This window comes from Achromobacter insuavis, from assembly GCF_902859645.1.
Taxonomy (GTDB): domain Bacteria; phylum Pseudomonadota; class Gammaproteobacteria; order Burkholderiales; family Burkholderiaceae_B; genus Achromobacter; species Achromobacter insuavis.
Genome location: NZ_CADIJR010000057.1, coordinates 1 through 41106, shown reverse-complemented (window position 1 = coordinate 41106; position 41106 = coordinate 1). Strand labels below are relative to the sequence as shown.

Below are 41106 nucleotides of genomic sequence, written 5' to 3'. Positions count from 1 at the left end.
GGCAGCCGGCGCCTCGGCCTTGGCGGCCGGCGCCTGCTCCTTGGCCGGCGCGGCTTCGGCCTTGGCGGCCGGCGCGGCGGCGGGCGCGCTGCCTTCCACCACGACCACGATCGAACCCTTGGCGACCTTGTCGCCAACCTTGACCTTCACTTCCTTGACCACGCCGCCCTGCGAGGCCGGGATCTCCATCGAGGCCTTGTCGGACTCGACGGTGATCAGGCTCTGCTCGGCCTTGATGGTGTCGCCGACGGCGACCATGACTTCGATGACTTCCACTTCCTTGAAGTCGCCGATGTCCGGCACTTCGATCTCGACCGGACCGCTGCTGGTGGCCGGCGCGGCGGCCTCGGCCTTGGCGGCGGGCGCGGCGGCGGCAGCCTGCCTGGGGGCTTCGGCCTTGGGTTCTTCCTTGGCGGCCGGAGCGGCGGCGGCATCGGCCGCTTCCACCTCGAGCACCACGGCGCCTTCGGCGACCTTGTCGCCGACCTTGACCGCGATCGACTTCACCACCCCGCCCTGCGAGGCGGGAATTTCCATCGAAGCCTTGTCGGACTCGACGGTAATCAGGCTCTGCTCGGCCTTGATCGTGTCGCCCACCGCCACCAGCACTTCAATGACTTCCACTTCCTTGAAGTCGCCGATGTCGGGAACCTTGATTTGCACGACGTTGCTCATGTCTCTTTACCCTCAGGCGTATTGCGGGTTGGCTTTGTTCGGGTTGATGCCGTACTTCTTGATGGCCTCGGCCACCTTGGCAACCGGCACCTTGCCTTCGTCGGCCAGCGCGCGCAGCGCGGCGACCACGACGAAGTGGCGGTCCACTTCGAAGTGCTCACGCAGCTTGGCGCGGAAATCCGAACGGCCGAAACCGTCGGTGCCCAGCACCTTGTATTCGCGGCCCTTGGGCACGAACGGACGGATCTGGTCAGCAAACAGCTTCATATAGTCGGTCGACGCGATGATCGGGCCTTCCGTCTTGGCCAGCTGTTCCGTGACGTAGGCCACCTGCGGCTTCTTCTCGTCGGGGTGCAGCATGTTGTGGCGCTCGGCGTCCAGGCCGTTGCGGCGCAGTTCGGTGAAGCTGGTGACGCTCCACAGATCCGAGGCCACGCCCCAGTCGGCTTCCAGCAGTTCCTGGGCGGCCATGACTTCGCGCAGGATCGTGCCCGAGCCCATCAGCTGCACGCGGTTCTTGCCCTTGCCATGCGACTTGAGCTTGTACATGCCCTTGATGATGCCTTCCTCGTCGCCGGCGGTCAGGCCAGGCTGCGGGTAGTTTTCGTTCATCACCGTCAGGTAGTAGTAGACGTTTTCCTGGTCTTCCACCATGCGCTTGAGGCCATGCTGGATGATCACGGCCAGTTCGTGGCCGAAGGTCGGGTCGTACGAGACGCAGTTGGGGATGGTCGAGGCCAGGATATGGCTGTGGCCGTCTTCGTGCTGCAGGCCTTCGCCGTTGAGCGTGGTGCGCCCGGCGGTGCCGCCCAGCAGGAAGCCGCGCGCCTGCATGTCGCCGGCGGCCCAGGCCAGGTCGCCGATGCGCTGGAACCCGAACATCGAGTAGTAGATGAAGAACGGGATCATGATGCGGTTGTTCGAGGAGTACGACGTGGCCGCCGCAATCCACGAGCTCATCGCGCCCGCTTCGTTGATGCCTTCCTGCAGAAGCTGGCCGTCGGCCGCTTCCTTGTAGTACATGACCTGGTCCTTGTCGACCGGCACGTACTTCTGGCCTTCCGGCGCGTAGATGCCGATCTGGCGGAACAGGCCTTCCATGCCGAACGTGCGCGATTCGTCGGCCAGGATCGGCACGACGCGCGGGCCCAGCTGCTTGTCGCGCAGCACCTGGTTCAGGATGCGCACGAAGGCCTGGGTGGTGGAGATCTCACGGCCTTCGGCGGTGGGCTCCAGCACGGCCTTGAAGGCGTCCAGCGCGGGGGCCTGCAGTTGCTCGTCGGCCTTGGCGCGGCGGCGCGGCAGGTAGCCGCCCAGCGCGGCGCGGCGCTCGTGCAGGTACTTCATTTCGGGCGAGTCTTCCGCCGGCTTGAAGTACGGCAGGTCGGCCAATTGGTCGTCCGGGATGGGGATGCCGAAGCGATCGCGGAATTCGCGGATCGAATCCAGCTCCAGCTTCTTCTGCTGGTGGGTCGGGTTCTTGGCCTGGCCCACGTGGCCCATGCCGTAGCCCTTGATGGTCTTGGCCAGGATCACGGTCGGCTGGCCTTCATGCTTGGAGGCCGAGTCGAAGGCGGCGAACACCTTGTGCGGATCGTGGCCGCCACGGTTCAGGCGCCAGATGTCCTCGTCGCTCATACGCGACACGGCTTCCAGCAGCTTGGGGTGCTTGCCGAAGAAATGCTCGCGCACGAACTTGCCGTCGTTGGCCTTGTACGCCTGGTACTCGCCGTCGACGGTGTCTTCCATGATCTTGCGCAGGATGCCTTCCTTGTCGTGCGCCAGCAGCGGATCCCAGTAGCCGCCCCAGATCAGCTTGATCACGTTCCAGCCCGAACCGCGGAAGTCGCCTTCCAGTTCCTGGATGATCTTGCCGTTGCCGCGCACCGGACCGTCCAGGCGCTGCAGGTTGCAGTTGATGACGAAGATCAGGTTGTCGAGCTTTTCACGGGCGGCCAGGGCGATGGCGCCGAGCGACTCGGGTTCGTCCATTTCGCCGTCGCCGCAGAACACCCAGACCTTGCGCTTGCTGGTGTCGGCGATGCCGCGGGCGTGCAGGTACTTGAGGAAGCGGGCCTGGTAGATGGCCATCAGCGGGCCCAGGCCCATCGACACCGTGGGGAACTGCCAGAAGTCCGGCATCAGCTTCGGATGCGGGTACGAGGACAGGCCCTTGCCGTCCACTTCCTGGCGGAAGTGGTTCAGCTGTTCTTCGGTCAGGCGGCCTTCGAGGTAGGCGCGGCCGTACATGCCGGGCGAGGTGTGGCCCTGGAAGTAGACCAGGTCGCCGCCGTGGTTTTCGTTCTCGGCGTGCCAGAAGTGGTTCTGGCCGCAGCCGATCATGGTGGCCAGCGAGGCGAAGGAGGCGATGTGGCCGCCCAGGTCGCCGCCGTCCGGCGGGTTGTGCTTGTTGGCCTTGACCACCATGGCCATGGCGTTCCAGCGCACGTACGAGCGGATGCGCGATTCCAGTTCCAGGTTGCCCGGATGCGCCGGCTCCAGGCCGGGCGGAATCGTGTTGACGTAAGCGGTGTTGGGCGAGAACGGGATGTGGGCGCCGGAACGACGGGCTTCGTCGATCAGGCGTTCCAGCAGGTAGTGCGCGCGCTGCGGTCCTTCGCGATCAAGGACTGCCGCCAGGGCTTCGAGCCACTCCTGGGTTTCTAGGGTGTCTTCGTCGTTGGCAGCCTGCACGGCGCCAGCCTGGGCGAAAGAGGACATCGTGTGTCTCCTGTTGGGGTTCGTTCGTGACCACACCCGCTTATTTATCTACTCGCGGACATGCCATGGTAGTCGGGATCATCCGGGCTACCATGCCATGCATGGGTCGGGGTGTTGTGCTAGAGACCAGCTACTCGGGAGCGGTTTCCCTATCAGCCGGCATTCTAAGAAAGAAGATTAACCGGTCGCAAGGAAAATTTCATGTTGCGGTACGGCATTTCATAATGCGAAAATATGAACGCAAGCTGAAAAGAACGGAAGGCACTTTTTTAGCCCATCCCCCTTCCGACGGGCTTGATTCCCGGCAATTCCCCGCCGACACGCACTAAAATGCCCGGTCTATCCGGCCCGAATTCCATGTCCAGCGCGCCCAAGTCCAATATACCCACGCCGTTCCACGACCACGCCCGCACGCGCCGACGCGGGGTGTACTGGGTCACGCCCGCGATGGTGCTGATCCTCTATATCTGTGTGATGGGGGTGTTCTTCTGGTTGCAGCGCATCCATGACGACAGCGTCATGTTCGTGACCATCGACCAGGAAATGCGGCAGCAGCGCCTGATCTGGGTGGTGCTGGCGCTGTCGTGCGTGATCGTCATCAGCCTGCTGATGCTGTGGCGCTATACGCGCTTCCGTTCCGCCGCCGAGGCCGCCCTGATCGCCGAGACCGGTTTCCGCCGCGCCATGGAGAACTCCATGTCCACCGGCATGCGCGTGCTGGATATGGAAGGCCGCATCGCCTACGTCAATCCGGCCTTCTGCCGCATGATCGGCTGGAACGAGGCCGACCTGATCGGCCGCAGCCCGCCCTTCCCCTACTGGGTGCCGGGCCGCCATGAACAGCACCAGCACACCCTGGACGTGCTGATGTCCGGCAAGACGCCCAGCAGCGGCCTCGAAGTCGAGGCCCAGCGCCGCGACGGCTCGCGCTTCACGGCGCGCATGTACGTGTCGCCGCTGCTCGACCCCAACGGCAACCAGATCGGCTGGATGACGTCGATGACCGACATCACCGAGCCCAAGCGCATCCGCGAGGCCCTGACCGCCGCGCACGAGCGTTTCATGACGGTGCTGGAAGGCCTGGACGACGCCATCTCGGTCACCGCCGACACCCACGACGGCCTGGAGCTGCTGTTCGCCAACCGCACCTACCGCCGCGTGTTCGGCGCCCAGACCGGCGGCCACGACGAGCTGCTGGCCGGCCGCCGCGGCCGCTTCACGGATGAATCCGTGGAAGTCTTCGCGCCCTCGGTGCAGCGCTGGTTCGAAGTGCACCACCGCATGCTGGCCTGGACCGACGGCCGCCGCGTGCGCATGCAGGTGGCGCGCGACATCACCGAGCGCCGCGGCCACGAAGAAGCCTCGCGCGTGCAGCAGGAAAAGATCCAGCTCACCAGCCGCCTGACCACCATGGGCGAGATGGCCTCGTCGCTGGCGCACGAACTGAACCAGCCGCTGACCGCCATCGCCAACTACAGCATGGGCGCGGTGGCGCTGGTCAAGGCCGGCCACACCAGCCCCAACATGCTGCTGCCGGCACTGGAAAAGGCCGCCTCGCAGGCCGAGCGCGCCGGCAAGATCATCAGCCGCATCCGCGAATTCGTGAAGCGCAGCGAGCCGCGCCGCCAGCGCGTGGCGATCGGCCGCATCGTCGACAACGCCATCGGCTTCGCCGAGATCGACGCCCGCAAGCGCCGCATCCGCATCGACAGCTTCGTGCCATCGAACGCCCCGGACGTGCTGGCCGACCCGATCCTGATCGAACAGGTGCTGCTGAACCTGCTCAAGAACGGCCTGGAAGCCATGGAAAAGAGCGAGTCCGACGAGCTCAAGGTGGCCGTGATCCTGCACGAGCAGCACATCGAGGTCGCGGTGGTCGACCGCGGCCATGGCCTGGCCGAGCCGGAGCGCCTGTTCGAACCCTTCTTCAGCACCAAGACCCAGGGCCTGGGCATGGGACTGAATATCTGCCGTACCATTATCGAATCGCACCACGGCCGCCTCTGGGCGGACCCGAACCCCGCCGGCGGTACTATTTTCCGCTTTACCCTGCCCTGCGCTGCGTCTCAGACGCAGGCTCAGAATGATCAGTCCGAGGAGTTGCACGCATGAACACGCCCCACCTGTCGAGCACGGTATTCATTGTTGATGACGACGAAGCGGTCCGCGATTCGCTGCGCTGGCTGCTTGAAGCCAACGGCTACCGCGTCCGCGCCTACGCCAGCGGCGAGTCGTTCCTGGAAGACTACGACGCCAGCCAGATCGGCGTGCTGATCGCCGACGTGCGCATGCCCGGCATGAGCGGCCTGGAACTGCAGGAACAACTGATCGCCCGCAACGCCCCGCTGCCCATCGTCTTCATCACCGGCCACGGCGACGTGCCGATGGCCGTGTCGACCATGAAGAAGGGCGCCGTCGACTTCCTCGAGAAGCCGTTCAACGAATCCGATCTGCGCGAAATCGTGGCGCGCATGCTGGAGCAGGCCACGCAGCGCGTGAGCAAGCACCAGGCCCAGAAAGACCACGAAGCCATGCTGGCGCGCCTGACCGCGCGCGAGCAGCAGGTGCTGGAGCGCATCGTCGCCGGCCGCTTGAACAAGCAGATCGCCGACGACCTCGGCATCAGCATCAAGACCGTCGAGGCGCACCGCGCCAACATCATGGAAAAACTTGAAGTGACCACTGTTGCCGACCTGATGAAAGTGGCCCTGGCCAAACCGGAGGCGCATGCATGAGCCGCCGGGCCGTTCCCAAGGCGAATACCGTAGCGCACCGCGCGGAGGTTGCCTAATGTCCGCCAGGATTATTGACGGCGCCGCCCTGTCGCAGCGCATTCGCGAAGAAGTCGCCCAACGCGTCGCCGCCCTGGCCGCCAAGGGCACCCGCCCCGGCCTGGCCGTGGTGCTGGTGGGCGAAGACCCCGCCTCCCAGGTGTACGTGCGCAACAAGGTCGCGGCGTGCGAGAAGGCCGGGCTGCATTCCATCAAGGAGCAGTACCCCGCCGACATGACCGAGGCCGAACTGCTGGCCCGCATCGACAAGCTGAACCGCGATCCGTCCATCCACGGCATCCTGGTGCAGCTGCCGCTGCCCAAGCACATGGACGCGCACAAGGTCATCGAAGCCATCGCCGCCGAGAAGGACGTGGACGGCTTCCACGTCAGCAACGCCGGCCTGCTGATGACCGGCCAGCCGCTGTTCCGCCCCTGCACGCCCTACGGCGTGATGAAGATGCTGGAATCGGAAGGCGTGGCCCTGCGCGGCGCCGAGGCCGTGATCGTCGGCGCCAGCAACATCGTCGGCAAGCCCATGGCCATGCTGCTGCTGGCCGCCGGCGCCACCATCACGATCTGCAACTCCAAGACCCGCGACCTGGCGGCCCAGACCCGCCGCGCCGACGTGCTGGTGGTGGCCACCGGCAAGCCCGGCATGATCGACGGCTCGATGATCAAGCCCGGCGCCGTCGTCATCGACGTGGGCATCAACCGCGGCGCTGACGGCAAGCTGTGCGGCGACGTCGATTTCGCCTCCGCCAGCCAGGTGGCCGGCGCCATCACCCCCGTGCCGGGCGGTGTCGGCCCCATGACCATCGCCATGCTGCTGGTCAACACCGTCGAAGCGGCGGAACGGGCCGCCGCCTGAAGACCGGTCCCGCGCCCCGCCGTGGCACCCCTGTGGGTTTGTCCCGCGCCCTCCCGGAGGGCCGGTGGGGCAAACCCACAGTCGTTTCGGGGGCCGCGCCCTTGCTTTTGGCCCGATCGCCCCAACCTGATTCCCATGCCCGCCGGCCGTATCGCCTCGATCCCGCGCCGCCCGCCCCTCTCACGCAATTGGTAACACCATGACCCAGAATCCCCTGCTCGCCCCCGTCTCAGAACTGGTCGACTACCAGGCGGTCAAGCCCGCGCACGTGGTGCCCGCCATCGAGGAACTGCTGGGCATCGCCCGCCAGGCCGTCGACCATGCCGCCGATCCGGCGCTGGCGCCCACCTGGGAAGCCGTGGTCGAGCCGCTGGATACCGCCTCCGAACGGCTGTGGCGCGCGTGGTCGGTGGCCGGCCACCTGAACGCCGTGGTCAACACCCCCGAGCTGCGCGAGGCCTACAACGCCGCCCTGCCCCTGGTGACCGAGTTCTCGACCTGGGTCGGCCTGCACGAAGGCCTGTACCAGCAGTACCAGCGCCTGGCCGCCGCGCCCGATTTCGCGTCGTGGTCGCCGGTGCGCCGCCGCATCGTCGAGATGGCCCTGCGCGACTTCCGCCTGAGCGGCGTCGAACTGCGCGGCGCCGACCGTGAACGCTACGCCGTCATCTCCGACCGCGAGGCGCAGGCCTCGCAGAAGTTCTCCGAGAACGTGCTGGACGCCATCGACGCCTGGTCACTGCGGATCGAGGACGAGGCCCGCCTGGCCGGCATCCCCGCCGACGTGCAGGCCGCCGCGCGCGCCGCCGCCGAGGAAGACGGCCAGCCGGGCTGGAAGCTGACGCTGAAGATGCCCTGCTACCTGCCCGTCATGCAGTACGCGCAGGACCGCTCGCTGCGCGAGGCGCTGTACCGCGGCTACGGCACGGTGGCGTCCGAACAGGGCGATGCCCAGTTCGACAATTCGCCCCTGATCGAGGAACTGCTGTCGCTGCGCGCCGAGGAATCCACCCTGCTGGGCCTGGGCACCTTCGCCGCGCTGCGCCTGCAGACGCGCATGGCGCGCGACGCCAAGGAGGTCACCACCTTCCTGCGCGACCTGGCCGCCCGCGCCAAGCCCTACGCCCAGCGCGACCTGGCCGAGCTGAAGGCCTACGCCGCCGCCGAGCTCGGCCTGGCCGAGCTGCAGCCTTGGGACGTGGCCTATGCCTCCGAGCGCCTGCGCGAGTCGCGCTACGCCTACTCCGAAGACGAGGTGAAGCAGTACTTCACCGAGCCGCGCGTGCTGGCCGGCCTGTTCGAGGTCATCGAGACCCTGTTCGACGTGCGCCTGGCCGAAACGCCGGTGTCGTCGTGGCATGCCGACGTGCGCGGCGTGCGCGTCGAAAGCCCCCAGGGCGACCTGATCGGCTACCTCTACCTGGACCTGTACGCCCGCGCCGGCAAGCAGAGCGGCGCCTGGGTCGACAGCGAGCGAACCCGCCGCGTGGTTGCAGGCCGCGTGCAGACGCCGATCGCCTACCTGACCTGCAATTTCTCGCGCCCCAACGGCGACCGCGCCGCGGTGCTGACGCACGATGACGTCATCACCCTGTTCCACGAAACCGGCCACGCCCTGCACGCGCTGCTGTCGGAAGTGGACGAGCCCGGCGCCGCCGCCTTCGCCAGCGTCGAATGGGACGCCATCGAACTGCCCTCGCAGTTCATGGAGAACTTCTGCTGGGAATGGGCCGTGGTGCAGAAGCTGTCGGCCCACGTCGACAGCGGCGAGCCGCTGCCGCGCGCGCTCTACGACCGCCTGGTCGCGGCCCGCAACTACCAGAGCGGCATGCAGACCGTGCGCCAGATCGAGTTCGCGCTGTTCGACATGCTGATGCACGACCGCGCCAAGGGCGCCAGCATCACTGAAGTGCTGGCCCTGCTGCAGGAAGTGCGCGCCGAGGTCGCGGTGCTGTTCCCGCCCGCCTGGCACCGCCTGCCGCACGCCTTCTCGCACCTGTTCGCAGGCGGCTACGGCGCCGGCTACTACAGCTACAAGTGGGCCGAGGTGCTGTCGGCCGACGCCTACGAGGCGTTCGAGGAAGCCGCCGCCAAGCAAGCTGGCAACGCCCTGGGCACGCTCGATCCGGCCACCGGCGCGCGTTTCCGCCGCGAAGTGCTGGCCGTCGGCGGCTCGCGCCCCGCGGCCGAATCGTTCGCGGCCTTCCGCGGCCGCGCGCCGCGCATCGACGCCCTGCTGCGCCACAGCGGCATGAGCGCCGCCTGAGCGCACCGCGCCCGCAGGACCGACGGCCCGCCTCGCGCGGGCCGTTTTTCATGCGGTGGCGGCGGCAACAGGCCGCCACCACCGCGCCGCGCCTGGCGACCGATGGCCGGCCAGTTCAAGGCGCGGTTGACCCTCGACGCGCCCTAGGCCGGCCGCCGCGCCGACACCACCAGCCAGCGCCCGTGCACCGACGGGTCCGATCCGGCCTGGCGCCAGAAGTGGCGGCTGTCCTCGTCCTGCGCGTGCTTGACGCGGGTCTGGCAATAGCGCCGCGCCGGCCAGCCCAGCATGCGCTCCAGCCAGCCGCGCCGCCCGGCTTCCGCGACGTGGTGCAGGGTGATGTCGCCAAAGCCGTGGCGCGCCAGCAGCAGGTGCAACTGCGCGAAGCCCCAGGGCAGCACCGCGGCGCGCGCGCCGGCGTCGGCGCGGCCCGCGCCGGTCCACGGATCCGCGTGAAAGCCTCGCAGCAGCGCCTGCAGCCGGCCGCGCACATGCCAGGCATTGGGCGCGGTCAACACCAGCGTGCCGCCCGGCCGCAGGACGTCGCGAAAGCCGCGCACCAGCAGGCCGGGGTTGATCGCGCGGTGGATGGCTTCGCTACAGACCACCGCGTCGTACGCCACGGTGGCGGGCAACGGCGTTTCCAGATCGTGCACGGTCAGGCGCCGGTAGCCGCTGGCCGGCGCCGGCAGCGTGGCCGGACCGATACCGTCCACCTCGACCAGGCGTCCGGTCGCCGGGCGCGCCATGTCGCCCAGCCAGCCGCGGTCACAGGGCGCGTCCAGCACGCTGTCGGCCAGCCGGCTGCGCAGGATGTCGAGCACCACCGGGTAATACGGAAAATAGGGATAGCCCAGCGCGGGATTGGCCGTGGCATTCATGGAGGGCACCTCGCCGGTCACTGACAAGGCCCTGAATGTACCGATCCGCGACGGCCGCGTGGGCCGATTTGCCAGATCCCCAACAATATTCCGACAAAGCTTCACAACTGCGCCCCGCCCTGCCTTGCGCCAGGACAAGCCCGGTGCTGGGCGACCCGGCGGCCGCCCCGTCGCCTGCGGGTAGAATCGACGGGTTTATCCCTCAACCGGCGATGGAACCCATGCGACACCTGATTACCGGCCGCGCCTGGCGCGGTCTGCTGTTGGCCTTGTGCATGCTGCTTGCCGCCTGCGGCGACCGCAATGTCGATTGGACGCTCTACAACGTCAAGGGCCACCTGCCCGACCTGAAGTTCTCGCTGCCGGGCGCCGGCGGCAAGACGGTCAGCAGCGATGACCTCAAGGGCAAGACGGTGCTGCTGTTCTTCGGCTACGCCAGTTGCCCCGACATCTGCCCGACCACCATGGCGCAGTTGACGGCGGTGCTGCAGAACCTGGGCGACAAGGCGCGCGACGTGCGCATCCTGTTCGTCAGCGTCGACCCGCACCGTGACACGCCGGATATCCTGCAGGCCTACGTCAACGCCTTCAACAGCAACGCCATCGGCGTCACCGGCAACGAAAAGCAGGTGGCCGACCTGGCGCGCCGCTACCGCGTCGCCTACCAGATCGAGAAGCCCCGTCCCGGCGACGACCCCGACCAGTACGAAGTGACCCACAGCCGCGGCGTGTATATTTTCGACAACCAGGGCCGCGCCCGCCTGCTGGCCTCGGACACCGACAGCATCGAGGCGATGACCAAGGACCTGCGCCAGCTGATCGACCTGACCTCGTGAGGCCGCCTGCAACATTGCTGCATCGACGATGCGGCGCAGCATGTTGCGCCCTTGCCCCACACACCAGTTGTTACAGCGCCGCCGCCGCGTGCATGAGTAATATCGGGGCACATCGCCCCTTTACCCTCGCAAGGAGTACGCGCATGAGCATCATCATCATGATCATCGTTGGCTTCATCGTCGGGCTGCTCGCCCGCGCGATCATGCCGGGAGACCAGAACATGGGGATCATCATGACCACCATACTGGGCATCGTGGGCGCGGTCGTGGCCGGCTTCCTCGGCCAGAAGTTGGGCTGGTACGCCCCGGGCGAACCGGCCGGCTGGATCGGATCGATCGTCGGCGCGATCATCGTGCTGTTCGTGGTCGGCCTGATCGCCAAGAAGCGCGCCTGACGCCGCGGCGCACGCATCAAGCAAAGCGGGCCGATCTTTCGATCGGCCCGCTTTTTTTCATGCCGCGATGAGGCTCAGCCCGGCTGGCCGGCGCCCGCGGGCGCCGCGTCCGGCGCCGGCTGCGCGGCCGTGACAGTGCGTTCGGTCCAGCCGCCGCCCAGCACCTTGTACAAAGTCACCAGGTTGGACAGGCGCGACAGGCGCGTGTTGACCAGCGTCTGCTGGGCGTTGTAGAGCGAACGCTGCGAATCCAGCACCGTCAGGTAGTCGTCGATGCCCTGGCGGAAGCGCTGCTCGGACAGGTCATAGGCGCGCTGGTTGGCGGCCACCAGCAGTTGCTGGGCCTGGATCTGCTCGTCCAGCGTGCCGCGCCCGGCAAGGGCGTCGGCCACTTCGCGAAAACCGGTCTGGATGGTCTTCTCGTACTGCGCGACCTGAATGTTCTTCTGCACCTTGGCCAGGTCCAGGCCCGCCAGCAGCGAGCCGCCGGCGAAGATCGGCACCGTGATCTGCGGCACGAAGCTCCAGGCGCCGGAGCCGGCGTTGAACAGTCCGCCCAGGCTGGCGCTGGCGGTGCCGGCGTTGCCCGTCAGGCTGATGGTCGGGAAGAACGCCGCGCGGGCCGCGCCGATGTTGGCGTTGGCGCCCTTGAGCTGGTGCTCGGCCGCGCGGATGTCCGGGCGGCGCGCCAGCAGTTCGGACGGCAGGCCGGCCGGCAGCGCGGTCGGCAGCATGCCGTCGTCGAGCTTGACGGCGCTGTCCAGCGACGCCGAGAGTTCCGGCGACAGCGGCTGACCCACCAGCAGCACCAGCGCATTGCGATCCTGGGCCTCCTGGCGCGTGTATTGCGACAGGTTGGCCTGCGCGGTGCGCAGCGACACTTCGGCCTGGCTCAGGTCCAGCGCGGTGGACAGGCCCTGGTCATAGCTCTGCTGGGTGAGCTTGTAGGAATCTTCCTGGCTCTTGAAGGTGCCGCGGGTCAGGTTCAGCAGTTCCTGGTCGGCGCGCAGCGTCAGGTAGGCGTTGGCCACCTCGGCGATCAGCGTCAGCTGCGTCGCCGTGCGGGTCTCGTCCAGCGCCAGGTACGATTCGAGCGCCTTGTCGCTGAGGCTGCGGATGCGGCCGAACAGATCCAGCTCCCACGAGGACAGCGCGGCGCCGACCTGGTAGTTGTGGCTGGTGGTGGCCTGGCCGCTGGGCGACAGGTCGGCCGGCGTGCGCTGGGCCGTTTCCTTGCCGGCGATGCCGACGCTGGGCATCAGATCGGCGCGCTGGATGCGGTACTGCGCCCGCGCCGCCTCGACGTTCAAGGCCGCCACGCGCAGGTCGCGGTTGTTGGCCAGCGACTGCTCGATCAGCTGCTGGAGCAGCGGATCGGCGAAGAAGTCGCGCCAGCCGATGTCGGCCGTGGCCACGGCGCCGGCGGCGTCGGCCTTGTAGGCCGGGCCGGTCGGATAGGCCGACGAGACCGGCGCGTCGGGCCGTTCGTAGGTCGGGGCCAGCGAGCAGCCCGCCAGGGCCGCCGCCAGGGAAAGGGAAACCAGGGTTCTCATCTGCAGCTTCATTGCGGTTTTCCTTCGACGGACACGTCCTGCGCGTCGTTGGCGCTGGGGTCGTGCGGGTCGCGTCGCGCGCTCATGCGTTCCACCTTGAACAGGCGCAGCATGATCACGAAGAACGCGGGGACGAAGAAGATGGCCAGGAAGGTCGCGGTCAGCATGCCGCCGATCACGCCCGTGCCGATGGCGTTCTGGCTGCCCGAACCGGCGCCCGAGGAAATCGCGAGCGGCACCACGCCCAGGATGAACGCCAGCGACGTCATCAGGATCGGGCGCAGGCGCTGGCGGGCGGCGTGGATCGCCGATTCCGTCAGGCTCGCCCCGGCCTCGTAGTGCTCCTTGGCGAACTCCACGATCAGGATGGCGTTCTTGGCCGCCAACCCGATGGTGGTGAGCAGGCCCACCTGGAAGTACACGTCGTTGGACAGGCCGCGCAGCAGCGTCGCCCCCAGCGCCCCGATGATGCCCAGGGGCACCACCAGCATGACCGCGGACGGGATCGTCCAGCTTTCATACAGCGCCGCCAGGCACAGGAACACCACGATCAGCGAGATCGCGTACAGCGCCGGCGCCTGGGCGCCCGACAGGCGTTCTTCGTACGACATGCCGGTCCATTCGAAACCCACGCCCACCGGCAGCTTGCTGGCGATGCGTTCCATTTCGTTCATGGCCGCGCCCGAGCTGTAGCCCGGCGCCGCCTGGCCCTGGATGTTGTAGGACGGCACGCCGTTGTAGCGGTTCAGCTTCTGCGGGCCGAAGCTCCAGGTGGCCTTGGCGAACGCCGAGAACGGCACCATGTCGCCATTGCTGTTGCGCACGTACCATTTGTCCAGGTCGTCGGGCAGCATGCGCGCCGAGGCCTCGCCCTGCGCGAACACCTTCTTGACGCGGCCGCGGTCGATGAAGTCGTTGACGTACGACGAACCCCAGGCGGTGGACAGCGTGCTGTTGATGTCCGAGACGGACACGCCCAGCGCCCGCGCCTTTTCGCGGTCGATGTCGAGCTGGTACTGCGGCGCGTCCTCGATGCCGTTGGGGCGCACGCCCTGCAGGATCTTGCTCTGCGCCGCCTCGCCCAGCAGCTGGTTGCGCGCGGCCAGCAGTTTTTCATGGCCCACGCCGGCGCGGTCCATCAGCTGGAAGTCGAAACCGTCGACGTTGCCCAGTTCCATCACCGAGGGCGGCGGCACCACGAACAGCTGGGCGTCGCGCTCGGTCTTCCTGAAATGGGCGTTGGCGCGCGCCGCCACGGCGGCCGCCTTGAGATCGGCGGCGCCGCGGTCTTCCCAGTCGCGCAGCTTGATGAACAGGATCGAGGCGTTCTGGCCGCGGCCGCCGAAGTTGAAGCCGTTGACCGCGAACACCGAGGTGACCGCGTCCTTCTCTTCGGTCAGCAGGTAGTTGGTGGCCTCGTCGATGACGGCCTTGGTGCGTTCGGCGGTGGCGCCGGCGGGCGTCTGGATCTGGGCGAACAGGATGCCCTGGTCTTCGCCCGGCAGGAACGCGGTCGGGATGCGGGTGAACATCCAGCCCATGGCGATGACGATGGCCAGGTACACCACCATCAGGCGCTTGGTGCGGCCCAGGCCGCGCGCCACGGTATTGGCGTAGCCGTGGCTGCTGCGGTCGAAGGCGCGGTTGAACCAGCCGAAGAAGCCGCGCTTGGTGCCATGGTGGCCCTTGGGAATCGGCTTGAGCAGCGTGGCGCACAGCGCCGGCGTGAAGACGATGGCGACGATCACCGACAGCACCATCGAGGACACGATGGTGATGGAGAACTGGCGATAGATCACGCCGGTCGAGCCGCCGAAGAAGGCCATCGGGATGAACACCGCCGCCAGCACCATGGCGATGCCGATCAGCGCGCCGGTGATCTGGGTCATGGACTTGCGCGTGGCCTGCTTGGGCGTCAGGCCCTCCTCGGCCATCACCCGCTCGACGTTTTCCACCACCACGATGGCGTCGTCCACCAGCAGGCCGATGGCCAGCACCATGCCGAACATGGTCAGGGTGTTGATGGAATAGCCGAACGCCGCCAGCACGCCGAAGGTGCCCAGCAGCACCACCGGCACCGCCAGCGTCGGGATCAGCGTGGCGCGGAAGTTCTGCAGGAACAGGTACATCACCAGGAACACCAGGATGATGGCTTCCACCAGCGTCTTGAACACTTCCTCGATCGACAGGCTGACGAACGGCGTGGTGTCGTACGGATAGACGACGTCCATGCCGGGCGGGAAATACGGCTTCAGGTTGTTGATGGTGTCACGCACCGCCTGCGCCGTGTCGAGCGCGTTGGCGCCCGGGGCCAGCTTGATCGCCAGGCCCGAGGCGGGCTTGCCGTTGTAGTAGCTGTCGATGGCGTAGGTCTGGCCGCCCAGCTCGATGCGGGCGACGTTGGCCAGGCGCACTTGCGAGCCGTCGGTGTTGACCTTGAGCAGGATGCGGCCGAAGTCTTCCGGACGCTCCAGGCGCGAGGGGCCGATGATGGTGGCGTTCAGCTGCTGGCCACGCACCGCGGGCAGGCCGCCCAACTGGCCGGACGAGACCTGGACGTTCTGTTCCTTGATGGCGTTGACCACGTCGACCGTGGTCAGGCCGTAGTTCACCAGCTTGGCCGGATCCAGCCAGATGCGCATGGCGTACTGCGAGCCGAACAGCTGGAAGTCGCCCACGCCCTGGGTGCGGCTGATGGGATCCTGGACGTACGAGGCGACGTAGTCGGCCAGGTCGTCCTTGGTCATCGTGCCATCGGTGGACACGAAGCCCGCCACGATCAGGAAGTTCTTGGTGGCCTTGGTGACGCGGATGCCCTGCTGCTGCACTTCCTGCGGCAAGAGCGGCTGCGCCAGCGACAGCTTGTTCTGCACCTGCACCTGGGCGGTGTCGGGGTTGGTGCCCTGGCGGAACGTCAGCGTGATGGACATGCTGCCGTCGGAGTTGCTTTCCGAGGAAATGTACTCCAGGCCGTCAAGGCCGTTCATCTGCTGTTCGATCACCTGCACCACGGTGTCCTGCACCGTCTGCGCCGAGGCGCCCGGGTAGGTCACCGCGATGCCGATGGCCGGCGGCGCGATATTCGGATACTGCGAAACCGGCAGCTTCAGGATGGACAACGCGCCGGCCATCATCAGCACGATCGCGATCACCCATGCGAAGACCGGTCTATCGATAAAAAACTTTGCCATGCAAGGCTCCCTGACTACTGCTTGGCCGCCGCGGCGCCCGCCTGCGGTTGCTGCGCCGGCTTGGCGCCGGCTTCCGTGGCCACCACCTCGACGCCCGGGCGCACCATCTGCACGCCTTCCACGATGACCTTTTCACCGGCCTTCAGGCCGTCGGTGACCAGCCACTGGTCGCCAATGGCGCGGTCGGTCTTGAGTTCACGCAATTCGACTTTGTTCTCGGCATTGACCACCAGCGCCGTCGGCAGGCCGCGCTGGTTGCGCGTCACGCCGCGTTGCGGCACCAGCAGGCCGTCGGCGGCGACGCCGTCGACCAGGCGGGCGCGCACGAACATGCCCGGCAGCAGGCGGCGGTCCGGGTTGGGGAACACCGCGCGCAGCGTCACCGAGCCGGTGCCCTGATCGACCGTGACTTCGGAGAACTGCAGCTTGCCCTGCTGGGTGTATTGCGAGCCGTCTTCCAGCGTCAGCGTGACCAGCGCGGCCTGCTCGCCCTCGGCCTTCTTGAGCTGGCCGCTGGCGAGCGCGTTCTGCAGGCGCAGCAGTTGCACGCTGGACTGCGTCACGTCGACGTAGATCGGATCGATCTGCTGCACGGCGGCCAGGGCCGTGGCCTGGTTGGCGGTGACCAGCGCGCCTTCGGTGACCGAGGAGCGGCCGATGATGCCGTCGATCGGCGACAGCACCTTGGTGTAGACCAGGTTGATGCGCGCGGTGTCGAGCGCGGCCTTGGCCGACAGCACGTCGGCGACGGCCTGGTCGCGCGAGGCCACGGCGTTGTCGTAGGTCTGCTGGCTGACGGCGCGGGTGGCCACCAGCGGCTTGTAGCGCTCGGCCAGCAGCGCGGCGGTCTTCTGCTGCGCCTGGGCGCGCGCCAGGGCGGCCTTCTGGCTGTCGAAGCTGGCCTGGTAGAGCGCGGGGTCGATCTGGTAAAGCTGTTCGCCGGCCTTGACCTCGCCGCCCTCGGTGAACAGGCGCTTCTGCACGATGCCGTTGACCTGCGGCCGCACTTCGGCGACGCGGAACGGCGAGGTGCGGCCCGGCAATTCAGTGGTGAGGGAAACCGGTTTGGTGGTCAGGGTGACGACCGTCACCTGCGGCTTGCCCGCCTGGGGCGCGTCCTGCTTCTTGCCGCAAGCGGCCAACGTCAGGGCCGATGCCGTCAGCGTAAGCACCGCCGCACCGCGCCACATCGCGCTTTTCTTGTTCATAGATTGCATTCCCGATTTCCAACTAAAAAGGTAGCCTCACGCCCGCCCGCCGGGGCCTGCGCCCACAGGGAGACCGCGGCGGCCGCCGGACATCTGGCGGCAACAACGGCGCGACCCGAACCGTGCATCGGTTCGGCTCGTGAGGATTGACTGGGGTGTGGTTTCGCCTCAGACATTCAGGCAGGGCATCGACGCTTTGCTGCATTGCAGAATTCGCATTTTGCGTTATCCCGCCCGAGAAACAAAGAGGCATATTGAGAAAACATCATTCCAGATATGGGACAATAAATCACCCCATCGTGTGACAGAATCCCTTCCATGAAACGTCTACAAGGCATGGAGCTCTTCGTGGAGGTCGCCAAGACGCACAGTTTTAGCCGTGCGGCGGCCGCCCTGGGAGTGCCCAAATCGACATTGTCTCGCCAGGTGGCCGAATTGGAACGGTCCGTGGGCCTGCGCCTGCTCAGCCGCACCACCCGCAAGGTGGAGCTGACCGACGCCGGCCGGCTGTACTTCGAACGCTGCCAACGCATCGTCGCCGAGGCCCAGATCGCCCACGAGGAACTGCAGAAGCTGGTCGACACGCCGTCGGGGCCGCTGCGGGTGAACATGCCAGCGGATTTCGGTACGGACTTCCTGGCCGAATCGTTCATGGAATTCTCGCGCCGCTATCCCGACGTCACCTTTTTCCTGGACCTCGCCAACCCGGACCACGCCCAGCGCGTGTTCCAGACCTGCGATATTTCCATCGAGATCGGCGACCTGCCCGACTCGACGCAGATCGCGAGGCTGCTGGGCATGCTGCCCGCCCATCTGTACGCCTCGCGCGAATACCTGGAGAAGCACGGGGAACCCAGGCACCCCAGCGACCTGACCCGCCACGAGTGCATCGAGTTCCGCGCCGAAGGCGCCGGCCGCGTCACCCGCTGGCCGCTGAACAGCGGCGACCAGCACATCCAGTTCACGCCCGGCAACCGCTTTTCCGTCAACGGCGTGGCCATGGCCCGCCGCCTGGCGATGCTGGGCGCCGGCATCACCGTGCTGGTCGGCGGCCAGACCGCCGAGCAGAAATCGGGCCAGCTGCGGCGCGTGCTGCCGGACTGGCAGCTGGGACCGTTCCCGGTGTATGCCGTCACGGAAACCCGGCTCTTGCCCGCCAAGACCCGGATCTTCATCGAATTCCTGATGGAGCGCCTGGGCGGGGACGGGCAGGCGAAGGATACCGCGCCATTCATGAAATGACGGCGGCTCGGAAACAGACTGAAAAATTTGCTCGCGGCCGGTAGGCCCCGGCGCGGCATGCGCGCGGCGGCCCCGCGCCGCCATCCCGATCAGAAGCGTTCGTCGTCGCGCAGGTAGCGCCACTGCCCCAGCGGCAGGTCGCCCAGGGCCACGCGGCCGATGCGCACGCGCTTCAGGCCCACCACTTTCAGGCCCACCAGTTCGCACATGCGGCGGATCTGGCGCTTCTTGCCTTCGCGCAGCACGAAGCGCAACTGGTCGTGGTTCTGCCAGCGCACCTGGGCCGGCTTGAGCGCCTTGCCGTCCAGCGACAGGCCGTGGTTGAGCAGCGCCAGGCCGTTCTCGGACAGCTCGCCCTGCACCCGCACCAGGTATTCCTTGTCGATGCTGGAGTCTTCGCCGATCAGCAGCTTGGCCACGCGGCCGTCCTGCGTCAGCACCAGGAGCCCCTGCGAATCGATGTCCAGCCGCCCGGCCACGGCCAGGCCGTCCAGGTGGCCGCGCTCGAAGCGGTGCGGGCTGCGGTCGCCGGCAAAGCGCGACCGCGCGTCGATCAGCGCCACCGCGGGCGTGTAGCCCTTTTCGGCCTGGCCCGAGACGTAGCCGACCGGCTTGTTGATGAGGATGGTGACGCGCGACGTCTGGCGCGCCTGGGCGGCGCGTTCCAGCGTGATGACCTGGTCGGGGAAGGCGCGCGCGCCCAGTTCGGACACCACTTCGCCGTCGACCCGCACCCAGCCGCGTTCGATATAGCTGTCGGCCTCGCGGCGCGAACAGAGTCCACGCTCGGACATGAGCTTGGAGATTCGTACTTTTTCCATGGCCGGTATTGTATGCGGAGCGCACCCCGCGTCCCCAGGCGGCGGCGCGGGCCGATGCGGGGGCCTGCGGCAATCGGCCACAGGGGCCGGCATCGAACCGGCGCCCCGGCCTTGGCATAATACGCAGCCATGATGACCTCAGCAGCAACACATCGTCCTCCCCTCGCGGCAGGCTGGCTGGCCAGCGCGCCGCCGCGCCTGTCGCTCACCCAGCGCCACTGGCTGTTCCGTCCCGGCGCCCTGACCGCCGGCCTGCGCCAGGTCGGCCAGGTGCGCCTGCGGGTGCTGGCCGAATACGCCGACGGCGCGCCGGCCGACGAGGCCCGCGCCATGCGCATCGCCCCCGGCGCGCCGGTGTGGGTGCGCGAGGTGCTGATGTCGGTCGACGGCATCGACAGCGTGCCGGCGCGCAGCCTGACGCCGCTGCGCGCCTCGCACGGCGCCTGGCAAGGCATGCGGCGCCTGCTGACGCGGCCGCTGGCCGACATGCTGTACCACGACAGCACCGTGGTGCGATCGCCGTTCGCCTGCCGTCTGCTGGCCTCGCCGGTGCCGTTCCACGCCACCGCCGCCGGCGTGCTGGTGCGCAATGGCCGCGAGCGCGACGCGCAGCGCGTCTGGGCGCGGCGCTCGGTGTTCTGGCGCCAGGGCCAGCCGCTGCTGGTGGCCGAGTGCTTCCTGCCCGACTTCTGGACCCTGCAGGCGGGCCGCCAGGCCCCGCCCCTGGTGCCGCACCAGCGCACCCCGCGCTGACCGGCCCGCCGCGCCGCGCTCAGGCATGCGCGGGACGCGGCCGGGTATCCACCGCCAGGCACAGCAGGGCCGTCAACAGCGCCAGGCCGACGTGGCCCAGGTACAGCGGATCGAAATCGGCATGGCTGAGCGCGCCCTTGCCCAGCAGCAGCACGGTCAGCGCCACGCCCAGCACCGCGCCGATCTGGCGCGTGGCCTGGTTGACGGCGCTGCCGACCGCGTAGTGCTGCGGCGGCAGGCGGTTGACCGCGGCGCCGGCCAGCGACGGCAGCACCAGGCCCACGCCCAGCCCGCTCAGGATCAACCCGGGCAGCCAATGCGCCAGATAGGCGGGCTCGGCGCCCGGCACCAGCAGGAACCACAGCCCGCTGGCGGCGTACACCAGTGACCCGCCCACCAGGAAAGGGCGATGGCCCAGGCGCGCGGCCAGCTTGCCGGTGATGATCGCGGTCGGCATCACCAGCAGCGGCCCCGGCGTGACCGCCAGGCCGGCCTTTGGCAGGCTGTAGTGCCAGACCCCGGTCATGTAGAAGAAAAAGGCGAAGAACATCATCGCGAAGGCGATGCCGAAGCTGAGCGTGGCCAGGTTCACGTAGCGATAGGTGCGGTGCTTGAACAAGGCCAGGTCGACCAGCGGATGCGGCGTGGTGCGGGCCCAGCCGACGAAGGCCGCCAGCGACACCAGCCCCATCGCCGCCACCATCCACAGCTCGCCGCGGCTCCAGTGCGGCGATTCCGACTGCACGATGGCCAGCGCCACCGCGCCCACCGCCACCATCAGCAGGGCCATGCCCACGCCGTCGACCCGGCGGCGCGCCTCGGGCCGCACCGATTCCTTGAGACGGCCGGCGCCGAACCACAGCGACAACGCCCCCAGCGGCAGGTTGATGTAGAACGCCCACGGCCAGCCCGCGGCATCGACCACGAACGCGCCCAGGCTGGGGCCGACCGCCGCCGCCAGCGCGGCCACGGCGCCCCACAGGCTCACCGCCACCGAGCGCTGCGAGGCCGGGAACGCCGCCAGCACGATCGACAGCGAGGCCGGCGTCAGCAGCGCCGCCCCCACCGCCTGCGCCACGCGCGCCGCGATCAGCCAGCCGACCGTGCCGGCCAGGCCGCAGGCGGCGGACGAGGCCAGGAACAGCAGCACCCCGATCATGAACATGCGCTTGCGCCCGTGCGTGTCGGCCAGGCCGCCGGACGGGATCAGCATGGCCGCGTAGACCACGGTGTAGGCATTCAGCACCCACGACATGTCGGCGGCCGAGGCCTCGGGAAAGCCGGCGCGCATGGCGCTGAACGCGGCGTAGAGCATGGTCGCGTCGAGCGAGACCAGGAACACGGCGACGCTGGCGATCCAGAAGATCGGCCAGGGCGACGCGGCCGCGGACGGCGAGGCGGCGGAAGCCGCGGGGGTGGCGTGGGAGTGCATGGCGGTCGGGCTTGGAGGAAACGAGGGATCGGAAGGAAAAGGAGCGGCTTACGCCAGCAGATAGGAGGCCGGGCTGGCCGACAGGCCCTGCTTGACCTGGCGCGTCGCGTCATCGGCCAGCACTTCCTCGGCGCCGGCCTCGAGTGCGTCGAAGGCCTGGACCACGACGTCCTCGGGCGCGAGCTTGGGCGCGTCCAGGTCGCGCGTCAGGTCGGTATCCACAAAGCCCATGTGCAGGCCCAGCACCTGCGTGCCCTGCTCGCGCAGTTCGTGGCGCAGGCCGTTGGTCAGGGCCCAGGCGGCCGACTTGCTCATGCCGTACACGCCCAGGCGCGGCCGGTTGATCCAGCTGGCGATCGACAGCACGTTCAGCAGCGCGCCGCCGCCGTTGGCCGCGAGCGCCGGCGCGAACGCCTGGGCCACGCGCAGCGAGCCCAGCAGGTTGGTTTCCAGGTGGCGGCGCGCCGATTCGATGCTGTCCTCGGCCAGGAAGCCGCCGATGGCGGCGATGCCGGCGTTGTTGATGACCAGCGTCACATCCTGGGCCAGCGCGGCCGCGGCGGCCACGTCCTGGTCGCTGGTGACGTCGAGCTTGATGGCCTGCACGCCCGGCAGCGTGACGCTGGCCGGATCGCGCGCGCCGGCGTAGACCTTGCGGGCGCCGCGGGCCAGCGCCTCGCGGGCGAAGGCCAGGCCGATGCCGCGGTTGGCGCCGGTGATGAGGACGGTGGCGTTCTTCAATTCCATGATGGATCTCCTGGGTGCTGCATTCGGGTTGTGGCCGGTGATGCCGGCCGGTTATATAAATATGATGATCATCATATTTACGATGGAAAGAATGGCCGCGCGATGCGGCCTGGGATGAACCGGGTCAGTGCGACGCTTGCCGCCCCTCGCTGTCGTATTGCGCCAGGATGGACTCGCGCGCCGCCGCCAGCATGGCGCGGCCCTGCGCGTTGTCGCCCAGCGCGCGCGCCAGCTGGATGGCGCCCACCAGATTGCTGGTGACCGCCATGGCGACGTGCGGCGCGGCGTCGGCCGGCAAGGCCCGTCCGACCACCTCCACCAGGCCCTGCACGCGGCTGGCGGACATCTCACGCACCTCGGGCGACTGGCGCGGCATCTCGGACGCCAGCGCCGAAATCGGGCAGCCGCCCTCGCAGCTGGTCAGGTGGGTCTCGGACAGGTAACTCTCGACCAGGGCGCGCAGCGGGCTGGCGCCTTCGGCGCGGCGGCGCGCCATGCCCTGCGTCATGCGGGCGGCGCCATCGCGGCCGGCGCGTTCCATCGCCGCCACCAACATGGCGTCGCGCGACGGGAAATGGGCGTAGAAGCCGCCGTGCGTCAGCCCGGCCTCCTTCATGACGTCGGCCACGCCCACGCCGGCATACCCCTCGCGGCGGATCGCGCGCGCGGCCGCGTCCACGATGCGCTCGTGCGACAGCTCTTTACGGGAAGCGGGGCCGGCCATGGTCGGGACTCCTTTAATATGATGACCATAATATAAATCCGCCCCGCGCACTTTGCACGCTTTTTTTGTTGCGGCGCACTAATTGGCCGCGGCCGTCCAGGATGGCAAACGGCCGGCCGCGGAAAGCCGGGCCGGCCGTTGGAAAAACGGGGACAAAAAGCCTGGCGGCGTCAACGCCAGATTTCGGGCTCGATGCTGACTTCGCCCTTGTCGGCCGAGAAATACACCACCCCGTCCGAGATATTGGCGTTCAGCTGCATGGTGCGTTCGGCCAGGCTGGCCAGGGCGCGGGTCTGCTCGGACGGCAGGTTGATGACCTTCAGGTTGCGGGTGCGCTCGAGCTTGTTGCGCACGCCGTCCCACCAGATCTTGCTGGCGGAGCCGCCATAGCAGTAGATGATGACCTGTTCGGCGCGGCCGCAGGCGCGCAGGATGCGGCGCTCTTCGGGCTGGCCGACTTCGATCCACAATGTGATGGCGCCGGTCAGGTCCTTGACCCACAGGTCCGGCTCGTCGGTGTCGCTCAGGCCCTTGGTGAAGGCCAGCTCTTCCTGCGCGTGCAGCGCGTAGGCCACCATGCGCACCATCATGCGCTCGTCGGTTTCGGAAGGATGGCGGGCGACCGTCAGCGAGTGGCTGCCGTAGTAGTGCCGATCGGTGTCGGCCACGTTGAGGTCGGCCTTGTAGATAGTGGCGCGCAGGGCCATGGCGAAAAAATCCGTTGAATGGGGCTAATGGCGAAGGCCGCCATGATACCGCCTGCGGCCGGCCGCCCCGCCCCCGGCGGCAATCCGCCCGCCGGCGAAGCGGCGGGCGGGACCCTTGCGTCTCAATAGACGCCGATGGGATGGCGGGCGACGAAGTGCCCTTCCCCGACCTGCACCAGCGGCGCGACCAGCGGATCGTCGCCCAGCTTGCGCATCGGACTGGGGATCTCGTCGACCAGCAGCGAGCGCTCGCGGTGGCGACGCTGCGGATCGGCGATCGGCACCGCCGCCATCAGCTTCCTGGTGTACGGATGCTGCGGGTTCTCGAAGATGGCGCGGCGCGGGCCGATCTCGACGATCTGGCCCAGGTACATCACCGCCACGCGATGGCTGACCCGCTCGACCACGGCCATGTCGTGCGAGATGAACAGGAACGACACGCCCAGCTCGCGTTGCAGGTCCAGCAGCAGGTTGACGATCTGCGCCTGGATCGACACGTCCAGCGCCGACACGGATTCGTCGGCGATCACCACCTTGGGATTGAGCGCCAGGGCCCGCGCGATGCAGATGCGCTGGCGCTGGCCGCCGGAGAACTCGTGCGGATAGCGGTCGATCATCTCGGGCACGAGACCGCACTTGTCCATCAGCCAGCGCACCCGTTCCTGCGCCTTGGCGCCGCTGGCGACGCGGTGGATCAGCAGCGGCTCCATGATGGAGTAGCCGACCGTCATGCGCGGGTCGAGCGAGGCGAACGGATCCTGGAAGATGAACTGGATGTGCCGGCGCAGCGTCTGCATGGCGCTGCCGCGCAGCGCGCCGATGTTCTGGCCGTCGAATTCGATCGAGCCGCCGCGGCTCTTGACCAACTGCAGCAGCGAGCGGCCGGTGGTGGTCTTGCCGCAGCCGGACTCGCCCACCAGCGACAGCGTCTCGCCTGGATACAGGTCGAAGCTGACCTTCTCCACGGCGTGCACGCGCTTCTGCACGCGGCCGAGGATGCCGCCGGTGATGTCGAAGGTGGTGGTCAGGTCGCGCACCTTCAGCACCGGGCCGTTCTCGCGGCGCACGGTGGACGGCGCCGCCATGGCGGGCTCGGCGGGCGCGCCAGGGCGCGCCGCGTCCTCAACCTTGAGCAGCGGGAACGGGGCCGGCTCGTCGGTGCCGTGCATGGCGCCCAGGCGCGGCACGGCCGACAGCAAGGCGCGGGTGTAGGCATGCTGCGGCCGCGCGAAGACCTCGTCGGAACCGCCCTCCTCGACCTTGTCGCCGCGGTACATGACCAGCACCCGGTCGGCCACTTCGGCCACCACGCCCATGTCGTGGGTGATGAAGATCACGCCCATGTCCATTTCTTCCTGCAACTGACGGATCAGCTGCAGGATCTGGGCCTGGATGGTGACGTCCAGCGCCGTGGTGGGCTCGTCGGCGATCAGCAGCTGCGGCTTGCAGGACAGCGCCATGGCGATCATGACGCGCTGGCGCATGCCGCCGGACAACTGGTGCGGATAGCGGTCGAGGATGGCGCGGGCCTCGGGGATGCGCACCCGTTCAAGCATGCGCAGCGTCTCGGCGCGCGCCGCGGCCGCGTCCAGCCCCTGGTGCAGTTGCAGCGCCTCGGCGATCTGGTTGCCGGCCGTGAAGCTCGGGTTGAGCGAGGTCATCGGCTCCTGGAAGATCATGGCCACGTCGGCGCCGCGCACGCGTTGCAGCGTGCTGTCGGGCGCGTTGACCAGGTCCAGCACCTCGCCGTTGCGCCGGCGCAGCTGCATGCCGCCGTTGACGATGCGGCCGCCGCCGTACTCCACCAGGCGCATCAGCGCCAGCGAGGTGACCGACTTGCCCGAGCCGGATTCGCCGACGATCGCCAGCGTCTCGCCCCGATCGACGTGGAACGACACGTTGCGCACCGCTTCGACGACGCGGTCCGGGGTCTTGAAGCGCACGGTCAGGTCGTTGACCTGGACGACGCGTTTGGGATCCATAGTTGCCATGATGATTACTTGTCCTGACGGGGATCCAGCGCGTCGCGCAGCCCGTCGCCCAGCAGATTGAAGCCCAGCACCACCAGGAAAATGGCCGATCCGGGGAAGATCGACATCCAGGGCGCCTGGGTCATGAAGTTCTTGGCCGTGTTCAGCATCGAGCCCCACGACGGGTTGGGCGGCTGCAGGCCCAGGCCCAGGAACGACAGGCTGGCCTCGGCGATGATGGCCGTGGCGATGGTGATGGTGGCCTGCACGATCAGCGGCGGCATCACGTTGGGGAACACGTGGCGGCAGATGATGCGCAGGTCCGAGGCGCCGAGCGCGCGGGCGCTCTGCACGTAGTCCTCGCTCTTGACGGCCAGCACCTGCCCGCGCGTGAGCCGCACGAACTTGGGCGCGGCCGACACGCCGATGGCGATCATGGCGTTGGTCAGGCTGGGCCCGAGGAAGGCGGCCAGCGCGATGGCCAGGATCAGGAACGGGATCGCCAGCAGCGCCTCGGTGGCGCGCGAGATGCAGCTGTCGGTCCAGCCGCCGAAGTAGCCGGCGGCCAGGCCGAAGGGCACGCCCACCACCAGCGCGATCAGCACCGACACCAGGCCGGCCATGAGCGAGGCGCGCGCGCCATAGACCATGCGGCTGAAGATGTCGCGGCCGAGCTCGTCGGTGCCCAGCCAGTAGGACGCCGACGGCGCCTTGCGGATGGTGGTGAAGCTGGTCTGGAACGGATCGTGGTTGGCGATCAGCGGCGCCAGCAGCGCCAGCAGCACGAAGAACAGCACGATCCCCAGGCCCAGCATGGCGACGTGATTGCGTTTGAACTTGCCCCAGGCGCGGTTGCGGCTGCGGGGCGGCGTGACGGCAGCGGCCGTTGCGGGAATGGCGCTCATGCGTGCCTCAGGCGGGGGTTGACCAGGATGTAGAGGATGTCGGCCAGCAGGTTCATCAGGATGAAGCCCACCGCGACGCAGAGCACCACGCCCTGCACCACCGCGTAGTCGCGCGTGAAGACTGCGTCGACCACCAGCTTGCCGAAGCCCGGAATGGTGAAGACCTGCTCGGTCAGCACCGCGCCCGCCAGCAATTCGCCGAACAGCAGCGTCACCAGGGTGACGATCGGCATCAGTGCATTGCGCAGCGCGTGCCGCAGCACCACGCGGCGCGGCGACACGCCCTTGGCGCGGGCGGTGCGCACGTAGTCGGCCGACAGCGCCTCGAGCATGGCCGACCGGGTGTGGCGCATGAGGTAGGCGGCGATCGCGGTGGACAGCACCAGCGACGGCATCAGCATGGTCTTGATCGACAGCCAGAAGTCCTCGGCCGGCGAGACGTAGCCCGAGGCCGGCAGCAGCTTCCATTGCACCGACACCACCATGATGAGGATGATGCCGAGCCAGAAATTGGGGATCGACATGCCCGACAGCGCGGCGATGTTGGCCCCCATCTCGACCGGCTTGCCCTTGCGCACGGCGGCGACGATGCCCATGGGAATGCCCACCAGCAGCGCGAAGAACATGGCCATCGCCGCCAGCTGCAAGGTCACCGGCAGCTTCTGGGCGATCAGCGTGGTCACCGGCACGTCGGTGCGCAGCGACTTGCCCAGGTCGCCCTGCAGCACCTGGCCGGCCCAGGCCGCGTACTGCATCGGCAGCGGGTCGTTGAGGCGGTATTTGTCGCGCAGGTAGTCGAGCACGGCGGGATCGCGCTCTTCGCCGGCCAGGGTCAGCACCGGATCGCCGGGCAGGATTTTCTGCAGCATGAAGACGATCATCGACACCAGTATCAGGGTCGGTATCGCGACGATCATGCGGCGCAAGATGAGTTTAAGCATGTGGAAAAACCGTAGAAAACAAAGGCCACGCGCGCGTGGCCGGCGGGCGCGGCGGCGAACCGCCGCGCACCGATTTACTTCTGCGCGAACGTCACGCCCTTCAGGCGGATCATGCCGTCCGGGTACGGCACGAAGCCCTTGACCTTCTTGGCCAGCGCGAACGGCCACGGCTGGTAGTAGTTGTAGATGCCGGGCAGTTCGTCCTGGATGATGGTCTGCGCCTGGTCGTAGATGGCGCGGCGCTTGGTTTCATCCGGCACCGTGCGGGCCTCGTTGAGCAGCTTGTCGACTTCCGGGTTGCAGTAGTGGCCGTCGTTGAGCGCGCCCTTGCAGGTCACGAAGGTATGGATGTTGCCGTCCGGATCGACCCGGCCCGACCAGCCCAGCATCACCACCTGGAAGTTGCCGCCGGCCGATTCCTTCTGCAGGGCGGCGTATTCGGTGGGCCGCAGCGACAGGTCGAAGCCAGCCTCGGAAGCCATGGCCTGGACCATCTCGGCCACCGACGAGGTGGTGGTGTTGTTGCCGAACATGACCTCGGCCTTGACGCGGTCGAAGCCGGCCTGCTTGAGCAGCGCGCGCGCCTTGGCCACGTCGCGCTTGGTCACGGGGAACTTGTCGCTGTGGTAGGGGCTGGCGGGCGGGAACGGCTGCTGCGCCGGTTCGAAGATGCCGCCGCCGGCCACTTCGTTGATGGCGTTGCGGTCGATGGCGAGCTGGAACGCCTGGCGCACCAGCTTGTTCTTGAACGGGTTGTCCTCGGCGCGCTTGCCGTTGCCGACGTTGAACATGAACTGCTGGAAGCCCAGGCCGGCCACCGGCGCGAAGGTCAGGCTGGCGTCGTTCTTGACCTGCGGCGCGTCGGACGGGTTCAGGCGCTCGAGCAGGTCCAGGTCGCCGGCGCGCAGATTCGACAGGCGCACGGTGGTGTCCGGGATCGGCAGGAAGGTGATGCGCTTGAAGGCGTAGTCCTTGGCGTCGTAGTACTGGTCGAATTTCTCCAGCACGACGCGGTCGTTCTGGATGCGCTCGACGAACTTGTACGGACCCGAGCAGATCGGCTTGCGGCCCACCGCGGCGACGTCGGCGTCGGCGAACGACTTGGGCGACAGCATCATGCCGGCGCGGTCGGACAGTTGCGCCAGCAGCGTGGCGTCGGGCTGCTTGAGCGTCAGCACCAGCGTGGTGGCGTCGGGCGCCTCGACCTTGTCGACCGAGCCCAGCTCGCCCTTGCGCAGGCTGTCGGGCAGCGTCATGGCGCGTTCCAGGTTGGCCTTGGCGGCCGCGGCGTCGAACTTGGTGCCGTCATGGAACAGCGCGTCGTCGCGCAGCTTGAAGGTCAGCACCTTGTTGTCCGGGCTGAACGACCACGAAGTGGCCAGTTGCGGCACGAAGTGCAGCTTGGGATCGATGTCCACCAGCTTGTCGCACAGCGAGGTAAAGACGATGCGGCCGACGTAGGTGCGCGCGCGGTGCGGGTCCAGCACGTCCGGATCTTCCTGCAGGCCGATGCGGATGTTCTGGGCGCAAGCGGCGCCGGCGGCCAGCGCCAGCAAGCCGGCGCCGAAGGTCATGGTCAAGCGTTTCATTGTGTTTATTCCCCTTGTGGCTGCAATGCGCAGGTCAGAAGCCCACGGCCTGGCCGTCGCGCCGGCTGTCGCTGGCGGCGACGTAGCCGAGCTCGTTGTCGCTTTCGGACATGCGCCAGATGAATTGTCCGGCGCCGAAGTCCATGTACGGGTCGTCCACGGATTTCAAAGCATGCCCGAGGTCTTTCAGGCCCGCAATAGTGGAAGCCTTCATATTGGTCTCGATATCCAGCGAGAAATCGCGGTTGACCTTCCAGCGCGGGGCGCAGCAGGCGGCCTGCGGATTCTGGTGGTAGTCGACCATGCGGATCACGGTCTGCAGGTGGCCCTGCGGCTGCATGTCGCCGCCCATCACGCCGAAGCTCATGACCGGCTTGCCGCCGCGCGTCAGGAAGCCCGGGATGATGGTGTGGAACGGCCGCTTGCCGCCCTCGACCACGTTGGCCGACTTGGGATCCATCGAGAAGCCGACGCCGCGGTTCTGCAGGCTGATGCCGGTGCCCGGCACCACCACGCCCGAGCCGAAGCCCATGTAATTGGACTGGATGAACGAAATCATCATGCCGTTCTCGTCGGCGGCGGTCAGGTAGACGGTGCCGCCGGCGGCCGGACGGCCGGCGCCGAAATGGGTGGCGCCGTCCAGGCGGATCAGCTTGGCGCGGCTGTCCAGGTAGTCGTCCGACAGCATCTGCTCGGGCGTGACTTCCATCGAGCGCGGGTCGGCCACGTACTTGTACAGGTCGGCGAAGGCCAGCTTCATGGCCTCGATCTGCACGTGTTGCGATTGCACCGAATCGACCGGCATGTCGGCGATGTTGAAGCGCTCGACGATGCCCAGCGCGATCAGCGCGGCGATGCCCTGCCCGTTCGGCGGGATCTCGTGCAGCTCGTAGCCGCGGTAGGACCGCGAGATCGGCTTGACCCACTCCGGGCGGTAGGCGCGCAGGTCTTCCAGCGTCATGGCGGCGCCGCATTCCTGGCTGAAGGCGGCGATGCGCTCGGCCAGCTCGCCTTCGTAGAAATCACGGCCCTTGGAGGCGGCGATGCGGCGCAGCGTGTTGGCCGCGTCCGGGAAGCGGAAGTGCTCGCCGACCTTGGGCGCGCGGCCCTCGGGCATGAAGGCCTGGGCATAGCCCGGCTGGTTGCTCAGTTCATTGGCGGCGGCGGCCCACTTGTGCGCCACCACCGGCGGCACGGCATAGCCGCGCTCGGCGATCTCGATGGCCGGCTCGAACAGTTGCTCGAACGGCAGCTTGCCGAGCTTGTCGTGCAGCGCGGCCCAGCCGGCGACCACGCCGGGCACCGTCACCGCGTCCCAGCCGCGCTTGGGCTGGATCGCCAGGCCGTCGGCGCCGACGCCGTACTTGCGCTTGAAGTATTCGACATTCCAGGCGGCCGGGGCCACGCCGGAGGAATTCAGGCCATGCAGTTCCTGGCCGTCCCAGACGATGGCGAAACAGTCGCCGCCCAGGCCGCAGGAGACCGGCTCGACCAGCACGATGGCGGCGGCCGCGGCGATGGCGGCGTCGACCGCGTTGCCGCCCTTGAGCAGCATGCGCAGGCCGGCCTGGGCCGCCAGCGGGTGCGAGGTGGACACCACGTTGCGCGCGAACAGCGGGATGCGGATGGAGGGATACGGGTTGACCCAGTCGAAGGATTTCATGGCGCCTGTCTCATATAGGTAAGCAGGCGAAGGTACTCCCGTGATCTAATTAAATCAATTTGATTTTTTGTTCAGTCATAAAAGAAATTTTTGTGAATTGACCCCATGAGCACCATCCGATTCCTGCGCACTTTCCTGGCCGTCGCCCACCATGGTTCGTTCTCCGAGGCGGCCGAGCAGGTGGCCCTGACGCAGGCCGCCGTCAGCTTCCAGATGCGCTCGCTGGAGGCCGAGCTGGGCCGCGAACTGTTCGACCGCAGCGGACGGCTGGCCATTCTCAACGCCGCTGGCCGGGAATTACTTCCGGAAATCAAGCACTTGCTGGATTTATACGACCGTATGCGGCTGCCGCGCACGGTGCCGGGCGAGCTGGCCGGGTCGGTCTCGGTGGGCAGCATCGTGTCCTGCATGGGCACGCTGTCCAAGGTGGTGTCGGGCATGAAGAAATCGCACCCCAAGCTGGACGTGCGCATCCTGTCCGGCAAGGCCAGCGAGCTGGCCGGCAAGGTCGAGGATGGCGAACTGGACGCGGCCTTCCTGGTGGAGGCGGGCCGCAAGATGGCCAGCACCCGCTGGACCCCGCTGTATGAGGAGCCGCTGGTGGTGATCGCCCCGCCCTCGGCCGCCGGCCGCGACGCCCGCCAGGTGCTGGCGGGCAATCCATTCCTGCGCTTTGACCGCACCCAGCGCACCGGTCTGCAGATCGACCGGCTGCTGCGACGCCTGGCGGTGCCGCTGGACGAATTCCTGGAGCTGAACGCGATCGAGACCCTGGTCGAACTGGTGCGCCAGGAAGTCGGGGTGACCCTGCTGCCGCTCATCAACGGCTCGAACTGGAGCGACAGCCCGCAGCTGCGCATCCTGCCGCTGCCCGGCGACCTGGGGCCGGCGGCGCGCGCCATCGGCATGCTGGAACGGCGCGAACACGCCCGCCAGGGCATCACGACCGCCATCTGCGACGCCTGCGCCGCCGCGTTCCGGGCGCGCGAGCCGCAGGCCATCCCGTAACCGGCCCGCCACACGCAACAACGCCCCGCCTCGCCTCCCGGGCGGGAGCGAGACGGGGCGTTGCGCCCGGCGCGGCCGCTGCCGGCCGCGCCGCGGGCGGCGCGCTTACAGGCCCATCGCCGGATCGGTGACCGACGGCTTGCCCGTCTCCACCCGGCCGGCGAAGCGGCGGATGTAGGCCGGATCCTCGTTCAGGCGCGCGGTGAAGTCGAACCAGGCGCCGCTGGCCTTGAGCGACCACGACTGCTCGACCTGGCTGCCCGCCGGCACCGTCAACGTCCACTTCTCATTGTTGGTGTAGTAGGCGTTGGGCGTGATGACGAAGGTGCAGGCCTTCTTGCCGCTGTTGATGAAGCTGGTGTAGACGTCGCCGTTGGCGATGTCGTAGCAGACGCGGATTTCCGCGCCCAGCTCCTCGGTGCGGGCCAGCGCCAGGTCGCCGGCGAAGTGGCGCAGGTAGCCGTTCGGCCCCATCACCCACAGGTCGTACTTGCCGCCGTCGGCGGCCGCGTCCCAGCTGCCTTCGAGCTGCTTGCCGGGCTCGACCGCGTAGCGGCGCGGCAGGCGGTCCAGGTGCAGGCGGTCATAGACGTGGAACACCGCGGCGGCGCTGCCGGTGTTGGCGAACACCAGCCACATGGCGCTGGTGCCCGGCTGGGCGCGGCCGCTGGTGTGCAGTTCGTAGGGCAGCGCGCGCGAGTAGCGCACGCCGGTTTCCTGCTTCGGCTTGACCTGGGTGGCGGTGTCCGGCAGCGGCACCTGCGCCAGGGCCTGCTGGTCGGCGCGGGTCTGGTCGGCCTGGGCCTTGGTCAGCAGCGTCAGGTCGGGCAGTTGCTCGTTGTTGGGCGTGGCGAAGTTGAAGGCCGAGGTCAGGTCGCCCAGCACCGCGCGGCGGTAGGCGCTGATGTTCTTTTCGGCCACGCCGAACCGCGCTTCCAGGAAACGCAGCACCGAGGTGTGGTCGAAGGCCTGCGAATTGACCCAGCCGCCGCGGCTCCAGGGCGAGACGATGTACATCGGCACGCGCGGCCCGGGGCCGTAGACACGGTTGTCGGCCGCGTCCTGCAGCGACGGCTTGATGTGGCGCTCCAGGTCGGTGTTGATGGTGGAGGCGCCCGCCATCGAACCGTCCGGGTTGAGCGACGGCGCGGCCGGCGACGGCACGTGGTCGAAGAAGCCGTCGTTCTCGTCGAAGTTGACCAGCAGCACGGTCTTGCTCCAGACGTCCGGATTGGCCGTCAGGGCGTTGAGCGTTTCCTGGATGTACCAGGCGCCCTGCACCGGGCTCGACGGGCCGGGGTGCTCCGAGTAGTTCGCGGGCGCCACGATCCACGACACCTGCGGCAGCGAGCCGTTCAGCACGTCGTCGCGGAAGCCCTGCAGCAGGCCGTTATCGCTGGCCATGGTGTTGGCCACGCCCTTGTACAGCGGATTGGTGGCGTCGGCCGCGGGCGTCCACGCCGGCGGGCTGGGGTTGCCGGCGGTGGGGTCGTTGCCGGACAGCTCATAGGCCTTGCGGAACTGGCGGAAACCGGCCAGCGGGTTGTCGGTGAAGTTGTCGGGCAGGTTCTGGTAGACCTTCCAGCTCACGCCGGCTTCCTGCAGGCGCTCGGGGTAGGTCTTCCAGGTCCAGCCGATGGTGGACGCGCCCAGGCCGTCCCACTGGTTGCGGGTCGAGGGGCCGTTGCCCTGCGCCAGCGGATCGTTGGTGCCGGTCCAGTGGAACAGGCGGTTGGTGTTGGTGCCGCCGTGCGAGGCACAGTGGTAGGCGTCGCACAGCGTGAAGGCTTCGGCCAGCGCGTACTGGAAGCCGAGTTCCTGGCGCGTGTAGTAGCCCATCGACTGGTTCTGCTTGTAGCGCGGCCATTGGTACAGGCGGCCGCCGTCCCAGGCGTTCTGGGCGTCGAGATAGTCGTGCGGGGTGCCGGACACGCGCTGGGCGTTGCCCTTGGTGCTGTCCAGGTGATACGGCAGCACCACGCGGGTGCCGTTGGTCTGTTCCCAGACCGAGCGGTTCTGGGGCAGCGGCACCGTGATGCGGTCGCCGAAGCCGCGCACGCCCTTGAACGAGCCGAAGTACATGTCGAACGAGCGGTTCTCCTGCATCAGGATGACCACGTGCTCGACGTCATTGATCGTGCCGGTGCGGTTGTTGGCGGGGATGGCCAGCGCGCGGCGGATGGCCGGCGGGAACATCGACAAGGCGGTCAGGCCGGCGCCGGAGGCGGCGGCGTTGCGCAGGAAGCGGCGCTTGCCGGCGTGGATCGGGTCTTTATGGGACGTCACGGATGCGATTCCTTGAATACTGAAAAATGGCGTGGGCTCAGGGCGCGCAACGCAGGAGAGGCTTGGCCGGCTGGGTCGGCGTGTCGGGCTGGTTGCCAGGGTTGCTGTCGTCGTCGTCCTTGTCGCCGCCGCAGGCGGTCAAGGTGGCGGCCACCATCAGCACGGCGCCCAGGCGCAGGAAGGCGCGCAGGATCGGGGAAGCGGTATTCATGTCGTATCTATCCTCGGGACATCAGGGAAACAATTCGGAAACGGACTTGCCGGACAGGGCCAGCGACTTGACCTCGGTTTCGGTCAGGGCGCGCGACCAGAAGGCCAGGTCGTCGAAGTACATGGTGTAGGGGCCCTTGGTGCCGGCGCAGCACACGCCGTAGGTCCCCTTGCCGTCCTCGTTCAGGCCCAGGTGCGGGCCGAACACGCCGGCGATCTGGGCGAAGTTGACGGTGCCGGTGGAAATCGAGCGGCTGAACCAGCCCATTTCCGTGTCGTAGACATAGGCGGCCATGGTCTTGGCGGTCTTGTCGATGACCATCGCCACGTAGACCGGCTTGTTGGGCGTGAACTTGACGCCGTTGATGTCGACGCGGGCGCCGCCGGCCAGGTTGAAGCGCAGCTCGGGGCCGGCCCACTGGGCGATGGTGATGCCGGGGTTGCCGCCGGAGTTGTAGTCCTTGTTGCCCAGGATGGAACGGTCGTTGGCGGTGCCGTCGGACTGGTACCAGAAGCCGATGGTGAACGCCGTGACGCTGTCGAGCAGGCCGGCCGGGTAATCCAGCTTGAAGGCGCCGGTCGGATCGCCCGAACGCTCGTTCTGGAACATCTTGCCGAACACGCCGCGGTCGGTGAACACCGGCGCCTGGACGCCGTCGTACGGCGTGATGGCGCCGCCGCCCGCGGCCTTGTCGGTCAGGTTGCCCTCGAACGGGAACAGCATCGTCAGACCGGTGCGCAGCGCCGGCAGCAGCGGCACCGGCGCGGTGTAGACCACGGTGGCGCGCACCGAGGTCACGGCATTGCCGACCGAGATGGCGTAGTTCAGTTCATGCAGCCCTTCGGTGGTGAACGTGAAGCCCGTATCGACGTAGTCGGTGGCGGTGCCCGGCAGGCGCGCGATCTCCTTGCCGTCGCGGGTGATCACGATCTCGCCGGTGGGCGTGCCGACGCGGGTCCAGTTCAGCGACACGCTCTTGTTGTCCATCGAGGTGCGGCTGGACGCGCGGCGCAACGCCACCGCCTCGAACAGGGAGGCGCCCGCCAGGTCATATTGGCCGGCGGCCGGCAGCGCGCCCAGGTGCGCCAGGATGGTGGGCGCGGCGTCGGCGCCGCTGGGCAGGCCGTACCAGGCGGCGTTCCAGGCGCCGTCGAACGAGGCGTCGTCGGCGCTGCCGCCCAGCATCTGCGGGCGATTCATGGCCAGCAGCGTGGTCTTGTTGGGCGACAGCGGCAGGCCGTCGCTGGCGCCGGTGCGGTCCAGGCCATGGCTGGACGCCACGACCACCAGCCAGTTCTCGTCCGGATGGGCGGCGCGGCGATCGGCCACTTGCGCCAGCAACGCGCCGAGCGCGGCGTCGGTCTGGCGCAGGGTCGCCTGGTAGCCGGCGCCGAAGCCGCCGCTCGCGGCGGCGCGTTCGGCGGCGCCGAACTGCGCCACCACCACGTCGTATCCTTCGGTGATGCGGTCGCGCGCCTGGCTGGCGACGCAATCGTCGACGCCGGCACAGTCCGTCAGGCTCTGCAGGAAGCCCGCGTCGCGGTCGTTGCCGTTCAGGCTGGCCAGCAGCGACGAGTTGAAGGCCGCCGCGGTGCGCGCGGCGGGCTTGGCCGTCTTGACGCGCTGGAACAGCGTCGGCGTCTTGGGCGCCTGGCCCTGCGCGTTGCTGCGCACGCCGTGCTGGTCGGCCCATTGGCCGGTCAGCAGCGTGGCCCAGCCGGGCGCCGACAGCGTCGGCTGCTGCGTGACCGCGCCGGTGACGCCGCCGGTCCACGAGCGGGTCACCGTCAGTTGCGCCAGGTTGGGCAGGGACTTGTCCGCCACGCCCTGGCGATAGGCGTCATAGGTCAGGCCGTCGACGCCGATGAACAACACCTTGGTGGCCGAGCCGCCGCCCGGCTGTACCGCGGGCGGCGTCGCCGGCGTGTCGTCATCGCTCTTGTCGCCGCCGCAGCCGGCCAACGCGCCCAGGGTCGCCAACGCAACGCCCCAGCGCTTCCACTTCAATACCTGCATGTTCTTTCCCTTTCGAAACCCGCTTTGTAGGTGGCCCACATAGTGGCGTCGCAAGGTGAACGACCGATGAAGCAAAGAAAGGAATCGTTGATCGACGGATCAGCTTTTTTTTCGAGTGCGATACAGACGGCAACAAAGGCGGGGGCCGGCAAGCCGGCCTCCGCGGACCGCCGATGCGCTTTCGCGGACTTGTCACGATCGGCTGTTAGAGTCGGGCGCATCCGTGGCGCTTGCGCGTCCATTCTCTTTCCGCCGTTTCATTCATGCCTTTGTCCCTGCGCCTGTCCCCGCCCGCCGCCCCCGCGATGTTCCGCGCCCTTGCCATATTGGCGCTGGCGGCCGGCGTGGGCGTCTGGGGCGCCGTGCTGCTCGCCCCCAAGCCCCCCGCCCTGCCCGCCGCCGTGTCGGCGCCCGCCCCGCGCGCGGCCGACAACATGCCGGTGGCGCTGTGGTTCGGCCGCGATGAAGTGCTGCGCACGCAGATCAGCGTGCTCGGCGTGATCGCCGCCGGCACGGACGGCGCCGCGGTGTTCAGCATCGACGGCGGCCCGCCCGTGGCCTGGCGCGTCGGCGACGAAGTCGCGCCCGGCATCGTGCTCAAGGAAGTCGGCGCCGATGCCGTCACGGTCGAGCAAGGCGGCCGCGCCAGCCGGCTGGCCACGCCCGCCTCGCCGGCGCCGGAGGGCGGCATCGCCAGCGCCGCCAAGTGATCCGGCGCGCCTCATATTGCTGTCATATTTCATGTCCACAATCGCACGCTTCTCACTGAAATACCGGAGTCGTGAAGTGCGCCAGTCATCGCGTGGGCTCGCCCGCCAGCAAGGTTTCACCCTGATCGAGATCATGGTGGTCATCGTGATCATGGGGATTCTTGCGGCCCTGATCGTGCCCCGCGTGCTGGACCGTCCCGACCAGGCCCGCCAGGTCGCGGCGCGCCAGGACATCGCCGGCATCATGCAGGCGCTCAAGCTGTACCGACTGGACAACGGCCGCTATCCGACCACCGCCCAGGGCCTGCGCGCGCTGGTGGAAAAGCCGGAAGGCGCGTCCAACTGGCGCGGCTACCTGGACAAGCTGCCCAACGACCCCTGGGGCCATCCGTATCAATACCTGAGCCCCGGCGTCAAAGGCGACATCGATGTGTTCTCGTTCGGCGCCGACAACAAGCCCGGCGGAGAAGGCGGCGATGCCGACATCGGTTCGTGGGAACTCTGAGCGCGGTTTCACGCTAGTCGAAGTCCTGGTGGTGCTGGTGATCGTCGCCATCGCCGCCAGCATGGTGAGCCTGTCCATCGGCAAGCGCGCCGATCCGCTGCGCGAGGATGCGCGGCGCCTGGTCGACGCCTTCACCGTGGCCGAAGGCGAAGCCCGCAGCGACGGCCGGCCGATCCGCTGGCTGCCCGCCAGCGGCGGCTGGTCATTCGAGCGCCAGGGCCGTTCCAGCGCGCCCAGCGCGCAGGACGACACGCCCCTGCCGGTCGACAAGCTCGAGCGCGACGAAGCCCTGCGCCCGCAGGCGTGGCTGGCGCGCCAGGTGCAACTGCGGCTGTCGCCCGAGCGCCCGCTGGTCTTCAACACCGAATGGGTGGCCGATCCGTTCAGCGTGCAGCTGCGCACGGGCGATTCGCTCGTGACGGTCACGCGCGACGCCGCCGGACGCTATGACATCCACTGAATTTGCTCTCGCGCGCCGCGCGCGGCGCCAAGCCCAGCGCGGCTTCACCCTGATCGAGGTGCTGGTGGCGCTGGCCATCATCGCCGTCGCGATGGGCGCGGCCCTGCGCGCCACCGGCGTCATGGCCGCCAACAACCGCGCGCTGCAGGACAAGACGCTGGCGCTGCTGGCCGCGCAGAACGCGCTGACCCAGCTGCGGCTGGAACAGACCCTGCCGCGCGCCGGCTCGCAGACCGTCGCCTGCCCGCAGGGCGGCCTGGCGCTGCAATGCGAACTGGTGTTCACCAACTCCCTGAACCGCAGCTTCCGCCAGGTGTCGGTCAAGGTCCGCGACGCGGACAATGGCGCGGCCCTGCTGCAGCTGGACGGCCTGCTGTCGAGCCTGCGATGACCTGCCGCCACCCCCATGCCCGCGACCAGGCGGGCTTCACCCTGATAGAAGTGCTGGTGGCGCTGGCGCTGATGGCGCTCGTCAGCCTGATGGCCTGGCGCGGCCTGGACAGCGTCTCCAGCGCGCGCGACTGGATCGCGCAGCAGTCCGACGACACCGACGCCATCGTGCGCACGCTGGGCCAGATGGGACGCGATGTCGAACTGGCCTACAACGGTCCGTCGTTCGCCGCGCCCGGCATCGACACGCAGGTCTTCACGACCGGCGTGCGCCTGTTGCGCGGCGCGGCCGGCGCGCAGGTGCTGGAGATCCTGCGGCCCGATCCGGACGGCGACGGCCGCTGGCAGCGGGTGCAGTGGTCGGTGCGCAAGGACGGTCTGTGGCGCGCCAGCGGCGTGCCCGCCGAACAGGGACCGCTGCCGCCCGTCGGCGACGGCGCGCTGCTGCTGCCCGGCGTGCGCGCGCTGGCGCTGCGCGGCTGGGTGCCGGGCGCGGGCTGGATGGACACCCGCTCGCCCTTCTCCGCCACGCCCAGCGGCATCGAGATCACGCTCGACCGCGGCCCGGCCGGCGACACGCGGCGCTACAGCCGCATCCTGGAGCTGCCATGAGCGCGACCTTGCCGCGCGAGCGCGGCGCCGCCGTCGTCAGCGCGCTGATCATCGTCGCCATCGTCGCGGCGCTGACCACCAGCCTGTTCCAGCGCCAGACCGCCAGCACCCGCCGCATCGAGAACGAAATGGCGCGGGTGCAGGCGCGCATGCTGCTGGCCGGCGGCATCGACTGGGCCCGCCTGGTGGTGCGCGACCACGGCAAGCGCGAATCGACCACGCGCGGCGACCAGATCTGGGCCACGCCGGTGCTGGACACCCGCATCGAGCGTCCCGGCGACGACCGCGTCGCGGTGTTCTCCGGCAAGGTGCAGGACGAACAGGGCAAGTACAACCTGGCCAACCTGGCCAGCAACGGCGTGCCGCAGCCGGAACAGGAACAGGTGTTGCGGCGCTTGCTGGGCGCCCTGCGCCTGCCGGACACGCTGGCCGGCCGCATGATCGAGATCATCGCCGCCAGCCAGCCGCCGGCGCCGGCCGCGGGCGCCCCCACGCCGGCCCAGGGCGGCCAGTCGCCGGACGCGCGCGCGCCGCTGCCGCGCGGCATCGACGACGTGGCCGCGCTGCTGGGACTGGAACCCGCCGTGCGCGGCGAACTGCGGCGCACCATGACCGTGCTGCCCAGCGCCACCAGCGTCAACGTCAATACCGCGCCGCCCGAAGTCATCGCCGCGCTGGTGGCGGGCCTGTCGCTCAGCCAGGCCCGCGCCATCACCGGCGAACGCGATCGCGGCAACTGGTTCAACAACAGCGGCGACTTCGCCAACCGGCTGGCCGCCACCGGCGTCAAGACGCCCGCGCCCGCCGTCAGCACGACCAGCGGCTGGTTCCTGGCCAGCGGCGCGGTCGTTTACGAACGGGCCCGGGTCTCGATGCAGGCGCTGATCCGCAGCGCGCCGCCCGCCGCGCCCGACACCATCTGGACGAGAGAAACCCCTTGAAGAATTCCTTGCGCATCGCGCTGGCCCCGCTCGCCGAACTCGGCCCGGGCTCGCTGCTGCCCTTTGCCTGGTTCGACCGCCGCGGCCGCTGCGCGCGCCAGGGCGAGCTGACGCTGCACGCCCTGGGCCAGGCCTATCCGCAGGCCGCCTGCGAGGCCGTGCTGCACCCGGCCGACGTCATCGCCGCCACCGTCCAGGTGCCGGCCGTGGCCAAGGCGCGCTTTGCCGCCGCCGTGCGCGGCTCGCTCGAGCCGCTGGTGTTGAGCGACCTGGACGACCTGGCGATCGGCCATGGCCCGCGCGGCGCCGACGGCAACGTGGCGCTGGCCTGGGCGGCGCGCGAACCGGTGCGCCGCGCCTGGAGCCTGCTGAACGCGCAGGGCCTGCGTGCCCACGCCCTGATCGCCCCGCAGACGCTGGCGCCCGAAGACCTGACGCCGCTGCGCGATCCGGCCGACCCGCGCTGGCTGGCGCCATCGCCCTCGTGGTCGCTGGCGATGCCGCAGCTGGCGCCGGCGCGCGTATCGCGCTGGCGGCCGGTATGGCGCTGGAGCGCCGTCGCCGCCGTGGTCTGGATCGGCGGCCTGAACCTGCATGCGGCGCAACTGCGCGGCGAGGCGCAGTCGCTGCGCGACGGCATGCGTCGCCAGGTGCTGGCGGCGTTTCCCGAGCTGCCGGTGGTGCTGGACCCAGCCCGCCAGGCGCAGCAAGGCCTGGACGCGCTACAGAACCGCCGCGGCGCCGCCAACGCCGGCGACTTCCTGCCACTGGCGCGCGCCGCCGCGCAGACCCTGCCATTCGCCGCCGACAACGTCGCCCGCCTGTCCTATGCCGACCAGGCGTTGACCCTGCAGCTGGCCGACGCCGGCGCCCAGGCCCAGCGCGTGGCCGAAACGCCCGCGCTGGTCCAGCAGGCCGCCTCGCAGGGCCTGAAGCTGGAACGCGGCGATACCGACAACACCTGGCGCATCACGCGCAGCCAACCATGAAGCCCATTGAACGCCTGAGCGCCGCCTGGCGCGCCGCCCTCAAACCCCTGGCGCCGGCCGCCGACCGCGCGCGCCAGCGCTACCAGGCCCTGGCGCCGCGCGAGCGGCGGCTGGTC

General features: G+C 68.6%; 35 protein-coding genes. 16 read left to right on the top strand and 19 right to left on the bottom strand.

Going from position 1 to position 41106, the window contains the following annotated elements:
- On the bottom strand, positions 1-675 hold a 675-nt coding region (locus tag H0523_RS23310; protein WP_306670210.1), incomplete at its 3' end, for a biotin/lipoyl-containing protein.
- 12 nt (positions 676-687) lie between these two features.
- Positions 688-3396, bottom strand: a complete 2709-nt coding sequence (gene aceE / locus H0523_RS23305; protein ID WP_054431997.1) for a pyruvate dehydrogenase (acetyl-transferring), homodimeric type — start codon at positions 3394-3396, stop codon at positions 688-690.
- 357 nt (positions 3397-3753) lie between these two features.
- Between aceE and H0523_RS23300 the strand changes: the two genes are divergently transcribed.
- The 4 genes from H0523_RS23300 (at position 3754) to H0523_RS23285 (ending at position 9304) form a co-directional block, all read left to right on the top strand.
- Positions 3754-5508 (top strand): PAS domain-containing sensor histidine kinase, encoded by a 1755-nt coding sequence (locus H0523_RS23300; RefSeq protein ID WP_025138923.1) that lies wholly within the window; start codon positions 3754-3756, stop codon positions 5506-5508.
- The gene (locus H0523_RS23295) at positions 5505-6131 is read left to right on the top strand and encodes a response regulator transcription factor (protein ID WP_006219003.1); all 627 of its coding nucleotides are present in this window, start codon (positions 5505-5507) and stop codon (positions 6129-6131) included. The genes H0523_RS23300 and H0523_RS23295 overlap by 4 nt, the downstream gene beginning before the upstream one ends.
- 55 nt (positions 6132-6186) lie before the next feature.
- Positions 6187-7038 carry a bifunctional methylenetetrahydrofolate dehydrogenase/methenyltetrahydrofolate cyclohydrolase FolD gene (gene folD, locus H0523_RS23290; RefSeq protein WP_054431998.1) on the top strand — a complete coding sequence of 284 codons (852 nt, stop codon included), beginning with the start codon at positions 6187-6189 and terminating at the stop codon, positions 7036-7038.
- 199 nt (positions 7039-7237) lie between these two features.
- Complete coding sequence (locus tag H0523_RS23285) at positions 7238-9304, top strand: M3 family metallopeptidase (protein WP_054431999.1); 2067 nt, start codon at positions 7238-7240, stop codon at positions 9302-9304.
- Positions 9305-9447: 143 nt separating this feature from the next.
- On the opposite strand, the gene H0523_RS23280 is transcribed toward H0523_RS23285, so the two are convergent.
- A complete protein-coding gene (locus H0523_RS23280) occupies positions 9448-10185 on the bottom strand; it encodes a class I SAM-dependent methyltransferase (RefSeq protein WP_180180155.1) in 738 nt (245 codons plus the stop codon).
- 221 nt (positions 10186-10406) lie between these two features.
- Between H0523_RS23280 and H0523_RS23275 the strand changes: the two genes are divergently transcribed.
- The gene (locus H0523_RS23275) at positions 10407-11021 is read left to right on the top strand and encodes an SCO family protein (protein WP_054432000.1); all 615 of its coding nucleotides are present in this window, start codon (positions 10407-10409) and stop codon (positions 11019-11021) included.
- Positions 11022-11164: 143 nt separating this feature from the next.
- Positions 11165-11416: a GlsB/YeaQ/YmgE family stress response membrane protein gene (locus H0523_RS23270; RefSeq protein ID WP_054432001.1), complete on the top strand. Its 252-nt coding sequence runs from the start codon at positions 11165-11167 to the stop codon at positions 11414-11416.
- A gap of 74 nt (positions 11417-11490) precedes the next feature.
- Here H0523_RS23270 and adeC read toward each other — a convergent pair whose 3' ends face one another.
- The 3 genes from adeC to H0523_RS23255 are packed head-to-tail and all read right to left on the bottom strand — an operon-like array spanning position 11491 to position 17368.
- The gene (adeC, locus tag H0523_RS23265; protein ID WP_054432002.1) at positions 11491-12981 is read right to left on the bottom strand and encodes an AdeC/AdeK/OprM family multidrug efflux complex outer membrane factor; all 1491 of its coding nucleotides are present in this window, start codon (positions 12979-12981) and stop codon (positions 11491-11493) included.
- Positions 12978-16160 (bottom strand): efflux RND transporter permease subunit, encoded by a 3183-nt coding sequence (locus tag H0523_RS23260; RefSeq protein WP_054432003.1) that lies wholly within the window; start codon positions 16158-16160, stop codon positions 12978-12980. The genes adeC and H0523_RS23260 overlap by 4 nt, the downstream gene beginning before the upstream one ends.
- A gap of 14 nt (positions 16161-16174) precedes the next feature.
- The gene (locus H0523_RS23255; protein WP_054432004.1) at positions 16175-17368 is read right to left on the bottom strand and encodes an efflux RND transporter periplasmic adaptor subunit; all 1194 of its coding nucleotides are present in this window, start codon (positions 17366-17368) and stop codon (positions 16175-16177) included.
- Positions 17369-17704: 336 nt separating this feature from the next.
- Here H0523_RS23255 and H0523_RS23250 point away from each other — a divergent pair, with 336 nt between their 5' ends.
- Positions 17705-18610 carry a LysR family transcriptional regulator gene (locus H0523_RS23250; protein WP_054432005.1) on the top strand — a complete coding sequence of 302 codons (906 nt, stop codon included), beginning with the start codon at positions 17705-17707 and terminating at the stop codon, positions 18608-18610.
- Positions 18611-18699: 89 nt separating this feature from the next.
- Here H0523_RS23250 and H0523_RS23245 read toward each other — a convergent pair whose 3' ends face one another.
- Positions 18700-19431 (bottom strand): pseudouridine synthase, encoded by a 732-nt coding sequence (locus H0523_RS23245; protein WP_054432006.1) that lies wholly within the window; start codon positions 19429-19431, stop codon positions 18700-18702.
- A 129-nt stretch (positions 19432-19560) separates the two neighbouring features.
- On the opposite strand from H0523_RS23245, the gene H0523_RS23240 reads away from it, so the two are divergent.
- Complete coding sequence (locus tag H0523_RS23240) at positions 19561-20184, top strand: chorismate--pyruvate lyase family protein (RefSeq protein WP_369815886.1); 624 nt, start codon at positions 19561-19563, stop codon at positions 20182-20184.
- 19 nt (positions 20185-20203) lie between these two features.
- Here the strand turns inward: H0523_RS23240 and H0523_RS23235 are convergent, their stop codons facing one another.
- From H0523_RS23235 to ggt, 9 genes are all read right to left on the bottom strand, one after another.
- Entirely contained in the window at positions 20204-21616 is a 1413-nt protein-coding gene (locus H0523_RS23235) for a DHA2 family efflux MFS transporter permease subunit (RefSeq protein WP_054432007.1), read from the bottom strand.
- Positions 21617-21664: 48 nt separating this feature from the next.
- On the bottom strand, positions 21665-22363 hold the full coding sequence (locus H0523_RS23230) for an SDR family oxidoreductase (RefSeq protein WP_054432008.1): 699 nt from the start codon (positions 22361-22363) through the stop codon (positions 21665-21667).
- Between the two features lie 124 nt (positions 22364-22487).
- Positions 22488-23087 carry a TetR/AcrR family transcriptional regulator gene (locus tag H0523_RS23225; protein WP_054432009.1) on the bottom strand — a complete coding sequence of 200 codons (600 nt, stop codon included), beginning with the start codon at positions 23085-23087 and terminating at the stop codon, positions 22488-22490.
- A gap of 170 nt (positions 23088-23257) precedes the next feature.
- The gene (locus tag H0523_RS23220; protein ID WP_054432010.1) at positions 23258-23794 is read right to left on the bottom strand and encodes a YaeQ family protein; all 537 of its coding nucleotides are present in this window, start codon (positions 23792-23794) and stop codon (positions 23258-23260) included.
- A gap of 122 nt (positions 23795-23916) precedes the next feature.
- Entirely contained in the window at positions 23917-25776 is a 1860-nt protein-coding gene (locus H0523_RS23215; RefSeq protein ID WP_156351019.1) for a dipeptide ABC transporter ATP-binding protein, read from the bottom strand.
- Between the two features lie 14 nt (positions 25777-25790).
- The gene (gene nikC / locus H0523_RS23210) at positions 25791-26669 is read right to left on the bottom strand and encodes a nickel transporter permease (protein WP_054432012.1); all 879 of its coding nucleotides are present in this window, start codon (positions 26667-26669) and stop codon (positions 25791-25793) included.
- Positions 26666-27610 (bottom strand): ABC transporter permease, encoded by a 945-nt coding sequence (locus tag H0523_RS23205; RefSeq protein WP_054432013.1) that lies wholly within the window; start codon positions 27608-27610, stop codon positions 26666-26668. The genes nikC and H0523_RS23205 overlap by 4 nt, the downstream gene beginning before the upstream one ends.
- A 74-nt stretch (positions 27611-27684) precedes the next feature.
- Entirely contained in the window at positions 27685-29199 is a 1515-nt protein-coding gene (locus tag H0523_RS23200; protein WP_054432014.1) for an ABC transporter substrate-binding protein, read from the bottom strand.
- A 34-nt stretch (positions 29200-29233) separates the two neighbouring features.
- Positions 29234-30862 carry a gamma-glutamyltransferase gene (gene ggt / locus H0523_RS23195; RefSeq protein ID WP_054432015.1) on the bottom strand — a complete coding sequence of 543 codons (1629 nt, stop codon included), beginning with the start codon at positions 30860-30862 and terminating at the stop codon, positions 29234-29236.
- Positions 30863-30967: 105 nt separating this feature from the next.
- Between ggt and H0523_RS23190 the strand changes: the two genes are divergently transcribed.
- Positions 30968-31870, top strand: coding sequence for a LysR family transcriptional regulator (locus tag H0523_RS23190; RefSeq protein ID WP_054432016.1), 903 nt, complete (start codon positions 30968-30970; stop codon positions 31868-31870).
- 105 nt (positions 31871-31975) lie between these two features.
- Here H0523_RS23190 and H0523_RS23185 read toward each other — a convergent pair whose 3' ends face one another.
- The 3 genes from H0523_RS23185 to H0523_RS23175 are packed head-to-tail and all read right to left on the bottom strand — an operon-like array spanning position 31976 to position 36383.
- A complete protein-coding gene (locus H0523_RS23185; protein ID WP_054432017.1) occupies positions 31976-34156 on the bottom strand; it encodes a phosphocholine-specific phospholipase C in 2181 nt (726 codons plus the stop codon).
- Positions 34157-34193: 37 nt separating this feature from the next.
- Complete coding sequence (locus tag H0523_RS23180) at positions 34194-34367, bottom strand: hypothetical protein (protein ID WP_180180154.1); 174 nt, start codon at positions 34365-34367, stop codon at positions 34194-34196.
- 21 nt (positions 34368-34388) lie between these two features.
- A complete protein-coding gene (locus H0523_RS23175) occupies positions 34389-36383 on the bottom strand; it encodes an alkaline phosphatase family protein (protein WP_082404548.1) in 1995 nt (664 codons plus the stop codon).
- Positions 36384-36646: 263 nt separating this feature from the next.
- Here H0523_RS23175 and H0523_RS23170 point away from each other — a divergent pair, with 263 nt between their 5' ends.
- The 7 genes from H0523_RS23170 to gspL all read left to right on the top strand — a co-directional run bounded on the left by H0523_RS23170 (position 36647) and on the right by gspL (position 40990).
- Positions 36647-37093: a general secretion pathway protein GspC gene (locus H0523_RS23170; protein ID WP_054432018.1), complete on the top strand. Its 447-nt coding sequence runs from the start codon at positions 36647-36649 to the stop codon at positions 37091-37093.
- A gap of 76 nt (positions 37094-37169) precedes the next feature.
- Positions 37170-37598, top strand: coding sequence for a type II secretion system major pseudopilin GspG (gspG, locus tag H0523_RS23165; RefSeq protein WP_006394369.1), 429 nt, complete (start codon positions 37170-37172; stop codon positions 37596-37598).
- Complete coding sequence (gspH, locus tag H0523_RS23160) at positions 37570-38058, top strand: type II secretion system minor pseudopilin GspH (RefSeq protein WP_054432019.1); 489 nt, start codon at positions 37570-37572, stop codon at positions 38056-38058. The genes gspG and gspH overlap by 29 nt, the downstream gene beginning before the upstream one ends.
- The gene (gene gspI / locus H0523_RS23155; protein ID WP_054432020.1) at positions 38045-38449 is read left to right on the top strand and encodes a type II secretion system minor pseudopilin GspI; all 405 of its coding nucleotides are present in this window, start codon (positions 38045-38047) and stop codon (positions 38447-38449) included. The genes gspH and gspI overlap by 14 nt, the downstream gene beginning before the upstream one ends.
- On the top strand, positions 38446-39060 hold the full coding sequence (locus H0523_RS23150) for a type II secretion system protein GspJ (protein WP_054432021.1): 615 nt from the start codon (positions 38446-38448) through the stop codon (positions 39058-39060). Before gspI ends, H0523_RS23150 begins: the two co-directional genes overlap by 4 nt.
- Positions 39057-40001, top strand: coding sequence for a type II secretion system minor pseudopilin GspK (gene gspK / locus H0523_RS23145; RefSeq protein ID WP_054432022.1), 945 nt, complete (start codon positions 39057-39059; stop codon positions 39999-40001). The genes H0523_RS23150 and gspK overlap by 4 nt, the downstream gene beginning before the upstream one ends.
- The gene (gspL, locus tag H0523_RS23140; RefSeq protein ID WP_054432023.1) at positions 39998-40990 is read left to right on the top strand and encodes a type II secretion system protein GspL; all 993 of its coding nucleotides are present in this window, start codon (positions 39998-40000) and stop codon (positions 40988-40990) included. The genes gspK and gspL overlap by 4 nt, the downstream gene beginning before the upstream one ends.
- The last annotated feature ends 116 nt before the right edge of the window (positions 40991-41106 follow it).

Bases quoted from the DNA above. Each gene is read 5' to 3' on its own strand.
- aceE (WP_054431997.1), bottom strand. From the start codon at position 3,396: ATGTCCTCTTTCGCCCAGGCTGGCGCCGTGCAGGCTGCCAACGACGAA.
- H0523_RS23300 (WP_025138923.1), top strand. From the start codon at position 3,754: ATGTCCAGCGCGCCCAAGTCCAATATACCCACGCCGTTCCACGACCAC.
- H0523_RS23295 (WP_006219003.1), top strand. From the start codon at position 5,505: ATGAACACGCCCCACCTGTCGAGCACGGTATTCATTGTTGATGACGAC.
- folD (WP_054431998.1), top strand. From the start codon at position 6,187: ATGTCCGCCAGGATTATTGACGGCGCCGCCCTGTCGCAGCGCATTCGC.
- H0523_RS23285 (WP_054431999.1), top strand. From the start codon at position 7,238: ATGACCCAGAATCCCCTGCTCGCCCCCGTCTCAGAACTGGTCGACTAC.
- H0523_RS23280 (WP_180180155.1), bottom strand. From the start codon at position 10,185: ATGAATGCCACGGCCAATCCCGCGCTGGGCTATCCCTATTTTCCGTAT.
- H0523_RS23275 (WP_054432000.1), top strand. From the start codon at position 10,407: ATGCGACACCTGATTACCGGCCGCGCCTGGCGCGGTCTGCTGTTGGCC.
- H0523_RS23270 (WP_054432001.1), top strand. From the start codon at position 11,165: ATGAGCATCATCATCATGATCATCGTTGGCTTCATCGTCGGGCTGCTC.
- adeC (WP_054432002.1), bottom strand. From the start codon at position 12,981: ATGAAGCTGCAGATGAGAACCCTGGTTTCCCTTTCCCTGGCGGCGGCC.
- H0523_RS23260 (WP_054432003.1), bottom strand. From the start codon at position 16,160: ATGGCAAAGTTTTTTATCGATAGACCGGTCTTCGCATGGGTGATCGCG.
- H0523_RS23255 (WP_054432004.1), bottom strand. From the start codon at position 17,368: ATGAACAAGAAAAGCGCGATGTGGCGCGGTGCGGCGGTGCTTACGCTG.
- H0523_RS23250 (WP_054432005.1), top strand. From the start codon at position 17,705: ATGGAGCTCTTCGTGGAGGTCGCCAAGACGCACAGTTTTAGCCGTGCG.
- H0523_RS23245 (WP_054432006.1), bottom strand. From the start codon at position 19,431: ATGGAAAAAGTACGAATCTCCAAGCTCATGTCCGAGCGTGGACTCTGT.
- H0523_RS23240 (WP_369815886.1), top strand. From the start codon at position 19,561: ATGATGACCTCAGCAGCAACACATCGTCCTCCCCTCGCGGCAGGCTGG.
- H0523_RS23235 (WP_054432007.1), bottom strand. From the start codon at position 21,616: ATGCACTCCCACGCCACCCCCGCGGCTTCCGCCGCCTCGCCGTCCGCG.
- H0523_RS23230 (WP_054432008.1), bottom strand. From the start codon at position 22,363: ATGGAATTGAAGAACGCCACCGTCCTCATCACCGGCGCCAACCGCGGC.
- H0523_RS23225 (WP_054432009.1), bottom strand. From the start codon at position 23,087: ATGGCCGGCCCCGCTTCCCGTAAAGAGCTGTCGCACGAGCGCATCGTG.
- H0523_RS23220 (WP_054432010.1), bottom strand. From the start codon at position 23,794: ATGGCCCTGCGCGCCACTATCTACAAGGCCGACCTCAACGTGGCCGAC.
- H0523_RS23215 (WP_156351019.1), bottom strand. From the start codon at position 25,776: ATGGATCCCAAACGCGTCGTCCAGGTCAACGACCTGACCGTGCGCTTC.
- nikC (WP_054432012.1), bottom strand. From the start codon at position 26,669: ATGAGCGCCATTCCCGCAACGGCCGCTGCCGTCACGCCGCCCCGCAGC.
- H0523_RS23205 (WP_054432013.1), bottom strand. From the start codon at position 27,610: ATGCTTAAACTCATCTTGCGCCGCATGATCGTCGCGATACCGACCCTG.
- H0523_RS23200 (WP_054432014.1), bottom strand. From the start codon at position 29,199: ATGAAACGCTTGACCATGACCTTCGGCGCCGGCTTGCTGGCGCTGGCC.
- ggt (WP_054432015.1), bottom strand. From the start codon at position 30,862: ATGAAATCCTTCGACTGGGTCAACCCGTATCCCTCCATCCGCATCCCG.
- H0523_RS23190 (WP_054432016.1), top strand. From the start codon at position 30,968: ATGAGCACCATCCGATTCCTGCGCACTTTCCTGGCCGTCGCCCACCAT.
- H0523_RS23180 (WP_180180154.1), bottom strand. From the start codon at position 34,367: ATGAATACCGCTTCCCCGATCCTGCGCGCCTTCCTGCGCCTGGGCGCC.
- H0523_RS23175 (WP_082404548.1), bottom strand. From the start codon at position 36,383: ATGCAGGTATTGAAGTGGAAGCGCTGGGGCGTTGCGTTGGCGACCCTG.
- H0523_RS23170 (WP_054432018.1), top strand. From the start codon at position 36,647: ATGCCTTTGTCCCTGCGCCTGTCCCCGCCCGCCGCCCCCGCGATGTTC.
- gspH (WP_054432019.1), top strand. From the start codon at position 37,570: ATGCCGACATCGGTTCGTGGGAACTCTGAGCGCGGTTTCACGCTAGTC.
- gspI (WP_054432020.1), top strand. From the start codon at position 38,045: ATGACATCCACTGAATTTGCTCTCGCGCGCCGCGCGCGGCGCCAAGCC.
- H0523_RS23150 (WP_054432021.1), top strand. From the start codon at position 38,446: ATGACCTGCCGCCACCCCCATGCCCGCGACCAGGCGGGCTTCACCCTG.
- gspK (WP_054432022.1), top strand. From the start codon at position 39,057: ATGAGCGCGACCTTGCCGCGCGAGCGCGGCGCCGCCGTCGTCAGCGCG.